45 protein-coding genes, 1 tRNA gene and 1 pseudogene are annotated in these 57,177 nt (G+C 57.5%); 25 read left to right on the top strand and 22 right to left on the bottom strand.

Translation table 11 applies throughout. The features are described 5' to 3' along the window. On the bottom strand, positions 1 to 672 hold a 672-nt coding region (locus VKV18_RS11990; RefSeq protein ID WP_324204438.1), incomplete at its 3' end, for an enolase C-terminal domain-like protein. After that, a complete protein-coding gene (locus VKV18_RS11995; RefSeq protein WP_324204439.1) occupies positions 669 to 2,264 on the bottom strand; it encodes a M2 family metallopeptidase in 1,596 nt (531 codons plus the stop codon). The genes VKV18_RS11995 and VKV18_RS11990, both read right to left, overlap by 4 nt. A gap of 166 nt (positions 2,265 to 2,430) precedes the next feature. On the opposite strand from VKV18_RS11995, the gene VKV18_RS12000 reads away from it, so the two are divergent. From VKV18_RS12000 to VKV18_RS12015, 4 genes are read left to right on the top strand one after another with little or no spacing between them, the layout of a single operon-like run. Beyond that, on the top strand, positions 2,431 to 3,888 hold the full coding sequence (locus VKV18_RS12000) for a menaquinone biosynthesis decarboxylase (protein ID WP_324204440.1): 1,458 nt from the start codon (positions 2,431 to 2,433) through the stop codon (positions 3,886 to 3,888). A 2-nt stretch (positions 3,889 to 3,890) separates the two neighbouring features. Further along, positions 3,891 to 4,499 carry an NUDIX hydrolase gene (locus tag VKV18_RS12005; protein ID WP_324204441.1) on the top strand — a complete coding sequence of 203 codons (609 nt, stop codon included), beginning with the start codon at positions 3,891 to 3,893 and terminating at the stop codon, positions 4,497 to 4,499. After that, the gene (locus VKV18_RS12010) at positions 4,496 to 5,110 is read left to right on the top strand and encodes a flavin prenyltransferase UbiX (protein WP_324204442.1); all 615 of its coding nucleotides are present in this window, start codon (positions 4,496 to 4,498) and stop codon (positions 5,108 to 5,110) included. Before VKV18_RS12005 ends, VKV18_RS12010 begins: the two co-directional genes overlap by 4 nt. A 7-nt stretch (positions 5,111 to 5,117) precedes the next feature. Next, the gene (locus VKV18_RS12015) at positions 5,118 to 5,990 is read left to right on the top strand and encodes a UbiA-like polyprenyltransferase (RefSeq protein WP_324204443.1); all 873 of its coding nucleotides are present in this window, start codon (positions 5,118 to 5,120) and stop codon (positions 5,988 to 5,990) included. A 16-nt stretch (positions 5,991 to 6,006) separates the two neighbouring features. On the opposite strand, the gene VKV18_RS12020 is transcribed toward VKV18_RS12015, so the two are convergent. Then, on the bottom strand, positions 6,007 to 6,747 hold the full coding sequence (locus VKV18_RS12020) for a GNAT family protein (RefSeq protein WP_324204444.1): 741 nt from the start codon (positions 6,745 to 6,747) through the stop codon (positions 6,007 to 6,009). A 106-nt stretch (positions 6,748 to 6,853) separates the two neighbouring features. Here VKV18_RS12020 and VKV18_RS12025 point away from each other — a divergent pair, with 106 nt between their 5' ends. Continuing rightward, entirely contained in the window at positions 6,854 to 7,096 is a 243-nt protein-coding gene (locus VKV18_RS12025; RefSeq protein ID WP_324204445.1) for a hypothetical protein, read from the top strand. Positions 7,097 to 7,119: 23 nt separating this feature from the next. Here the strand turns inward: VKV18_RS12025 and VKV18_RS12030 are convergent, their stop codons facing one another. From VKV18_RS12030 to VKV18_RS12050, 5 genes are all read right to left on the bottom strand, one after another. Further along, the gene (locus VKV18_RS12030; protein WP_324204446.1) at positions 7,120 to 7,359 is read right to left on the bottom strand and encodes a hypothetical protein; all 240 of its coding nucleotides are present in this window, start codon (positions 7,357 to 7,359) and stop codon (positions 7,120 to 7,122) included. A gap of 117 nt (positions 7,360 to 7,476) precedes the next feature. Continuing rightward, complete coding sequence (locus VKV18_RS12035; protein ID WP_324204447.1) at positions 7,477 to 10,674, bottom strand: S41 family peptidase; 3,198 nt, start codon at positions 10,672 to 10,674, stop codon at positions 7,477 to 7,479. Positions 10,675 to 10,849: 175 nt separating this feature from the next. After that, positions 10,850 to 11,779 carry a lipoyl synthase gene (gene lipA, locus VKV18_RS12040; protein ID WP_324204448.1) on the bottom strand — a complete coding sequence of 310 codons (930 nt, stop codon included), beginning with the start codon at positions 11,777 to 11,779 and terminating at the stop codon, positions 10,850 to 10,852. A 71-nt stretch (positions 11,780 to 11,850) separates the two neighbouring features. Continuing rightward, the gene (locus tag VKV18_RS12045) at positions 11,851 to 13,788 is read right to left on the bottom strand and encodes a protein-disulfide reductase DsbD family protein (protein ID WP_324204449.1); all 1,938 of its coding nucleotides are present in this window, start codon (positions 13,786 to 13,788) and stop codon (positions 11,851 to 11,853) included. Then, on the bottom strand, positions 13,785 to 14,294 hold the full coding sequence (locus VKV18_RS12050) for a protein-disulfide reductase DsbD domain-containing protein (RefSeq protein ID WP_324204450.1): 510 nt from the start codon (positions 14,292 to 14,294) through the stop codon (positions 13,785 to 13,787). The genes VKV18_RS12045 and VKV18_RS12050 overlap by 4 nt, the downstream gene beginning before the upstream one ends. 260 nt (positions 14,295 to 14,554) lie before the next feature. On the opposite strand from VKV18_RS12050, the gene VKV18_RS12055 reads away from it, so the two are divergent. Together VKV18_RS12055 and VKV18_RS12060 are read left to right on the top strand one after the other, a co-directional pair. Then, entirely contained in the window at positions 14,555 to 15,328 is a 774-nt protein-coding gene (locus VKV18_RS12055) for a TatD family hydrolase (RefSeq protein WP_324204451.1), read from the top strand. 1,084 nt (positions 15,329 to 16,412) lie between these two features. Further along, positions 16,413 to 17,567: a thiolase family protein gene (locus VKV18_RS12060; protein ID WP_345786415.1), complete on the top strand. Its 1,155-nt coding sequence runs from the start codon at positions 16,413 to 16,415 to the stop codon at positions 17,565 to 17,567. A gap of 1,002 nt (positions 17,568 to 18,569) precedes the next feature. Here the strand turns inward: VKV18_RS12060 and VKV18_RS12065 are convergent. The 4 genes from VKV18_RS12065 to manB all read right to left on the bottom strand — a co-directional run bounded on the left by VKV18_RS12065 (position 18,570) and on the right by manB (position 22,901). After that, entirely contained in the window at positions 18,570 to 19,511 is a 942-nt protein-coding gene (locus VKV18_RS12065) for an NADP-dependent oxidoreductase (protein ID WP_324204453.1), read from the bottom strand. A gap of 25 nt (positions 19,512 to 19,536) precedes the next feature. Continuing rightward, positions 19,537 to 20,436: a dihydrodipicolinate synthase family protein gene (locus VKV18_RS12070; RefSeq protein ID WP_324204454.1), complete on the bottom strand. Its 900-nt coding sequence runs from the start codon at positions 20,434 to 20,436 to the stop codon at positions 19,537 to 19,539. 159 nt (positions 20,437 to 20,595) lie between these two features. Beyond that, entirely contained in the window at positions 20,596 to 21,474 is an 879-nt protein-coding gene (locus tag VKV18_RS12075) for a sulfurtransferase (protein ID WP_324204455.1), read from the bottom strand. A 17-nt stretch (positions 21,475 to 21,491) separates the two neighbouring features. Next, positions 21,492 to 22,901, bottom strand: coding sequence for a phosphomannomutase/phosphoglucomutase (manB, locus tag VKV18_RS12080; protein ID WP_324204456.1), 1,410 nt, complete (start codon positions 22,899 to 22,901; stop codon positions 21,492 to 21,494). Between the two features lie 761 nt (positions 22,902 to 23,662). On the opposite strand from manB, the gene VKV18_RS12085 reads away from it, so the two are divergent. Continuing rightward, positions 23,663 to 25,963 carry a hypothetical protein gene (locus VKV18_RS12085; protein ID WP_324204457.1) on the top strand — a complete coding sequence of 767 codons (2,301 nt, stop codon included), beginning with the start codon at positions 23,663 to 23,665 and terminating at the stop codon, positions 25,961 to 25,963. A gap of 234 nt (positions 25,964 to 26,197) precedes the next feature. Further along, complete coding sequence (locus VKV18_RS12090) at positions 26,198 to 28,492, top strand: hypothetical protein (protein ID WP_324204458.1); 2,295 nt, start codon at positions 26,198 to 26,200, stop codon at positions 28,490 to 28,492. Between the two features lie 69 nt (positions 28,493 to 28,561). On the opposite strand, the gene VKV18_RS15855 is transcribed toward VKV18_RS12090, so the two are convergent. After that, on the bottom strand, positions 28,562 to 28,960 hold the full coding sequence (locus VKV18_RS15855) for an acyltransferase (RefSeq protein ID WP_345786414.1): 399 nt from the start codon (positions 28,958 to 28,960) through the stop codon (positions 28,562 to 28,564). A gap of 145 nt (positions 28,961 to 29,105) precedes the next feature. Continuing rightward, entirely contained in the window at positions 29,106 to 30,239 is a 1,134-nt protein-coding gene (locus VKV18_RS12100) for a glycosyltransferase (RefSeq protein ID WP_324204459.1), read from the bottom strand. A gap of 346 nt (positions 30,240 to 30,585) precedes the next feature. Between VKV18_RS12100 and VKV18_RS12105 the strand changes: the two genes are divergently transcribed. From VKV18_RS12105 to VKV18_RS12155, 11 genes are all read left to right on the top strand, one after another. Further along, positions 30,586 to 31,581 carry a glycosyltransferase family 2 protein gene (locus VKV18_RS12105; protein WP_324204460.1) on the top strand — a complete coding sequence of 332 codons (996 nt, stop codon included), beginning with the start codon at positions 30,586 to 30,588 and terminating at the stop codon, positions 31,579 to 31,581. A gap of 158 nt (positions 31,582 to 31,739) precedes the next feature. Next, positions 31,740 to 32,894, top strand: coding sequence for a hypothetical protein (locus VKV18_RS12110; protein ID WP_324204461.1), 1,155 nt, complete (start codon positions 31,740 to 31,742; stop codon positions 32,892 to 32,894). Between the two features lies 1 nt (position 32,895). Continuing rightward, on the top strand, positions 32,896 to 34,029 hold the full coding sequence (locus tag VKV18_RS12115; RefSeq protein ID WP_324204462.1) for a glycosyltransferase: 1,134 nt from the start codon (positions 32,896 to 32,898) through the stop codon (positions 34,027 to 34,029). Further along, the gene (locus VKV18_RS12120; protein ID WP_324204463.1) at positions 34,022 to 35,218 is read left to right on the top strand and encodes an acyltransferase; all 1,197 of its coding nucleotides are present in this window, start codon (positions 34,022 to 34,024) and stop codon (positions 35,216 to 35,218) included. Before VKV18_RS12115 ends, VKV18_RS12120 begins: the two co-directional genes overlap by 8 nt. A 24-nt stretch (positions 35,219 to 35,242) precedes the next feature. Then, positions 35,243 to 36,358: a glycosyltransferase family 4 protein gene (locus tag VKV18_RS12125; RefSeq protein WP_324204464.1), complete on the top strand. Its 1,116-nt coding sequence runs from the start codon at positions 35,243 to 35,245 to the stop codon at positions 36,356 to 36,358. Between the two features lie 22 nt (positions 36,359 to 36,380). Further along, a complete protein-coding gene (locus tag VKV18_RS12130; RefSeq protein WP_324204465.1) occupies positions 36,381 to 37,901 on the top strand; it encodes a hypothetical protein in 1,521 nt (506 codons plus the stop codon). An 86-nt stretch (positions 37,902 to 37,987) separates the two neighbouring features. Next, positions 37,988 to 38,275 (top strand): DapH/DapD/GlmU-related protein, encoded by a 288-nt coding sequence (locus tag VKV18_RS12135; protein ID WP_324204466.1) that lies wholly within the window; start codon positions 37,988 to 37,990, stop codon positions 38,273 to 38,275. A gap of 9 nt (positions 38,276 to 38,284) precedes the next feature. After that, complete coding sequence (locus tag VKV18_RS12140; RefSeq protein ID WP_324204467.1) at positions 38,285 to 39,418, top strand: glycosyltransferase family 4 protein; 1,134 nt, start codon at positions 38,285 to 38,287, stop codon at positions 39,416 to 39,418. Continuing rightward, complete coding sequence (locus VKV18_RS12145; RefSeq protein ID WP_324204468.1) at positions 39,415 to 40,500, top strand: glycosyltransferase; 1,086 nt, start codon at positions 39,415 to 39,417, stop codon at positions 40,498 to 40,500. Before VKV18_RS12140 ends, VKV18_RS12145 begins: the two co-directional genes overlap by 4 nt. A 1,215-nt stretch (positions 40,501 to 41,715) precedes the next feature. After that, positions 41,716 to 42,714, top strand: a complete 999-nt coding sequence (locus VKV18_RS12150; RefSeq protein WP_324204469.1) for a bifunctional ADP-heptose synthase — start codon at positions 41,716 to 41,718, stop codon at positions 42,712 to 42,714. An 86-nt stretch (positions 42,715 to 42,800) separates the two neighbouring features. Then, the gene (locus VKV18_RS12155) at positions 42,801 to 44,009 is read left to right on the top strand and encodes a glycosyltransferase family 4 protein (RefSeq protein ID WP_324204470.1); all 1,209 of its coding nucleotides are present in this window, start codon (positions 42,801 to 42,803) and stop codon (positions 44,007 to 44,009) included. Here the strand turns inward: VKV18_RS12155 and VKV18_RS12160 are convergent. Beyond that, positions 43,953 to 44,180: a hypothetical protein gene (locus VKV18_RS12160; RefSeq protein WP_324204471.1), complete on the bottom strand. Its 228-nt coding sequence runs from the start codon at positions 44,178 to 44,180 to the stop codon at positions 43,953 to 43,955. The two genes, VKV18_RS12155 and VKV18_RS12160, sit on opposite strands and share 57 nt — an antisense overlap. 374 nt (positions 44,181 to 44,554) lie before the next feature. Between VKV18_RS12160 and VKV18_RS12165 the strand changes: the two genes are divergently transcribed. From VKV18_RS12165 to larC, 3 genes are read left to right on the top strand one after another with little or no spacing between them, the layout of a single operon-like run. Further along, positions 44,555 to 44,797, top strand: a complete 243-nt coding sequence (locus VKV18_RS12165) for a CDGSH iron-sulfur domain-containing protein (protein WP_324204472.1) — start codon at positions 44,555 to 44,557, stop codon at positions 44,795 to 44,797. 12 nt (positions 44,798 to 44,809) lie between these two features. Then, entirely contained in the window at positions 44,810 to 45,616 is an 807-nt protein-coding gene (locus VKV18_RS12170; RefSeq protein WP_324204473.1) for a 1,4-dihydroxy-6-naphthoate synthase, read from the top strand. Between the two features lie 44 nt (positions 45,617 to 45,660). Further along, positions 45,661 to 46,422 carry a nickel pincer cofactor biosynthesis protein LarC gene (larC, locus tag VKV18_RS12175; RefSeq protein WP_324204474.1) on the top strand — a complete coding sequence of 254 codons (762 nt, stop codon included), beginning with the start codon at positions 45,661 to 45,663 and terminating at the stop codon, positions 46,420 to 46,422. 1,207 nt (positions 46,423 to 47,629) lie between these two features. Here larC and leuD read toward each other — a convergent pair. The 6 genes from leuD to VKV18_RS12205 form a co-directional block, all read right to left on the bottom strand. Next, the gene (gene leuD / locus VKV18_RS12180; RefSeq protein WP_324204475.1) at positions 47,630 to 48,277 is read right to left on the bottom strand and encodes a 3-isopropylmalate dehydratase small subunit; all 648 of its coding nucleotides are present in this window, start codon (positions 48,275 to 48,277) and stop codon (positions 47,630 to 47,632) included. Positions 48,278 to 48,283: 6 nt separating this feature from the next. Next, on the bottom strand, positions 48,284 to 49,672 hold the full coding sequence (leuC, locus tag VKV18_RS12185; protein ID WP_345786416.1) for a 3-isopropylmalate dehydratase large subunit: 1,389 nt from the start codon (positions 49,670 to 49,672) through the stop codon (positions 48,284 to 48,286). 31 nt (positions 49,673 to 49,703) lie between these two features. Beyond that, the gene (locus tag VKV18_RS12190) at positions 49,704 to 50,525 is read right to left on the bottom strand and encodes a class I SAM-dependent methyltransferase (protein ID WP_324204477.1); all 822 of its coding nucleotides are present in this window, start codon (positions 50,523 to 50,525) and stop codon (positions 49,704 to 49,706) included. Positions 50,526 to 50,529: 4 nt separating this feature from the next. Continuing rightward, positions 50,530 to 51,207: a hypothetical protein gene (locus VKV18_RS12195; protein WP_324204478.1), complete on the bottom strand. Its 678-nt coding sequence runs from the start codon at positions 51,205 to 51,207 to the stop codon at positions 50,530 to 50,532. After that, on the bottom strand, positions 51,204 to 51,908 hold the full coding sequence (locus tag VKV18_RS12200) for a FadR/GntR family transcriptional regulator (protein WP_324204482.1): 705 nt from the start codon (positions 51,906 to 51,908) through the stop codon (positions 51,204 to 51,206). The genes VKV18_RS12195 and VKV18_RS12200 overlap by 4 nt, the downstream gene beginning before the upstream one ends. Before the next feature lie 124 nt (positions 51,909 to 52,032). Continuing rightward, the gene (locus VKV18_RS12205) at positions 52,033 to 52,551 is read right to left on the bottom strand and encodes a hypothetical protein (RefSeq protein WP_324204479.1); all 519 of its coding nucleotides are present in this window, start codon (positions 52,549 to 52,551) and stop codon (positions 52,033 to 52,035) included. An 837-nt stretch (positions 52,552 to 53,388) separates the two neighbouring features. Here VKV18_RS12205 and VKV18_RS12210 point away from each other — a divergent pair. Both VKV18_RS12210 and VKV18_RS12215 read left to right on the top strand, forming a co-directional pair. Continuing rightward, a tRNA-Arg gene (locus tag VKV18_RS12210) sits at positions 53,389 to 53,461 on the top strand. Between the two features lie 153 nt (positions 53,462 to 53,614). Next, positions 53,615 to 55,297, top strand: a complete 1,683-nt coding sequence (locus VKV18_RS12215) for a diguanylate cyclase (protein WP_324204480.1) — start codon at positions 53,615 to 53,617, stop codon at positions 55,295 to 55,297. 52 nt (positions 55,298 to 55,349) lie between these two features. Here the strand turns inward: VKV18_RS12215 and VKV18_RS12220 are convergent. Further along, positions 55,350 to 57,177, bottom strand: a pseudogene (locus tag VKV18_RS12220) (hypothetical protein); the annotation flags it as partial.

Raw genomic sequence — 57,177 nt, forward strand, 5'->3', positions numbered from 1 at the left:
CGCGGCCACACGAGCTAAAGCATCCACATTTTCCGGTAAAACAGGCTCCTCGATGAAAAGCGGATGATAGGGACGCATGGCCTCCTCCATCTGCACGGCCATGGCCGGGCTTACCCGTCCATGAAAGTCCAGCAAAATATCCACGCCGCTCCCTACGGCTTCGCGCACCGCTTGAACACGCGCTGCGGCCTCTTCCACCAGCTGATAGTGGTCGAGCACATGCACCTTTTCAAAGGGGCAGAACTTCATGGCGGTGTACCCACGCGCAACCACCTCTTTTGCGCTCTGCGCCAACTGCTCCGGCGTTGCGCCATGCGGCCGACTATACATGCGTATCCTATCACGCACAGCTCCCCCAAGCAGCTGCCAAATCGGCGCGTTCAGCGCCTTTCCCAAAATATCCCACAAGGCCATTTCAAGGCCCGAAATGGCCGCGCAAAGGATAGGCCCACCCCGCCAAAAAGCTCCTCGATAAAGGCTCTGCCAATGATGGGTAATGCGGAAGGGGTCTTGACCGATAAGCGCATGTTCATAACTGCGGACCGCCTCGGCCACCACAAAGGCCTTATCGCCCAAGCACTCCCCCCACCCTTCCACTCCTTCATCCGTGGTGACCTTCACAAAAACCCAGCGCGGCTCCGTGAGAAAGGTGCTTATCTGCGTGATCTTCAACTTTGAATAGCCTCCTGCAACTGTTGCACAAAATAGCGAGGATTCAGGGGTTCACCCGTCGCCTTCTGAAGCCACTCTTCCCATGGCCAGAGCGCCCCCGGCGCAAAGAGCCTCTCTCGTAGGTAGGTACCTAATGCCGGTGTGAATGCACGAGCACAGCCCAGCTCCTCCAGCCGTCTCGCCACCTGCGCTGCGATAAGATGCCCTAAAAGGTAGTTATGATAGTAAACGGAGGCGGTGGCGATATGAATTTTTGCTGCCCAGTCCGGCGCGTCGCGCTCCTCAGGTCGCTTTACGCGCTGATACCGCTCTACTAAATCCCACCAAAGCGTGTTGAGATCGCCATCCGGGTTCGCATAAAGGGCCTGCTCAAAGCGATACATTACCAAGCACCAACGCATAAACACCAAAAGGCTCTGAGCCTCATAGATGCGCGCACTCTGGCCTATGGCCTCCGCCGTCTGCGCCGGCACATCGGCATAGGCCGTAAGCCACTCCGGCTGATGGGTTCTGCTCCCCGCCCACAACGCCATGGCTTCGGTGGTCATGGTGTGTGCGGGGCGTCGCAATAGGTAGGGTAGCTCCGGAGAGATATATTTATCGTAGGCGGCGTGGCCGAATTCGTGCAACATGGTGTTCATCCAGCGGGCATTGGGGCGGCAGTTGCATAACACCCGAATGTCGCCGCGCCGATCGATATCCGTACAGAAAGCGTGCTGGCATTTCCCCACGCGTTCATAGAGATCGGAACGCTCCAAAATGTCTTCAATAGGAAGCCCGATATCGGCATAAAAGCGCGCCGTAATCGCCTCCAGGTTCTTGTCGGCAAAATAGGGGTCTAAGTTCAAACCGCTAGGCTCCGGCGCTTGAAAGAAGCGATTCGCATGGTGCCACGGACGAATCGCATCGGGGCTAACACCGTAACGCTCTGCCAACTGCCCGTCGAGCGAGTCGCGATAGAGGTTCCAAAGCGGTTCGGAAATACGGGTTAGCTCCTCCATTAACGCATCGAGCCGTTGCAAATCCAGCTCCTGTAGCTCGATTCGCAAAGCGTAGTAGTTTGGATAGCCTAGCTTCTGAGCCTCTTGGTTGCGGAGTGCTGCCAGCCGGCGAACCCGATCGGCCACCACAGCGCCGACCTGTTTGCTGGCCTCCCAAGCCTCCTTGCGAAGCGCCTCATCTCGCGATTGAACCAGAATCTGATCTAACTCGTTATCACTCACCTCTTTCCCACGCAGTTGCGCCCGATAGTGGTTATAGGTATCCGCTATCTCCACTTCTAACGCCACGATCTCCTTCAGAATCTCCTCATCGCCTTGACGACTGAGATAGGCATGAAGGAGCAGCCTATGCTGACGCTTTAGAAGCGGATCGGATAGCGTCTCTACCGGCAGCTCTTTGAGATAGCGATAGGTCTCTTTATCGGCGTAGATCAGCGCCAACTCTGTGCGCAGTTTGCGTGCACGTTCCGCAGCCTCTCGGCTACCTGTTGTCTGCATCTCCCAAGAGGCTAATGCAGCCTCGCGAGAGAGAGGTTCGATGACGGCGAGGTGCCGCTCAAGAAATTGTTTAAAACTATCTTCTGCCGACATTCGGAAGTTCACCTTTTTATAAGAACAATGGAGTTTGGCCGCCCATTTATCATGTTATTTCTGCTTCAAACGCGAATTTCCCTCTAAAAAGTCCGAATAAGAGGGCAGGGTATAATTTCGATAAACGTATATAACATTGGCGACTGACATATAAGGGGGATAGAGAGTGGCCTACACCGATTTTCAAGATTTTCTTGCCTGCCTTGAAAGGATGGGCGAACTTAAACGCATCAAAGAGCCTCTCGATCCCTACCTACAGATCACCGAGGTGGCCGATCGCGTTATGCGCCAACCGGGTGGGGGCCCCGCGCTGCTCATCGAACACCCCGTCGGCAGCGATATTCCGGTGGCGATCAACGTTTTTGGCTCGCGAAAGCGTATGTCGTTGGCGCTAGGAGCCGATGATCTGGAGGATATCGCCTGCGAGATCGAAGCCCTCCTAAAAACGGAAATACCTGGCGGCAAGTTGCAGGCCATTCGAGAGCTTGCCCCCAAGCTGGGCGTGCTGGCCAAAATTCCGCCTCGCCATGCCAAAGGGCCGGGGCGCTGCCAAGAGGTCGTCATGACAGGCGATCAGGTAGACCTTTTTCGCCTCCCTATTCTGCACTGCTGGCCTCAAGATGGAGGGCGCACCATTACCCTGCCGCTGGTTTTCACCCACGACCCGCAAACAGGCCGCCGCAACGTGGGCATGTATCGCGTGCAGGTTTACGACCGCTGCACCACAGGTATGCACTGGCAGATTCACAAAGTGGGGGCAGAGCACGAAAGCGCCGCCGCCAAGCAGAACCGACCCATTCAGGTAGCTGTGGTGCTTGGAGGAGACCCGGCCCTCACCTATGCGGCCACAGCACCCCTCCCTCCTGGCCTCGATGAGCTTCTTTTTGCCGGGTTCCTCCGAAAAAAGCCGGTTACCTTAGTGCCCGCAAAAACTGTGGACCTCGAGGTGCCCGAAGATGCAGAGATCGTGATCGAGGGTTGGATAGACCCCCAAGAGAGGCGCATGGAAGGTCCTTTCGGAGACCATACCGGCTACTACTCTTTGGCCGACCTCTATCCGGTGTTTCACGTAACCGCCATTACACATCGAAGAAACCCGGTCTATCCGTGCACCATCGTCGGACGCCCCCCCAAAGAGGATGCCTGGCTGGGAAAGGCCACAGAGCGCCTTTTCTTGCCTTTACTGCGCCTCAACCTGCCGGAAATCGTTGACATCAACCTGCCTGTGGAAGGCGTATTTCATAACATAGCCCTTGTTTCCATCCGCAAACGCTATCCTGGGCACGCATTCAAGGTGATGCATGCCCTTTGGGGGCTTGGTCAGGCCATGTTCACGAAGATGATCTTCGTCTTCGATGCCGATGTTAATGTGCAAGACCTTAGCGAATGCCTTTGGAGAATCGGCAACAACATAGACCCCGAGCGCGATATGTGCCTCGTGCGCGGGCCGGTGGACGTTCTCGACCATGCCTCCCGCGCTTTAGGGTTCGGCTCGAAAATCGGGTTCGACTGCACGCGCAAGGGACCTCTGGAAGGGTTCCACCGCGAATGGCCCGATGTCATAGAGATGAACCGCGAGATAAAAGAGCAGATAGACGCGCTCTGGCCCAAATTAGGACTTTAAGTATGGAGGAGAAAAGAACCCTTTTTGAAATCGAGACCAAGTGGGGAGCACAACCGGTACGCCTCACCGCATTTTCCTGCTGTCAACTGCCCACGGACGCCCCCATCACCTCGGTACATTTTGTGGCGTTTCACGGAGGCCGTGTGCTTGTAGTCTGCGACCGGCGCGGCGTGTTTGGGTTTCCGGGCGGGCGGCTTGAACCGGAAGAGACGCTCGATCAGGCGATGCTGCGGGAAGCTTATGAGGAGGCCTGCGCCCATCTCAACCCGGATTTCGAGCTATTTGCCGGCATTCGCATCGAGTGCACGGAAAAACTACCGGGGCGAAGCTACCCCTATCCCTACACCTATGTGGCTCTCTACACAGGCACCGTGCGGGCACTCGACCCCATACGTCGAGACCCCGCCGGCATCGTGGCCTCGCGCTCGCTGTTTACCTGTGAGGACTGCGAACGTCGGCTTGTTCTGCACGACCGCATCCTCCTCTGTGAGGCTATCCGAACCATCGCACATCGTAAAGGAGGGCAACGCATCGTGCGCGCCTTTCTTGGATGCGACCCTCAACGTGCGCGTGAACTCTATCAGCGTCTGCGGGGTGGTGCCACCAAGTGAACCCAACGCTCTCCACCAAAAGGCTTGTCGTGGGAATCACCGGGGCAAGTGGCGCCATCTACGCCTATCGCTTTCTCTGTGAGGCCGTCCGCCGCTATGAGACGATCTACGTTATTCTCTCAGAGCAGGCGCGTCAGGTAATGGCTGTAGAGATGGGACTTCATTTCTCCAACGCGCAAGACTTTGCGTCGCTCTTCCCAAAAGCCTCCCCTGAAGCGCTGCAGCTGCTTACCCCTAAAGACTACTTTAGCCCACCGGCAAGCGGCTCTTTTCGCCACGATGGCATGGTCATCGTGCCCTGCTCCATGGGAACGGCAGCACGCATCGCCCACGGTATTAGCGATGACCTGCTTACCCGTGCCGCCGATGTGTGCCTTAAAGAGCGGCGCAAGCTCGTTCTGGTGCCGCGCGAAACGCCCTGGTCGCTCATTCATCTACGCACCTTTACCCAGTTGGCCGAGGCGGGCGCGGTGGTTTTGCCGGCGGCACCCGGCTTCTACCACCACCCGAAAACCGTGGAGGAGCTTGCCGACTTTGTGGTGGCGCGCATCCTCCAGCAGCTCGGCATTGAACAAGAGATCGTGCCCCAATGGCAGTTCGTGGAGGAGTAGTTACAAGATGGCCGCTCTTTTCCAACGCGCCAAGCTCTACCTTGAACTCGTAAAGTTTGAACACACCATCTTTGCGCTGCCGTTTGCGCTTATCGGCATGCTGCTGGCCGCCCACCAAACCCGGGCCGGCCTAACACCGCATACCATCCTATGGATTCTGGTCGCCATGGTGGGCGCCCGCAGCGCGGCCATGGCCTTTAATCGGCTTGTGGATGCCGACTTCGATGCCCAAAACCCGCGCACGGCCAATCGACATCTACCGAAAGGCCTGCTTTCACGCACCCAAGTCACCGTCTTTCTTCTATGCTCGGTAGGGCTTTTCGTGCTATCGGCCGCACAGCTCAACCGCCTTTGCCTTATGCTCTCCCCTGTGGCCCTTGTCTTCGCCCTCGGATACTCTTATACCAAGCGTTTTACCGCCCTCTGCCACTTTTTTCTGGGTATGGCCACCGGCATCGCCCCCATCGGCGCATGGCTGGCCGTAACCGGTTCCTTCGCATGGCCGCCTATTCTCCTATGGCTCACGGTAATGCTCTGGATTGGTGGCTTCGATATTATCTATGCCCTGCAAGACTACGACTTTGATCTTCAAGCCCCGCTTTACTCTCTGCCAAAACGCATCGGTAAGGCCGGTGCCCTCACGGTTTCCCGACTTATGCACACCATCATGATTCTGCTCTTGTTCCTGGTAGGCCGCCTCTGTCACCTACATCTCCTCTACTTTCTAGGACTGGCCTTAGTGGCCGCCCTCATCTTCTATGAACAGAGTTTGGTAAAACCAGACGACATACGTCGTGTAAATTTGGCCTTCTTCACTCTCAACGGCTGGGTAAGCGTGACCCTCTTCGGTTTCGTGCTCCTCGATGTTCTGCTGCATTAAGACCGTTTCGCCGCAACTATTCAGAGCGATATCGTATCTCCTGCCGCAACAAGGGAGCCGTCAGCAACGAAAGCCGCTCCTTCTGAACCCCATCTGCGCCGAAGTTATCGGGGCTTAACCAACGTTCATACGCCGCTTTCAGCGCCGGCCACTCCCTATCTATCACCGCGTACCAGGCCGTATCTCTATTGCGCCCCTTCACCACTCGGTCTTGCCGAAAAATGCCCTCAAACGAAAAGCCGAGGCGTTGTGCCGCTTTGCGTGAGGGTTCATTAAGGGCGTCACACTTCCATTCGTACCGCCGATACCCAAGCTCGTCAAAAACATGCTGCATCATCAAAAACATCGCCTCGGTTCCTGCAGGGCGGTTCTGCAGCAAAGGAGAATAGCAGAGATGGCCCACTTCAATGCGGCCGTGTTCCGGTTCGATTCGCGAAAAGGCAGCCACCCCTGTCGCTCGTCCAAAAGCCCTCTCTACAATGGCAAAAAAGAGCGGGTCCTCTGTATGGCTTACCTCCTCCACCCACCGCGCATAGTCCGGCAGATTCTCAAAAGGGCCGTAGGGAAGGTAAGTCCACAAAGCCCCTTGGGCATCGAGCCGGTTGGCCTCAAAAAGAGCCTCCGCGTGCCGCTGTACATGAAGCGGTTCTAGAGAACAGAATCGCCCTATCAACGACACCCGTTCGGGACGCGGGCGCGGACACCAATCGGGTACCTCTTCCCCTACCGGCTGCCCAAAACAATTCAAAATAGACATGCTTTATCTCCTCTTCTCAAAAGCAAGAAGGAACGAGCAGCCTTGGTTGCGAAATATTCACTGCGCGTTGCCGATGCGTAGGCGAAGACCCGAAAGGAGGGTTCTTATGCCTGCTGTTAATAAAGAAGCGATGATGCGAGTTCGCGCCTTGGTGAACCGGCGCTATGTGGATGCTTCGATGCTCAACATCCATGTGATCGGGGGAACCGTTCATTTTACCGGCGTTCTGAGGCACCTTCGCAACCATCCCGATATTGACCTTCACGCCGAAATGGAGCACATCACCCACATCATCCGGCAGCAGCCCGGCCTGCGCGAGGTGATATGGGACGTAACCGTGCGCGATTGAAAGAGCCAACGAAGCCGAACATCCTACACGGCTTTACCAAACAGCGCGAAGCGGCGAATTAATGGGGTGTCATCGCTGCTGAGGACATTTAATCGCGCCTCCACAACGGTTAAAGGCGCGGTAGGTTGGGTATGTTTGTGCCCAATGCCGCTTCCCATACAGAGCGTCTGCCACTCTCCCGATGCCAGTTTGCCCTCCACAAAACTGCTCCGCACCCGTTCGTCTTCGGCCCCCTGCTCTATCGTTTCAATCCCCACCAACACCGAAATGTCGGTGCCACCTTGAACGCACCGTCCAAGACGGCAGCACCTGCTATAAACTCCCTGCGACTCAACATTGTTTCCCCCTAGGCCCGCTTCCTCAGGAATCGGGCCATCGCTTTAAGAGGGCAACGGCAGCTTCGGTTTGTCCTTGAACTCGGGGCGAACCGGAGGCGATTCTTCAAGACGTTTCAATATCACCTCGATCCCTCTCTCCAGTTGAGGGTCTTTGCCCTGTGCGTAGTCTTGCGGGGTAACATCCACCTCGATGTCGGGGTCGGTACCGTAGTTTTCCACACGCCAGCCCACATCCTGAAACCAGAACGAAAACTCCGGTTGGGTGGTGATCGTGCCGTCCGCCAAAGGCATGCGTGGCCAAATGCCTATCACGCCTCCCCAGGTTCGCTTTCCGATCAGCGGCCCTAACTTCATGAGCTTGAACACATGGCTGAAAATATCGCCATCCGAGCCTGCCCATTGGTTGGTAAGCGCCACCATGGGGCCGGCAACCGAGTGTTGGGGATAAGGCTCCGGCGCCCCCCAACGCTGCAGGTCATACCCAATGCGTTTGCGGGCCAGCTTCTCGATGATGAGTTGCGACACGAACCCCCCTCGGTTAAAACGGACGTCCACAATAAGCCCGTCTCTCTCTACCTCCACCAAATAGAGCCGATGGAACTCCGCGAAGCCCCGCAAACCCATGTCGGGGATGTGCACATAGCCCACCCGCCCATCCGTGGCCTCATGAACTCGCCGGCGATTGTTCTCTACCCACTCCCGATACCGAGCCGGAAACTCGGAACGCAGTGTGCGCACGCGCACATTCCGCCGTTCGCCATCGGTATTCTGCACCGTGAGCACCACATCGCTATCGGCCCGATGCACAAGCGCCTGGTTGGGCTGAAGCTGCGCACTCAAACGCTGCCCATCTATCGCTATCAGGAGGTCGCCCTCACGAACATTCACGCCGCTCGCTCGCAAAGGAGAGTCATGCTTTGGATCGCCCGCCGTTCCTCGTATAATGTGCACGATGCGGTAGGCGTCGTGTTCGGGGTCGTAACGAAAGTCGGCTCCGAGAAACCCGATGGGATACTCCGGCCCTTTGCGGTAGTCGCCGCCGAACTCATAGGCGTGCGACGTTCCAAGCTCCCCCTGCATCTCCCAGATGAGGTCGGAAAGCTCGCCGCGCGTTCCCACCCGATCCACCAGAGGCGCATAGCGCTCCCACACCCGATCCCAATCCACTCCAGAAAGGTCTTCCGTCCAGAAGAACTCTTTCTGCAGCTGCCATGCCTCGCGCAGCATCTGGCGCCACTCCGTGGGCGGGTCTACCTCCAACTTCACGCGATTTAAGACAAGAATGCCACTCTGTCGCCCGGGTTCTGCGCCCGCCTTCTCATCTGGCTTCTCGCCCGCCTTCAGTAGCCGAAGCGATTTTTGGGTATGCACCAAAACCCGCTTCCTATCGCGTGACAGCCGAAAGCTCTTTACCCCTCCTAACAGGGTCTCCTTCTTTAGCGTTTTGAAATCGTAACACTCGAGCGAACCGGTGCGCTCTTCAGAATCGGGCAGCTCCTCGCCAACCGCCGGATAGCTGAGAAAAAGCACCTTGCCGGCAATGCCGGCTATCGTTCCGTAAATGCCTTCCGGCACGGGGAAGGGAATAACGCGCGTTTGAATGCCCTCTAGGTCTATGCGCAGCGGGGCGGGCGGCTCGGAGGAGGGTTCCCCGGTCTCTTTCGTCTCCCCCTTTTTCTCTTCAGGCTCTGCAAGTGGCTCCCAAAAAGGCGAGAGCCTATCGGCCTGTAGCGTCACCAGGTAGGGGCGCATGCCTTTCGGAAAGCTCAGCTCGAACTGAAGCGTATCCGGTATTGGCGTAAACTCCCGTGCACTGATAAAGTAGAGGAACTTGCCATCCGGGTCGAACGAGGGGTTGCTATCGGCAAGCGCGGGGTCGGTGACATCGTGAACGGTGTTCTCCTCTCTATTCCAAAGCCGAATAGCGCTACGGTAAGGGCTAATGGGCAGCCCGTAGGCCAACCACTTGCCGTCCGGTGACCAATCCATCCCGCGCACCGCCCCATAGTCGCTGCGATCGCAGCGAGTCAGCGTGCCGTCCTCCAAGTTCACACAGAGCAGTTCGTTACGATGGTTGGCAATAGCCACCACATCCTCTTTCGGGGCGACGATCATCTCATAGGGCCGACCGATATCGAGCGTATCGAAGCGCTTAACCGGCTCCAATTCGAGCGTATGATGAACCTCCAAAACCTCACGGCCCTCCACATTGGCCACCACCACCACACGCTCTCCGTCGTTAAGCCAACGGGCGAGACGCAGTCTTACCGCCCCCTTGGCGTTCTCTTGCGCCGTCACCGGCCCTTCAAAGCAGCCCAGAGTGAAGCTCTTCCCGCGCCCCGTTAAAGCCACCTGTTCCTTGCTGGGATGCGGCTCATAACTCTCCAGATAGTCCATGATCTCCACGAACTTGCGCTGGCGCTGCACCCGTGGGCTGCCGTAGGTAATGGCGATTTTCCGAGAGCGATCCTCTTTCGGATCGTACACATAGAGATCGGCCCCCGCTTGGTAGACGATTCGCTTTCCGTCGGTTTTAGGAAAGCGCACGTAAAAATCTTTATGGTCGGTATGGCGCTGTAAGTCCTCGCCGGCCACCGTGCAGGAGTAGAGATTGCCTACCCCTTCATGGTCTGAAAGAAAGTAGATGCGGTCGCCCACCCACATCGGGCAGGTGAGATTTCCGTCCAACGTCAGAAGCCGTCGAAAATTGCCGTCGCCATTGGCGTCAATCCAGATGTCTCCGGCAGTGCCGCCGCGATAGCGTTTCCATCGGGCCGGGTCGTTGTTGTTTCGTGCCAGCACCACACGCCCATCGGGCGCTAGGGAGAGGCTCACCGCATGTCCCACCGGAAACGGCTCCGGCAGGCCGCCGTCCAGGCCAACCGCCTGAACAAAACCGATGCGGTCGAAGGGGCGTCCGCTATCGGTAGCGAAGAGCACCTTCTGCCCGTCCGGCGTCCATCCCAGAACCGTGCTTGTCACGCCAAGATAGGTGAGACGTTGCAGAGGGCCGCCCTCGCTATCCATCACATAGACCTCATTGTGCCCCTCCTCACGACCGGTAAAGGCCAATTTCTTGCCGTCTGGCGAGAAGCAGGGAAAGCTCATTGCGGCGAGGTTCGCCGTCAACCGCTGTGCCGTTCCACCCTCGGTGGGGACGCACCACAGATCGTCTTCCGATACAAACACCACGCGATGGTTGTGTATGGTGGGGAAACGATAGTAGCCATGTTGTTTCATAGACATCCTTATAGTGCGGCCTTGTAGCCGCTACCTCCTCTCTAAGCTTTTGGCCCTTAGTCGCGAAACAAAAACAGCCTCTTCCCTTCCTCCACTCTCCACCGGTAAAAGAGGCGTTCCGTGTGTCTTTACAAATAATTTAACGTTTTTGGCAAATTTCCTGCTAAAGGCGCTCTTAGACCATAGCAGGCAGGGGCTTTTCAGGCGACGAAGGCTCCTCTTGGCCCACGCGAGCAAGCCGCTCGGCAAGCAGCTGCTCGGAAAAGGCCTGGGCGTTGTAGGAGGAACGCACAAACGGTGCCGAGGCCACAAACAGAAAACCCATCTCTTTTCCGATGCGCTCATACTCCGCAAACCGATCGGGATGCACATACTCCACCACCGGCAGATGGCGCGTCGTCGTTGGTCGCAGATACTGCCCGATGGTCACCGCGCTTACGCCTACCTCCCGAAGATCGCGCAGGGTTTGCACGACCTCTTCATGGGTTTCGCCTAAACCCAGCATCAACCCCGATTTGGTATGGATGGATGGATCAAGCCGTTTCACCGTGCGCAGCACTTCGAGGGTGCGCCGATACTTGGCCTGTGGCCTCACGATGGGAGAAAGGCGCTCCACCGTCTCGATATTGTGGTTGTAGATGTCGGGCTTGGCCTCTACAACCTTCCGAATGCACCACACCTTGCCCTTGAAATCGGGGGTAAGCACCTCCACAATAACGCCCGGAATAACCTCACGAAGCGCCCGAATGGTGTCGGCGAAATGGCCGGCGCCCTCATCGGGCAGATCGTCCCGTGCCACCGAGGTCACCACCACATGCTTCAACCCCATCGCCTTCGCCGTTTCAGCAAGCCGCCTCGGCTCTTCCGCATCTACCTGCAGAGGTCGGCCTACTTTAATGGCACAAAAACCACAGTTGCGCGTGCAAATGTCGCCAAGGATCATGAAGGTGGCGGTTTTCTTCGACCAACACTCGCCCAAGTTAGGGCAGCGGGCGCTCTCACAAACCGTGTGGAGGCGGCTTTCGCGCATCATTCGCTCCACCAACGCCACCGTCTCCGGGCTGGGCACCCGCTTCTTCAACCACTCCGGCAATCTAGAGTTCATTCCCCCTACTCCAAGCTCCCGCAAGCTTTAGAAATTGTACCTCACCACGACGAACTATGCCTTGCAGCCGCTTAACTATCGTGGGCCTCCAAGAACCGCAAGAAAACCTGAGGAGGCCTTCTATCCTGCAAAACGGCGCGCACCTGGCCGTCTGGGCCTACGACAACATAGGTCGGCAGGGTCGCAACACCGGCAAGCTTCTGAAGCAGTTGGGCGTTCTGATGGTCTTCGGGCCTGTCCCGATCCGTGTAAAGCTCCACGAGAACGAACTTCCGCAGTTCGGCAGCCACCTCCGGGCGGGGAAACACATTCTGCTCCATATCCCTGCAGTTTGTGCAGTTGACGCCGGTGAAGTTGATGAACACGGGGCGATTTTCTTGCTTGGCGAGGGCCAGCGCCTGGGCATAGCTATGTAACCAGGTTAGCCCCCCGCTCGCCGTTTCCGCCTGTCCCGGATAGGGGTCGGGAGGTAAAAAGGCGGCCAGCGTACCCAGCGGAGCGTGATTGATTCCGGCGTAGAGGTAGATACAGGCCACCAGGGTGAGCAAACCGAAGCCGCGTCGAACCTTGCCCACCGTGGCGGTGGTATCGTGGGGAAGAAGCAACCACCCCATCAGATAGCAGCCGGCAATCAGCGCGATGGCTGCCCAAATCGCCAAGAAAACGGGGCGGGTCAGCCACCCCAAACTCCATACGAGGTCGGCATTCGATAGAAACTTCACGGCAGCAGCCAACTCCACAAAGCCCAAATAGGCTTTTACGGTGGTAAGCCACGAGCCGGAATGCGGCAACCTGGCGATGTACTGCGGGAAAAGAGCCAGCAGAAAGAAGGGCAGAGCAAAGGCCACGCTAAACCCCAACATCCCCACAACAGGATAGAACAGGTCGCCCTCGGCAGCGGCGGCCAACAACGTGCCGACAAAAGCCACCGTACAGGTAAACGTGGTGAGCGTGAAGGTAAGCCCCATGAAAAAGGGCCCCAGCACCCCCGTTTTTTGGGTGCCCGCAGCAAAGCGGTTGGCCAAACCTGCCGGCAACGCAATCTCAAACCCACCCATGAGATTGATGCCGAGCACAATGAACAGAACGGCCAAACCAAGGTTTACAAAAGGATTGTTGGCAATGGCGCGAATGCCTGTGGCCTTAAAAAGCACCGCCGCCGCAATTCCCAAAAACGTAAACGTCGCCACAATGCCAAAACAGTAGGCCAGGGCATCGCGAATGCCCTCTCGTGCATTCCGTTGACGCCGTTTGGAGAAGAAGCTTACAGTGATAGGCACCATGGGGAAAACGCAAGGGGTAAGCAGCGCCAAGAACCCGGCCCCTATCGAAAGCAGCAAGAAACTCAACAGACCTCGATGCTCTGCTAAAGCGATAGAGCGGCGGGTGGAATCGCTGATCGGCTGCGACGTGGCCGCCCGCCCCGTCGTATTCGCCGATGGAGAGTTGCCTGTTACAGCGCCCGCCGGCTGCGGCGGCACGGAAGCGATTGGCTGTAGATGGTCGGGACGTGGGGGGCCTGCAGCCACGTGAAAGCTGATTGGCACAGACACCGTGGTGGGGATAAGACAGTTTCTATCGGTGCAGAGCTGATAGTGCACCTCGACAACGGCTTTCTGCGCCCCCGCTATTCCCGAACGCAGCCTCACCGGTATGCCGAAAGCAACCGCCCCCTCATACTCTTGGTCGGTCATCTGAAATCCGGGGTCAAAAACCGACCGGTAGGGGGGTTGCACCGCCTTTCCTACAAAAGCGAACGGGCCTCCGGCAGGCACCGTGATAGTCGTTCGCACCGGCCCTCCCTCCGGCTGGGTAAGCGAGTAGAGATGATAGCCGGGGTCTATTTTGGCGGTCAACACGATCTCGGCGCCCTCACCGGCCCGTACATCCGGCGGAACAAGGGTCGCTTGAAAGGCGATATGCGCCGGCCCCCCAAGCTGCCCGAAGGCCGGCACGACAACGCTCACCAGAAGCCCAATAAAGGTTAACCTTCTAAAAAGACGCCTCATTTGCGTCCCCTTCCGTGTTCCGGCACTTTCAAAGAGACTTTCGTCGCCCCCACCACGATCTTGGTCTTGGTTTGCAACTCCGTCGGCGGATAGCAGTTGCGTTCGTTGCAGCCCTGATACCGCAAAACGATCGGCAGAAGAAACGTGCCGGGCCGGTCGGCCTTTAACTTGGCCTCAATGGTAATAGTGCCCTCGTAGACCGGTATCTTCTGACCGGAAAACAGAATGGTCTTTGCCGGCGGATAGAGGATTTTCTCCACGTGGAGGCTCGGCGCCGTTTTCACCGTGAGAACGGTGGGAATGAAATTCGGTGCCGGAGGGTTGGCCTGAATATGATAGGGCGGGGCGATGATGACCTGGACTTTCAAGCGGAAGGTCTGGTGAACGGCCACGGTTTTAGGGGCTTGCACCGACACCTTCACGAATTGCGGCGGTGCCAACTGGGCTTTTGCATAAAGAGCTATGCCTAAAACCAACCCGATGATAATTCCAAAACGTGCTCGCATCTCTCCTCCCCTTTTCCAAAATTGCCGATCACTTCCCTTACGCCCATAGCCCTCTTTCAGGTTCCAGTCCACAGCCGCCGATCTTATGCAGGGCGGGGTAACCCCACCCCTACAAGGGTTTCTCTCCAGGTGCCTTGCTGTTGGTTCGTTTGGTTAAGCACCCAGCGAAGGGTTCTGTCCGTGTGGGCAGTATAGCAAATGTTAAGGGAGGGAAGCGGTCTCAATGGCAAAAGGGCGCGGAACGAAGTAGAATAGTCTCCATGTTCATTGACACGCACTGCCATCTCAACCATGAGCGACTTCGGAACGACCTTGCCGAATGTCTGGAGCGGGCCATCGCAGCCGACGTTCGCAAGATGATCGTGGTGGGCTACGATGCGCCTAGCAGCGAGGAGGCCTTCAGGCTGAGCCTTGCCCACGCCGGCACCCTCTACGCCGCCATCGGCATCCATCCCCACGACGCAGCCACATGGAACGATGCCATAGCCGCCCGATTCCGCACGTTGGCCTGTACGGATGCAGTCGTCGCCATTGGAGAGATAGGCCTGGATTTCTACCGCGATCTCTCGCCACGCGAACAGCAGTACCGTGCCTTTCAAGCGCAGCTGCGGCTGGCCGAGGAGCTAAACCTGCCCGTCATCATCCATTGCCGAGAGGCCTACGAAGAGACCTTGGCCTTGCTCGCCTCCCACCCTCTGCCCGGCGTTATGCACTGCTGGGGCGGCACGCCGGAACAGGCACGGTGGGCCGCAAGTCTGGGGCTTGCGCTCGGTTTTGGAGGCACGCTCACTTTCTCATCAGCACACAACGTGCGCGATTCGGCCACCTGTGTCGCCCTAGAGCACCTCCTTTTAGAGACCGACGCCCCCTACCTCGCGCCTGTGCCCTATCGGGGCAAGCGCAACGAGCCTGCCTTCACGCGCATTGTGGCCGAAAAGCTCGCCGCGTTGCGCGGCCTCGATCTTGAACAGGTCGCCTCCATAACCACCCAAAACGCCTACCGTCTCTTCCCAAAGTTGGCCTCCTCTCCTTAGCCCCTTCGCCCAACGCTTTTGAACCATTTGCAGGAGGCCGCTTGAAACGTATACACAAACAGACTAGACAGACGTCTGTCCTTTCGAGCCGAAGACACCTGTCATTTCGAGCCGAAGTCGAGATAAACAACTGTCATTTCGAGCCGAAGGCGAGAAATCTTAAGTTCCCATTCCCACCGGTTCTGAGAGGTGGGGGTAGGGCTGCAGGGACTGCCAATCTCGCGGTTCTAGAGGCAGTTAACAAAGCAAGGCGACTGTGCTCGCCCCCTATCCCATCCTTTCGTCTTGCAGACAGCAATGCAGCGGCCAGCAAGATAGGCGATGAAGAGAATGATTTAGGCCGCTGAGGGAAAGGACGTCGGCCTATAGGAGGAAGACGTCGGCCTTGAAGAGCCGGCGATACGACTGTCCTTTCGAGCCGAAGACGAGATCAACACCTGTCATTTCGAGCCGAAGGCGAGAAATCTTAAGTTTCCATTCCCACCGGTTCTGAGAGGTGGGGGTAGGGCTGCAGGGACTGCCAATCTCGCGGTTCTAGAGGCAGTTAACAATGCAAGCCTGCCTTGTTCGCCCCCTATCCCGTCCTTTCCCCCGATTCGGGAGGTGCTAGCGCACGGCGATGCAGCGGCCAGAGAAAGAGACGATTACGGAAACTAGGCTGGCCGCTGAGTTGCCCACCGCGAGGTGCCCCTCTCCCTGATAGGAGGAGGGGAGTGGGGGTGGGGGGCTACAAAATGCTGACGCCAAAGCCCCCCTCTCATCCCCCCGCACGCGGGGGGAAGCTGGCCTTCCCTCCCCGTGTACGGGGAGGGAAAGGGCGCCCTACCCCAGAAAATCGCAAGATTTTCTGGAGACCCCTGTGTTGGCTTCGAACGAGAAGGCGCAGTGCGCCGCACCGTCGGCGATGCCGATAGGAACGGTGCGTTGGATGCGTATAGGGAAGTAGACATCAAAAAAACATCAGCGAAGAAAGGAGGAGTGGACAAGGGAATAGATCGGCTTAGGCGGTTTTTCGTCGCCCCAAAAGGTGACGAGGCAGTTCCCTATGTCGCCTGGTGACGACCGTCCCCTTGTCTCAGTTCTTATGGAATCTGTTGTTATTGTAAGCGCGGTAAGAACGCCTATTGGGAAAGCGGGCAAAGGCGCCCTCCGCGAGACGCGCCCCGACGATCTGGCAGCCATTGTGTTGGAGGCGGCCCTACGCCGGGCAGGCATCGCCCCTCATACGGTAGACGACATTATTTTAGGTTGCGCCTCTCCCGAAGCCGAGCAGGGTTTGAACGTCGCGCGCATTGCAGCGCTTCGTGCCGGCCTGCCGGAGGAGATACCCGGACTGACCATCAACCGCTTTTGCGCCTCCGGGCTGGAGGCCATCGCCTTGGCAGCGGCCAAAATCGCCACCGGCCAGGCCGAAACCGTGATAGCCGGCGGCACCGAGTCGATGAGCCTGGTTCCGTTTATGGGACCTTCTTTACGTCCCAACCCTGTGTTGGCTCAAAAACGCCCCGACATCTACCTCGGTATGGGGCCTTCGGTGGAACAGCTGGTCAAAGAGTTCGCCATCACCCGAGAGGAGGCCGACCGGTTTGCGCTGAGCAGCCATCAGAAAGCCATTGCGGCCCAGGACAAGGGGCTTTTTGATGCCGAGATCGAGCCGGTTCCCATCACCGACAAGGCGGGCGAGACTCTTCTTTTTCAAAAAGATGAGGGGCCTCGGCGCGACACCTCCCTCGAAGCCTTGGCGGCGCTGAAGCCGGCCTTTACCCCCGATGGCATCCTCACCGCCGGCAACAGCTCCCAACGCAGCGACGGCGCCGCCGCTTTGGTGCTCACCAGCGAAGCGCGTGCCAACAAGCTCCATCTAAAGCCGCTCGGGCGCTTTGTTGGGTACACCACGGTGGCCGTAAGCCCCGTTCAGTTTGGCATTGCGCCCGCCTACGCCATCCCGAAACTGCTGCAACGACACGGCATCAGCCTCGAGCAGATCGATCTCATCGAGTTCAACGAGGCGTTTGCCGCCCAGGTGTTGGCGGCCAATAAACTCTATCCGCTCCCCATGGAGCGCGTCAACGTGAACGGGGGCGCGGTCGCCCTAGGCCATCCCCTTGGCGCTACCGGTGCTCGTCAGACGGTAACCCTGCTCTATGAGGGCGCCCGGCGCAAGGCGCGCTATGGTTTGGTTACCATGTGCGCCGCGCTCGGTATGGGCGCCGCCGGGCTTTTTGAGGTCTACGCTTAACCGTCAACTACCGCCCCGTGAACGAGGTGGCTTGTCCCTAACTCAACGCGATCGCTTCCTGCCGGAACATGAGGGCGACTGGCCGTTCGCCCTGTTCCCTCTCGCTTCGCTTCGAGGTGGCAATATCTCCCACTTCAAGGCCGATACAGGGGTCCCCAGAAAATCTTGCGATTTTCTGGAACAGGGCGCCCTTCCCCTCAGAGCTGATGAGAATTGAAATACAAGATTTCTCGCCTTCGGCTCGAAATGACAGTTGTTTATCTCGTCTTAGGCTCGAAATGACAGTCGTATCGTCGGCTCTTCAAACCCCCACCCCCACTCCCCTCCCCCCATCAGGGAGAGGGGCACCTCGCGGTGGGCGTCCTCGCGGACGGCGCCTTTGCGGCCTGTGTCGTTCCCTTAATCGCCTCTTTCTCTAGCCGCTACATCGCCGTGCGCTAGCACCTCCCGAATCGGGGGAAAGGATGGGATAGGGGGCGAGCAAGGCAGGCTTGCTCTACAAACTACCTCTAGAACCGTGAAGCCGGCACTCTACAACCCCACCCCCACCTCCTCAAAGCTTGGGGGACAGTGAAACTCAAGATTTCTCGCCTTCGGCTCGAAAGGACAGTTGTTCATCTCGCCTTCGGCTCGAAATGACAGTTGTTCATCTCGCCTTCGGCTTGAAAGGACAGGCGTCTATCTCACGAGAAATGAAAGTCGCCTATCCAACGGCTCTTCAACGCCGACGCCCTTCCCCTCATTCGGGATGACATCAACCTCGCTTCGGGATGTCATTGCCCGTTAGGGTTTCGATGGCGAGTGCCTTCTGTTACTCAAAGGCAAGGCGAACCGGCTAACCCAGAGAGGAGTGCGGGGGCGCAAGGTTTTCAGACGGCAGGCAAGCGGATTGCAAGCGTTTTGGGTTCGGAGTCAGCGTGTACGCGCTTGCCTGCCTAATACGGTTCTGGCTTCTCCCGCTCGGCTAAAGCCGGACAGTCCCCGCGAGACGTTCTTTATAGTCTAGGGAACGTGCATCACGACCTTACCGCGCGTATGCCGCGTGGCCACCTGTGCCAGCGCCTCGCCGGCTTGCTCCAGGGCGTAGCGTTTGGCAATGATGGGGCGCAGTTTGCCCGCAGCGATCAGTTCATTCAGGTGCTGTAATTGCGCCCTATCCGGTCGTACCAGCACGTACACATAGCGCACGCCTCGTTTCTCCGCCTCTTTGGCCACATCGGGGTTGGCGCTACCTCCCACAATGGAGACCAGGCAGCCGCCGGGCTTCAGCGTCTGCAAAGAGCGCATCAACGTCTCTCCGCCCACCATATCGAACACCACATCCACCTCTTTGGCCACCTGTTCGAAGGGGGTGCTGGTGTAGTCAATGGGGGCATCCACCCCCAGCTCCTTCAAGAAGGGGATATTGCCGGTGGAGGCCGTGCCGTAGACATAGGCCCCGTGCGCCTTGGCCAGCTGAACGGCCATAGTTCCGACCCCGCCGGCCGCCGCGTGAATCAACACCTTCTGTCCCGCTTTCAGCTGCGCGGCCTCGAAGAGCGATTGCCAAGCCGTTAGCGCCACAATAGGCAGCGAGGCCGCCTCTTCAAATGAGAGGTTTGGTGGCTTTGGGGCCACAATGGCGGCAGGAACGGCCAAATACTCTGCAAAGGCGCCAAGCCGTTGTAAAGGCGAGTAGCTATAGACCTCCTCACCGGGCTTCACGTCCTTCACATCGCTGCCCACCGCCTCCACCACGCCGGCAAAATCGGCCCCAGGTATAAGAGGCAGTTTCAGGTTTAGCCAGCTTTGCGCCGCCCCCGTGCAGATGTAGGTATCCACGGGGTTTACGCTCGTTGCCTGAACCCGCACCAGCACCTCATCCGCGGCTATTTGCGGCTTGGGCACCTCCTCATAGCGCAGCGTGGGTGGGTTCGTGAAGGTTGGAACCACAATCGCTTTCATGCCATACACCTCCTTTGAGATAGGTTTATGCCGGCAGAAAACCGGCCTCGCGCAACTCGCCCAGCAACGCCTCCTCTTGAGAGGGTGTAAGGTCTACCAAAGGCGGGCGCACGCTGAGGCGCGGCAACCCACGATGGGCCAAAACGCTTTTGCTGGTTGCCATGGGCGGGTAGCGATGCAATATATCCAGCAGGGCGTCAATGCGCCTCTGAGCCGAGTCCAGCCCGGCCTCATCGCCCCGTTCCCAAGCCGTTCTCGCGGCAACGATGACTTCGGGGAAGCAGTTTGCCGCACCCGAAATGCCGCCCGCCGACTTATGGCGCAAGGAACGCGCCAACAGCCGGTCGCTCCCTGTGAAGATGCGCAGATGGGCGTAGTGCTCAATAAAATGGCGGGAGCTTTCCCAATCTCCGGTGCTGTCCTTTACCCCCGAAAGGTTCGGGTAGTCCGAGAGAAGAGCCATCAGTTCATCCGTAATGCGGACGGCCGAATATTGCGGAATGTTGTAGAGCAGCAAGGGGATATCCACATGTTCGAGCAGCGGGCGAAAGTAGGCCGCGACGCCCTCATCGGTTGGATTTTTGAAGAAGAAGGGCGGCAGCACCAAAACCGCATCGGCCCCCACCTCGGCGGCATGAAGGGTGAGATCGAGCGCGTCGGTCACCGCAGAGGCTCCGGTTCCGGCCACCACCAGCAGATCGCCACGGTGCGCCATTACGGTCTCAAGCAGCTGCTTGCGCTCGGCAACCGAAAGCGAGGTGCCCTCGCCGTTCGTTCCCGCCACAATCACCCCATCTATACCGGCCGCTCTCTGAAAATCGAGCAGCGTGGGCATATATTCCAGCGCTAAGCGCCCGTCCGGATGAAAAGGTGTGTTGATGGCGGTGAGGATTCCGCGCAGTTTTCCGGCTTGTGGGTGAGGCATAAACGTTATCTACTCCTAAATAAATTGAAGGTTTTGGTCGTATTCAACCGTCAGCCGCGAGAGGGCGGCAGCGCCGAGGAGAGGAAGGGAAACGGCTCCCTCCAGAGAGCCGAGGCGGAGTCTCCACTAAGAAGATACGCATGGCAGCCTGCGGCTGCTTCAAACCTCCACCGGCAGATCGGAACGCGCACTCCACTCGTTCCAGGAGCCATCGTAGTTCATCAAGTGGGTATAGCCCAACATGGAGAGCGTGAACAGCACGGTCGTTGCCGCCACACCGCCGTTGCAATAGGCCACCACAGGCCGATCGGGCTGAAGGCGCAGCTCCTCAATCAGCTTGCGCAACTCTTCGGTGGGGCGGTAACAGCCATCCGGCCCCACCAAATGCTCCCGCGGCAGCGAGAGGGCGCCCGGAATGCGTCCGGCTCGCGGGCCACGACGTATTCTGCCCTCATACTGCCCCTCATCGCGTGCATCTACAATCTGAACGGAGGTGCCCAGCAGCGCCTTTAGCTCCTCCGCCATTATGCGCCATTGGGGCTGTGGGTGGGGAACGAAGTTCGCCGCGGGGTAAGAGGGCCTCTCTATGGAGATCGCCCGTCCCTCCCTCACCCACTTGTTCCACCCTCCATTCAGCACGCGCACCCTCTCATGCCCACAGTAGCGCAAGACCCACCACAACCGCGTGGCAAATTGGGAGGCCGGATGGTCGTCGTAGGCGATGACCAGGTGCTCGTTGCCGATGCCGGCCTCCCCAAACACCTTGGCGAGCTTCTCGAAAGAGGCCACCTGCACCGGCACCGGATCGTCTTCGGCGACGATGTCCTTCGTCCAGTCTAGGTAGATGGCGCCGGGGATATGGCCACGCTCATACTCGTCGCGTGCCCCCAGATAGCGGGAGGTCTGCGTGCCATCCGGCTGCGTCTCCAGCGCCACCTTCCCCCGCATATCCACAACGCGCAGGCTATCGTCTCCCTTTGCTATCCGCTCGGCGAGCCATTCCGTCTCTACCAGATGTTGGTGACGCAGATCGTCCATCGTTGCTGCTCCTTCGCTTAGGCCTGTCCCCGAATGAGGGCCAAAACCTCATCACGTCGCCGCTCCATCTCCTGCTGGCTTTTGGCCTCCAGATTCAGGCGGATCACGGGGTCGTTGGCGGAGGGCCGCACGTTAAAGTGCCAATCGGGATACTCCACGGTAACGCCGTCGCGGAAATCGAGCTTGGCATCGGCATAGCGCTCTTTAATGCGCTCGAGCACGGCCTGCACATCGGGCACCGTGGAGTTGATCTCGCCGGAGATGTAGTACTCTCCCAGGCTCGCGATCAACCGGCTCATGGTGGTTCCGCTTTCGCTCAGCATCTGAAGCACGGCCAGCATGGGGATGAAACCGTTGTCGGCATAGAAGTGATCGCGGAAGTAGTAGTGACCGGAGACCTCCCCGCCGAACACGGCGTTGTGGGCCCGCATGGTGCGCTTGATGAAGGAGTGCCCCACGCGCTCGGAGACGGGCACACCCCCCATCTTTTTTACCCAGTCCGGCACCACCCAGGAGGCCCGAATATCGTAGACGATGGTGGCACCCGGAAAGCGCTGGAGGAAGTGGCGGGCTACCAGCGCCGTAATAAAGTCGCCCGGTATCGGTTTGCCCGTCTCATCCACAAAGAACACCCTATCGGCATCGCCATCCCATGCCACCCCCAGGTCGGCCCCTTGGCGTTTCACCTCCTCCGTCAAGGTCACAATGTTTTCCGGCTCGAAGGGGTTGGGGCCGTGGTTGGGGAAGTGGCCATCCGGCTCAAAAAACAGCTCCGTCACCGTAAGCTGAGGAATCCGTCGAAAAATCTCATGGGCCGGCAACCCGCCCACACCGTTGCCGGCATCGGCCACAATGCGCAGTGGACGTACCTTCTCCGGGTCAATAAACTGCATCAGGTGGTCTACATACTCGGGCAGAATATCCTGTTCCTCAATGCGCCCTTCGCGTTCTGCCTGCGGAAACTGCCCGGCCAGCACCCTATCCCGCAGCTCCTCCATGCCCGATCCCATCCCGATCACCTGTGCGCCGCCGCGCACCATCTTCATCCCGTTCAGCTCTTTGGGGCTATGCGAGGCCGTTATCTCCACGCCCGGCAGGTTGTATTTGCCCGACACATAGTAGATGGTGTCGGTGGTGCACCGCCCCAGCAGCACCACATCCACCCCTTGTTTGGCAAACCCTTCGGCCAAAGCTTGTGCCCACGCCGGCCCCGAAAGGCGCGCATCGTAGCCGATATAGACTTTAGGGGCGCCGAACAGGCAGGCCAGGCCGCGCCCAATCTGGGTTACCCCCTCCGTATCCAATGGGGCGAGAAAAGCCTTAGGGTCGCCCAACATCGCATAGAATTCGCTCTTTTCATCTACCAGTTCGGGAACAAGCGCCCGTATGTCGTAGTTCCGAAACACTCTCGGATCGACGGCGGCCATAATCTCTCCTTCCAAGTAAAAGCTTCTTCTTTTTGGCGTGCCTTATATGCTACCGCAGTTCAAACCATTTTACAACTATGTCTCCTCCTCTCGTCAAAAGCAGACACGCAGCATCTCTTCACGCCGTATTTTGTGACAAAGGTGCCCTTACATCTCAGCCCTACCCCTTCCCCTCAAGGCCGACGCCCTTCCCCTCAGCGCCCTTTCCCTCAGAACTGGTGGGAATGGAAACTTAAGATTTCTCGCCTTCGGCTCGAAATGACAGTTGTTTATCTCGTCTGCGACTCGAAAGGACAGGCGTATCCCCGGCTCTTCAAGCCCCCACCCCCACTCCCCTCCCCCCATTGGGGAGAGGGGCACCTCGCGGTGGGCAACTCAAGGCCGACGCCCTTCCCCTCAAGGCCGCTAGGGCTGAAACCCAAGATTTCTCGCCTCCGGCTCGAAATGACAGGCGCCTTCGGCTCGAAATGACAGTTGTTTATCTCGCCGGCTCTTCAAGTGCGTTGCTGTCCGCAAGGATGGAAAGGATGAGATAGGGGCGAAAAGATGGGCTTGCTCCACGAATGGCCTCTAGCACAGAGAGCCTATAACCCCTCAGCCCAAATTCCCGCACCCCTACTAGGCAGCTCATTCCCCACCGAATGGAAGAACCCCAGTGCAGAAAGAGGAGAACCAGCAGGTTAAAAGGTGCAGGACCTTGCAGTAACAACCGCTTCCCTCTTTCTGCTTTAAATAGCAACAACGAATTGGGGAAGCAAACGATGCTTTTGACATATCTCACCAAAACCAAACTGAACCGCCGCCCCCGTTCTCAACCCATCCGACAAGCATGGCGAAACGGCCTCGCCCTCTGCGCCGTCGTGGCCGGGTTGGGCGCGGCGACCCAACATAGCAAGGCGATTACTCTGCCGATAGAGGTCTTCGGAACCGCTTCAGGCGGTGCGAGTGTACGCTTCTTCGCCCCTCCCTCCTCCGATAACACCCCCATCACCACCCTGGTTATGCGGGTGCATGGTGTGGAGTACCCAGGAGAGGCCAGCGTGCGCGTCAACAACGGAACTTGGATTCCGCTCGATAACCAACATGTCACCATCCTCGGACCCGGCATTGCCGGCGATTTTGGCGGCATCGGCGGAAGCCCCATCTCCACCTTCGACCTCTCCATCCCGCTGCCCGCAGACGATATTCCCAAAGTAGGAGCGGTAAACCTCATCAGCTTCCGCTTCAATCAAACCAACGGCATCAACAGCGGGTGGAGGGTGTTAAACTTCAATTTCCGCCACGCCGATGGCAGCAACGTGCTGCCCGCCTCCATGTTCACGCAGGACGACCCCTCTACCTGGAAGCCACCGCTCAACGACCCCGCCGACATCGCTGCCGGCCAAGCGCTTTGGCAGAACGCCACGTTGAAACTGAATAGCCTTCCAGGCGCCCCCACCATCAAGGCGCACTGTGGAGACTGCCATGCCACCGACGGACGAGACCTCAAGTACTTCAACTACTCCAACTACTCCATCATCGTCCGCTGCATGTTCCATGGCCTCTCCTACCAACAAGGTGAGCAAATCGCAAGCTACATCCGCTCCCTCCCCGCCTCCTACGGCAGCAAGTACGCAAGACCCTGGAACCCACCCTATCAGCCAGGCCCAGGGTTAGATAGCCATGGCGCTCAGGAGTGGGCCGCAGGGGCCGGTATTGACGCCGTCCTCCCCAACGATGCGGCTATGCTGCCTTACCTGTTCCCCAACGGCATCAACGCACAGGCCACATCGGTTCATGGGTATTTGAACATGCGGGAACTGCCCATTGACATGCCCCTCCTCGACTGGAACCATTGGCTGCCCACCATGTCTCCCGTAGACTATACCGTCAACTTCTACGCCCCGGCCAACACCACCAGCCCGTTCGTTACCTCCTGGTCAGGACGTTACTTCCGCATCCTCAATAACCTCCAAAATAACTTCAACCACTACCTCAGCAAACCATTAGGAGGAACCCGACCCGATGGAGCCCCTCTCATGACCTCCGACTTTAAAACAGACCAAGATGCTTGGACTACAGGGAAGCTGACATGGTTACCGCAGTTGGCTTCGGATGTGACCACAGACCAACAGAAGGCGGAGGTCATCTACTCGTTGGCTCAGTGGCGCATGGTGCGGGCATGGGAAATCCAGCAACGGTTTGGGCTTGACACGATGGGGAAGGCGATATTCACCAACATCGGCTCCTCTTCTAACGACCGCATCGAGCCGTTGACCTGGTCGAATGCCTTCGCCTTCGACTTAGCTCCCAAAGCGTTGCACACGGAAGATGGCACCATTACGGACGCATCGGGGAACAAGATACTGAGCCAAGGTGTGCCTTTGGGCAACAGTTGGGCTGGGAACCAGTATCTGAACGACGATTGGTACTGGATGCAGTTGATCCTCAATCCTGGCAACGGCAAGGGCTATGGGAATGTACCCGTGGACTGGGGCTATATCCCCGATGTAACGGCACGTACCGGGCAGGTTACAGGACAGAGCCAATGGTTGCGCTTAGTTGCCCTGGTCATTAAGGGGAGCCAGGAGCGCGATAACGGGATAGGGTATGTAATGAACACTCGGTGGGACAGCAACGACCCCGGCTGGAACCCCTATCGAGTGGACTACCTGCAAAAGCTCTTCTATTGGCTGAATGTGGGGCAGGGTGAGGTGAGTTCTCAGGTGAAAGCCCAAGTGCTGGATGCGATGATACAGAGTTGGCTGACAAAGAACGAGGAGTACACGGTGTCACAGTGGTTTACTCCGTGGCAGACGCCTCAGGCGCAGCAGTGGGACCCTTCGATGAACCCCAATGCCCTTCCGGTATGGTACTCCAACACCTTTGAAGGGCAGGTCTATACCTGGCTTCAGAGCGCTCTCACCGCGGGTGTCTCTACCACAACGGTGGATTCGGTGGTGAACTGGCTGAACACCATGTGGCCTCGTGTGGATTGGCACACCGTGGCCTATAACCCGCAAGCGACGGGATACTATCATAATAATGTACCGCTGAAACCGGTGCAGATCACGGCTCAGTAGCACCCTACCAGGGAAGATAAACGGCAGGGGAGCTTACTGTCACGGTAAGCTCCCCTGTTTCTGTCCAGAGAATCAGGAGGCGATTCGCACCTCGTGCACCCGCAACAAGCCCTCCTCTGCCCTGGCGTGGAGCAAAGAGCGATTTTGGCAGTATACTTTACAAGGAACCGTTCTGGGCACAGCAGGGGTAAAGAGAACTGATCGCGATCGGTTCCCAGGAGGACCTATAAAGAGATGCGACCCATTCGGCATTCCCATATTCAACGGAATCCACTTGCCCTTATCGTATTTAGGCGGCTTCTGCCGCTGCTCCTGCTGCTCGTGGGGCTTGCCCTGCCCCTTTGGGTGCCGCAACGTGCGGCAGCGGATGTCCCCCCACTTACCATGCCGCTCGAGGTGATGGGGCCGGATGGTACCACGGTTCGCATCAAGCTGATGGCCGATTCCACCACCCTGCCCATCCTATCCCTGCGCGTTCATGGGCTAGAGGATGAACAAGAGGCTTCGATCCAAATCAACAACGGCGCCTGGATTCCTTTGGATAACGCGCACTGCACGATTGTGGGGCCGGGAATTTCGGGCAAGTTCGGGGGCATTGGAGGCAGCCCCATCACGCTGTTTGACCTCAAAGTGCCCTTTAACCGCGATTGGCTGCGAATCGGAGAGAACACCATCACCTTTCGGTTTAACCACAGCAACGGCATTAATTCGGGCTATCGCGTGCTGGGGGTGCACTTTGAGAACGGGCCTGTGCCCCAATACGTTTGGGACGACCCCGCGAAATGGAAGCCGCCTTTGGACGACCCGAAGGATATTGCCGAGGGGAAGGCACTTTGGCAGAGCGCCACCCTCGTCTTAAACGATCTGCCCAACGCCCCCACCATCAAGGCGCACTGCGGAGACTGCCATGCCACCGACGGACGAGACCTCAAATACTTCAACTACTCCAACACCTCCATCATCGTCCGCAGCATGTTCCATGGCCTCTCCTACCAACAGGGTGAGCAGATCGCAAGCTACATCCGCTCCCTCCCCGCCTCCTACGGCAGCAAGTACGCAAGACCCTGGAACCCACCCTATCAGCCAGGCCCAGGGTTAGATAGCCATGGCGCTCAGGAGTGGGCCGCAGGAGCCGGCATTGACGCCGTCCTCCCTAACGATGCGGCCATGCTGCCCTATCTCTTTCCCCCCTCTAAGGGAAGCGTCCCCACTTTGGCGGATATGCTCAAGGTGACCAACGTTCACGGTTATTTAAACATGCGGGAACTGCCCATTGACATGCCCCTCCTCGACTGGAACCATTGGCTGCCCACCATGTCTCCCGTAGACTATACCATCAACTTCTACGCCCCGGCCAACACCACCAGCCCGTTCGTTACCTCCTGGTCAGGACGTTACTTCCGCATCCTCAATAACCTCCAAAATAACTTCAACCGGTATCTAAGCAAGCCTTTGGGAGGTACCCGACCCGATGGAGCCCCTCTCATGACCTCCGACTTTAAAACAGACCAAGATGCTTGGACTACAGGGAAGCTGACATGGTTACCGCAGTTGGCTTCGGATGTGACCACAGACCAACAGAAGGCGGAGGTCATCTACTCATTGGCTCAGTGGCGCATGGTGCGGGCATGGGAAATCCAGCAACGGTTTGGGCTTGACACGATGGGGAAGGCGATATTCACCAACATCGGCTCCTCCTCCAACGACCGTATCGAGCCGTTGACCTGGTCGAATGCCTTCGCCTTCGATACCTCCTCTAAAGCTCTCCATATTGAAGATGGAGCTTTACGCGATGCCAACGGAAATAAGCTCTTGAGCCAACCGACACCTTTAGGAGGCAGTTGGGCAGGGAACCAATATCTGAACGATGCTTGGTACTGGATGCAACTCATCCTCAATCCGGGCAACGGCAAGGGCTATGGGAATGTACCCGTGGACTGGGGCTATATTCCGGCAGTCATTGCCGGCACCGGTCGAGTAACAGGAGAGAGCCAGTGGTTGCGAGTAGTCGCCCTGATAATTAAGGGCAGCCAGGAGCGCGATAACGGGATAGGGTATGTAATGAACACTCGGTGGGACAGCAACGACCCCGGATGGAACCCTTGGAGAGTGGATAGTATCTTCTTTGTAATGTATCTGCAGAACTGGGGCAAGACCACCCTAAGTCAGGCGCTCCAGAGCCAGATTGTGGATGCGATGATACAGAGTTGGCTGGCAAAGAACGAGGAGTACACGGTGTCGCAGTGGTTTACTCCGTGGCAGACGCCTCAGGCGCAGCATTGGGACCCTTCGATGAACCCCAATGCCCTTCCGGTATGGTACTCCAACACCTTTGAAGGGCAGGTCTATACTTGGCTCTCAGGGGCAAAGAAGGCCGGGGTTAGCGACCACACGCTTATTCGCGTGGTCAAATGGCTGCAGACGATGTGGCCACGGGTGGATTGGGCGGTGGTGGCGTTTCAACCCGAAAAGCTGGGCCACGATCATAGCCATGTCCCACTGATACCGGAAGAAGCTGCCTCACAATGACTTCCTTAGAAACATAGCTCTTCAAATAACAAGACAGGCTTGGAAGAGGGCGACGCGTCTCGCCACGTGTTAACAGAAAAGACGCCCATAGGAGATGGTGTAGTTGAGCGAGCGGCAGCGCTCCCCGATCTTGCGCGCGGGCACGCCGGCAACGATGGTGTAGGGAGCCACATCCCTTGTCACCACAGCGCCGGCGGCCACCACCGCCCCCTCCCCAATGGTCACCCCCGGTAAGATCAGTGCGCGGGTGCCGATAAAAGCATAGTCCTGAATAGATACCCTCCCCACTCTGCCGGCAAAAGTGGGGCTTTGCGGATCGTGATCGGCCGTGAGGATGCAGACCTCGGCGGAAATGGAAACGTTGTTGCCGATGTAGATACCCCCGCGGGTATCGAGGCGACAACGTTGGTTGACAACGCAGTGATCCCCCATAACAAAGTTGCCGCGCATATCAAACCAAGCGCCCATGAAGATGTAGCTGTCCTGTCCAATCTGAAATCGCATTACGCGGCGATAGAAGAGTAGGCGAACCCAATGGGAGGGAATGCAAGCAATGATATGATGGGTTATATGGAGAACGACTTCGGAGACAATATATCGCAGAGAGAGTTTCTTATTTGCTCCCTCCTCCGCCCACAATCGTCCAGAATCTGCGGCGCTGCTCCTCCAGCATAAACTGTGAGCGCGCCAATTGCTGTGCGTTCTCCACGATCTGCGGCGCACACTCGCCGGCCTCAAGCAGGCACCGTGCCACCGCTTCCGGCTCCAGACTCGTGGCAAGCACGGCCGCCTGATGCCGCGACAGCAGGCGCCCTGCAGCCGCCTCCGAGGGCCCGTGGTACAAAATGGGCAAGCCGCTGCCCAAATAGGTCACCAACTTTGTGGAGAGGCTGTAGCGCCAAAACATCTCATACTCCGGGCCGAAAGGAAGGGGCAGATAGAGCAGATCGGCCTCCTCCATATCCTTTTCCACTTCCCCCTCGGAGGCCCACGGCAAGGCACGCACCGGCAGCCCACGAAAAGAATCGGGAACGGCGCTGCCGCGTACGGTCAGCGAAACGGACAGTGTCGGATGCCTCTGCCGAATAAGGGCAAGCGCCTTGGCGAGCGCGGCAAACGTGGCCTCATAGCTAAGATGAATGGCGCCGGCAAAGTAGATGCGAAAGCTGTTTTTGGGTCTCTCGCGAAGGGGGTGAATGCGCTCCAAGCCATCCGTCACCACCGTCCAGGGGCGTTTGCCGTAGAGGGCATCTAGCCCATCGCCCATCTCCTCCGAGATCACCATCCGTGCATCGGCATTTTGCCAAACTTCCCCCAAGCATTTTTGCCAATACGCGAGTCGGAAATCTGAAGCGAGGTTATATTCAAGCCGATCATGCACGGTGAGAAACAGAGGCAGATGCCTCTCCCTTGCTACCCGATAAGACACCCAGAAATCGGGGCCGTGGGCGATGGCATGGATCCGATCAATGCCTTTCTCGAAACAGAGCACGGCCAGGCGCTTCTGTTGCTTTGCCTGATCACGCAGCAGATAGTCGAAGTAGGGACGCAGACGCGTCGCCTCGAGCCGCCCTAAAAGCGGCCTTGGAGGGAGATGCAGTTCAGGGACGAACGCGGTGGGTGGAGGAGGGTTCACCCCCAGACAGATGGAAAGAACAGGCTTAGGCGCATCTTTTAACAAGGCTCTTAAGATGCGAGAGCCTCCTCCCGGAGCACCCACCCCAAAAGCTTGTGTGCAGGCTAGCATGGCTTTATGGAACGCCCTTTCGTAACCGCAAAAGGCCTCTCTTTGCTCGGACAGAACACAGCTCTCCCTCCTGGTCGCACAACCTTGAGGACAAACCCGTTTTCGCCCGTCACGGAATAAGGTTATTGTGTATATTATAGGCTAAACTCGCGGTCAGGCGAAGCTTCCTCTCATGCAGACGCCTGTGAACTCCAGAATCGCTATCGGGCTTATAAGGCCTGGAGCTGCCGTCCCTCCACAAATCTCGCGTTCCTACCGAACCGCTTTCGGGCTATATACCAATCGGAGATAAAAATTTCCTGACAAACCGTCTATAATGTTAAAACAGTGAATTGGGAGACGGGCAATGCAACAACTGCCTACAGAACCTGGTCTGGTAAGCATCATCACCACGACGTACAATCGCACGCATTACCTAAAACAAGCTATCGAAAGCGCCCTAAAACAGACCTATCCTCACTTCGAAATGATCATCTCTGATGATGCCAGCACCGAGGATGTAGAAAGCGTTGTCGCCGGTTTCAAGGACTCACGCCTGAGATACCGACGCAATGAAACCAACTTAGGAATGTGCGCGAACATTCGTGCCGCGCTCATGGAGGCGCGTGGGGAGTTTTTTGCCTATCTGAACGATGACGATATGTGGGAACCGACATTTCTCGAAAAAGTTGTCGCCCCGATGATGCAAAACCCAGAAATTACCGTGAGTTTTTCTGATCATTACGTAATGGATGAAAATGGTACCATTGACTCTACTCTGACCGACACTCTGTTTCAACGATACGCCCGTAATGTGCTCCCACCCGGGCTTCATCAGCCCTTCTACCAACTTATGGTTCAATCTACTATCCCCTGTGCTCAGGCCAGCCTATTTCGCCGCAGCATCCTTCGAGAAAAAGGCATTCCCCTCGAAGTCGGCACCTGCTATGATCGCTGGACGGGCTATTTAGCCTGCCGCAAGGGCCAAGCGGCCTACTACACTCCGGAACGCCTCACAAGATATCGCGTTCATGGTCGTTCCTGCACTTCAGGTGCCGGTTCTGGCAGTTTGGAGCGCGCCTTGGAGTGGAATCACTCTTTTATCTACTACTACAACGCACTCCTTTCCGATTCTGACTTCCATTCGTATCGTGCAACGCTAAAGAGACAGCGAGCTATCTCTCTTAGGATACTGGCGAATACGTACTTAGCCTACGGTCAGGGAACGAGGGCAAGACAGTATCTTCTACGCGCTCTACAAGATCACCCAAATCCGAAGGGTGCCATGAGCCTAGTCATCAGCTTTATGCCGAGTCTCATGCAACAAAGAATCCTTCAAAAGCTTCGTGCATCAGGTGGCTAACTACGCGCATCATCTATCTCCTAGCCCCTGCCGTCCCAGAAAGAAAGAGGGTTGCCCTCCTGTAAATTCCGATCTGACCGAACGGAGATAAAGATTTCCCTGCAAACCGTCTATACTTAAAAAGAAGGATTCCATTCTTAGCGGAAAGGAGCCGCAGGTTGCAGGTCGCTTTGCCACCATCTCCAGCACAACGAACCGATCGCCCCACGGCGCCCCGGCGCTTGCCGGAGATCGATTGGTTTCGAGCGCTCGCCATCTGCTACATGGGTCTTACACATGGCGAATTCCACATGGACAACCCACCTTCATGGGCAGCTACGCTGGCGATGGGCGGCATCTATTTCTGCTATGTGGGCTTTCTTATGAGCTTCGGTATGGCTCAAGCAATTATCTGCCATCGAGGTCTGCTGCTACGCCCCGAAGGAAGGAAGCGCTTCTTGCGGCAAGCCGGTATGATCCTGCTGGGCTACTATCTCATCGCTTTCGGAGGCAACTTCATGATGCTAGCCCACCTGCCTCGAGGGCAGATCGGCTCCGTCGTCCTCCGCATGCTGCTATTGCTCAACGTGCCGAAGGCAGGCGATTTTTTTCTTTCGTTCCTGCTCTATCTTCTATGTGTTCTCCTGTTTCCGAAAATCGTCAACATCCTCGTTGCCAATCCGGTAGTTGCTCTGCTCGGCGCCTCAGGGATGAACCTTGTCGGCAACTTTCTAGCAAGGCACACTCCAACCGCCGTTTCAGGCTGGTGGAAGATGGTTTTTGGAGTGCAGCCCGATGCGCGCACCTTCCCTGTCTTCGGTTATGCGCCGCTGCTCGTGTTCAGCATTCTGCTGGGCTGGAGCTACATCCATGCGGAAAATCGTCAGCGTTGGGTGCGCACCGTCCTGCCTCTCGCTCTGCTGGTGGCTGTCGGGGGCAACCTTCTTCGCGTGGTTGCCGTGAAGGAGCCTTGGCGAAGTCTAGCCGCCCTCACACCGGTTCCCGGCCTGCTTTACCTGCTCAGTGCCGGCGCCCTGGGCACCGCTGTCTTCTGCGGAATGAGCCTTCTGCGACAACGTCTTCCCACCCTTGATACGGCCCTACTAGGACGTTTCCTCAATTTTGTGGGGCGGCATTCTTTCTGGATTATCGTGTGGCAGTACCTATGGATAGGATTTCTGGTGGATGCCCTCAACCTTTCGATAACGACGCAGACGGCTACCGTGTTCTACCTGCTCGCAATCGTGTTTTTACCTCCGCTTTCGCTCTTCCTCGCCCAGAGGCTGGAGGCCTGGTACCAAAACACCGCGCCAACGCCGGTGAGGAGGCCTTAGGATGCGTCTAGGGATCATCGCTCCGGCTCTGCCCCCGCAACGCGACGGCATCGGGGATTATATCGTCAACCTGGTGCAGGTGCTGAAGGCGCAGCACAGCATCGCGGTCTTTATTCCCCAGGAGCGCACCTTCCACCCCATTCCCGGGGTCGAAATCGCCACCCCTTTCTCCTACTCTCATCCCAAAAGCGTTCTCAACCTCGCGAAGGTGGCGGCGGACTATAAGCTCGATTGGTTGCTGCTTCAGTACAATCCCTTCAGCTATGGGCGATGGGGCTTCAACCCCTGGCTGCCCTATGCCATGCGGGCTGTAAAGCGGCAGGGCATCCATTTCGCCGTGATGTTTCATGAAACCTTTGTGCCGGTTCTCCACTGGAAGTTCGCCATTATGACCACCTGGCAACGGCTTCAGGCAAGGGAGCTTTGGCGTGCCTCCGAGCGCTGCTTCATCTCGATAGAGGCCTGGTGGCATGAGCAGCTCGCCCGATGGCGCGGGGGCCCGCGCCCCCTTCACCTGCCGGTCGGTTCCAACGTTCCCTACCTGGGCATTCCGCCCGATCAGGCGCGCACCAGGCTTTCTATCCCATCGGATACACTGGTGCTTGGCTACTTCGGAACGGTTCACGGGGCCCTTTTGATGAATCGCTTCCATGACGCGCTGAAACGACTTCAGAGCCGCTCGATCCCCTCTCTGTTTCTCTATATCGGCCCCAACAACCAAGAGATGTGCGCCCTTTTCGACAACCTGCCGATCATTGCCGAGGGTCATTGCCCTCCTGAGGAAGCCTCGCTGCGCCTTTCGGCCATTGACATCTATCTTGCCCCCTTCGTGGATGGGGTTTCCACCCGACGCAGCAGCTACATCACGGCGTTAGCCCATCGGCTTCCTTCGGTGGGAACCATCGGAGTGCATACCGACTCTCTTTGGCCGCCGGCCAACGGCAAGGCGTTTTTGCTTTCTCCTGTAGAGGACGAAGAGGCGTTTCTCGATGCCGTTACGCAGCTCGCCCTCCACCCCGAACGGCGAACGGCCGTTGGGTTGGAGGCCCGGACGTTCTATGAGGCCCACTTTCGTTGGGAGCAGATCGGAGCGCAGCTTATAAGCCATTTAGCCCAAGAGGTAGGCAATGAATGACGATTTAGAACTCCTTACGACCAAAAGCCAATCGAAGACACTCGGCCCCTATTATACGCTCGACGCGTGGCGCGAGGTCGCTAGCCTATGGGTTATGGGCTTTCACCTGTCCGCCGTTATCTTGTCCTTCTACCGTGCTCTGAGCGATAGCCTCTTCTACCGTCTTATGCAGCAGGGCTATCTAGGGGTACAACTGTTCTTTGTCATTAGCGGATACTGCATTATAAATGCTGCGGCGACTAATCTGCACCGTGACCGAAAGCCCTTGAAATACTTGAAGGCCCGAATCCGGCGTATCTTTCCAACCTATTGGGCCGCTTTAATTCTGGCGCTTATTGTGACCTCAGCGGCCCTCGTTTTAGACCCGCACGGACGGACGGCACAGAATTTACAGCAACAGCATCTTCTTCGTGCGCCTAAAGCTCCACAGGAGATGTTACTGCTTTTAGGCTACAATTTTACGCTTACTGCTGTCCTGTTCCACCAGATTCCCTTTATCCTGCCGGCATGGACACTCTGTTACGAGGTTGCCTTCTATCTCATTGTCGGTGCCACTTTGTGGTGGGTGGTGCAATACCGGAAAGATGAAGAGACCCTGTTACGAATTCTTCACGGGCTTACCCTGCTCTGCCTCCTCTACCTGCTAGCCTTCTCTCACTATGTCTATCCGCTGAACCTGTGGCCACAGTTCGGTTTGGGCATCCTCGTTTACGATTGGCTACGCTTTCCATCCCACCGCCCCCGTTTCATGCTGTTTTTGACCGGCCTAGGCATCCTCGGTTTGAGTCTTTTCAAACCGCACCTCTCACTAGGCTTTGTCTTTGCGAGAACGCTATTCCCCCAATTTCTCATCAGTTGGTTGTTCGCACTCCTTCTGATCTCGTTGCATCGTTTTGACAGCCATACCACAACGATGATGTTCCTACGGCCGCTTTTCAAAATCGGTGTTTTCTCCTACAGTCTTTACATAACGCACACGATCTTTCAGGGAATTAGCCATCATTTCATGCAAAAACTCCATCTGTCTGCCGAGTTCCATCCTCTTCTTTTTCTTACAGGCAGCGCCATAGAGATCGGGTTCGCCTATCTCTTTTACCTAGTCTTCGAGCATCCCTTTATAAGCACACGAAGACAGAAGATGGTAAAAGCGATGCAACATGTGTCAGCAGAACCTGCGACAACAACATAAGAAGCCTATACCGGAGACTAATCCGTGCGCATACTCATCGTCATGCCTCTAGCAGAACAGCGTGGTGGAGCGGAACTGCTCCTTGTAGACCTTCTGCGTGCAGGGTTGAACCTGGCGCAATGGGAAGCGATCTTCCTGCAACCGGAAGGCCCCCTCATCCTACAGCTTGAGAGCCTGGGTGTGCCGACCTGCGCCACAGCTGCCGGGCGTATACGACAGCCCTACCAATACTTAAAAACCCTCCGTTTTCTTGTAAAACAGATACGGCGTGTTCGCCCCGATTGCGTGTTCAGCTGGATGAGTAAAGCCCATCTTTACGCTGGCCCGGCCGCTTGGCTCACGCATACTCCGGCGCTGTGGTACCAGCACGGCATTCCCGCTTTAAACAACACCTGGGATCGCGCCATCGCTCGCATCCCCGCAAAAGGGATAGTGGCAACCTCGCAAAAAGCGGCGGATGAACAGACAAAACTGCGACCCCACCGCCCCATGCTCGTTGTGCCTCCTGGCACCGACCTTCAACGCTTTGACCCTCTCGCTTTGGAGCCAGCTTCCATTTTACGGGAACAACTCGGGCTTCCCACCACAGGAGCGCTGATCGGCATGGTGGGGAGGCTGCAACGCTGGAAAGGGATGCACACGCTGATCGAGGCCATGCCGCTTATACTTCAGGCCTTCCCCGACGCTCACTGCGTGATCGTGGGTGGGGAGCACGCTTTGGAACCGGACTACCCCGCCTACCTGCAGCAGCGCATAGGGGCTTTGGGGCTGCAAAGCCGCGTGATTCTTGCGGGTTTTCAGAAAAATGTGGAACAATGGATTCAAGCGTGTGATGTGTTTGTGCACGCCTCCGACAACGAGCCGTTCGGCATCGTGGTTATCGAGGCGATGGCGTTAGGGAAGCCGGTGGTGGCCGGGGCCGAGGGGGGGCCGCGGGAGATCATCACCGAGGGCGTGGATGGCCTATTCGCGCCCTATGGGCAGCCGGAAGCGCTTGCCCAAGCCGTGCTGCGCTACCTGCAGAACCCGGAGTTTGCGCGCCAGATGGGAGAGGCCGCCCGCCGAAGGGCGCAAGAGTTTTCCATTCAGCGCTACGCCCAGCGCTTCGTGAAGGCCGTGCAGACCCTGCTGAGCGGATAGAGAGTGGGAGGGAGAGACCCAATTGACGATACGCACAACCGATAGTGACCTGTTTTCAGAGAACTACGTCCTTCGCCTTCCCGGCGCCGGGGGTGGTGAGCGGAAAGTATCCCTGTTGGAGATACTCATTCCTTCTATCCTTCTCCTCGGCGCCATGCCCTTTGTCATCAACTCGATGCTGGGCCTACGCTGCCTTATGGCGGGAGCGTTTTTCATCCTTTTCTTCTCCCTCCGCCGCTCTTCAGCATTCCCGATACTTGCCCTCATTTACCTCTCTATTTTAGGGGGCGTGCGACGCAACCTTATCCCCATTATGGGAGAGTTCCATGTAGACCCCTTGCTTGTGGTGATACCACTTACCGTTGGCCTCATCTGGTTTGGAAAACTCCTGCGGCTTCAAATCCCCCTCGATAACCCGATCGCTAAGGTGCGTGCGGTACTGTTAGGCCTTATGCTCACCATTGGCCTCCTCAACCCAAGCCAAGGCGGCGTGACGGTGGCTTTAGGCGGCGCCATGTTTCTCGTGATTCCGGTGCTCTGGTCTTTTGTCGGCCGCGACCTCGGAGATCGCAAAACGTTGCGAACGCTCTATACGATAGCCCTCATCATTGCGGCCTGCGGGGCACTCTACGGTACCTACCAAACCCTCTACGGCTTCACAAAAGGGGAGCGAATGTGGCTGGCGAGTGATCCGAACTATACCTCTATTAACACCGGAGGAGCGATTCGTCCGATGTCGTTCTTTACCTCTGCAGGCGAATATCCCTCCTTTCTGGCCCTCTGTTGTGTTCTCACAGTGGCTTTCCTCTTATCGGGCAGATGGTGGGTGCTGCCGTTTCCTCTCCTTCTGCTGGCCGGCATGTTTTATAGTGGCGTTCGGGCCCCTATCGTTTTCTCTCTCATGGGCGTCATTGTGTTATGGAGCGTTCGAGGGCGCTCGATGCAAGCCTGGGTTCCGCGCCTTGCCTTGGCCGCCCTCATCGGCGGGGCCGGACTGATCTACGGGGTCAAAAGCGCGCAAAACCTCGCATTAAGTCCCAGCCAGGAATCCCTTGTTCAGCATCAAGTGGAAGGCCTCTCCAATCCTGCTGACCCAACCCAATCAACAGCAAAGATCCATATCCAGTCGGCTTTCTATGGAGTAACCTCCAGTCTGCAACACCCGCTCGGGCTTGGTTTAGGAACGGTGACCCTGGCAGGCTACCAATTCGGTCAAGCAGCCACCAATATGGAGATAGACTGGTCCAACATGTTCCTCGCACTCGGGCCCCTTGGAGGCATCATCTATCTGCTCTTCATCGCGACAACGCTGTGGTGTGCTTTCAAAGTCTGGCATTATTCTCGCTCTTTTGCAACCCTGGCGATTCTGGGTGTGCTTATCACCTCTCTCAACGCTTGGCTCAACGGCGATAACTACGCGGTTGCTATGCTGGTGTGGTTCAGCATCGGCGCGCTGGAGCGAGAGTATGTACAGCTCTTCGGCGCTAAAAGGTTGCAGCCGATCCATAGAGGCTCCGCTTCAACGGCGGCACCGGTTCAATAGCATGTGGTATCGTTGATGACAGATCAACAGTCATAAACATCGCAATTGCCCTGCATCGCATCCGTAAAAACGACGGCCACGCACGCGTGAACTACGAGATCGTTCGCGGTGCCCTTCGGCACGACCATAAGGTCGCTTTGGCGGCATCTACCTGGATCGGTTCGCCTCACTACATCGAGATCGGGGACGATGTGCTGATCGGAGCTGGAGCCAAGATCATCGCCAAACCGGACTGCGGGCTACGCATCGGCAATGGCGCCCAAATTGGGGCCAACGCCGTGGTGACGAAGGATGTGGCGGACGGAGAAACGGTGGTAGGTGTGCCGGCGCGGCCTATTAAAGCGCCGTCCGCCCAGAACGAGTCGGCATTTTAGAGGGAAGCTATGCATATTGCCCTTGCCCTACATCGCATCCGTAAAAACGACGGCCACGGACGCGTAAACTACGAGGTCGTTCGCGGTGCCCTTCGGCACGGCCATAAGGTCACTTTGCTGGCCGCGGAGGTTGCCCCAGAGCTTTTGGAGCACCCAAACGTTACCTGGCTGAGACATCCCTGGCCGAAAAGGTACTCTACGCTGGTCGCCAATATGGTTTTTGCATTGGCTGCTACACGAACGCTTCGGAAACGTCGCAATGCATTCGACATCATCAAGCTAAACGGGTTCACCAGTTTTTACCCCGCCGATGTGAATGCTGTTCATTTTATACATAATCAGCGGCTACCCTCTCAAAGCTATCTGGCCAATGAACGCAATATTCCTTTTTATCATGCTGTTTATCGCAAACTCTATAACCACCTTAGTGCTCGTCTAGAACGGGATGCATTTCAAAAGTCAAAAGTGCTGGTCGCCGTCTCTAAACAGGTGCAAGAAGACTTATGGAAATATCTAAAGATACCACCGCAAAAGATAAGAAAGATCACTAACGGAGTAGATATTGCGGAGTTTTACCCTGGCGAGGAAAGCCGATCCCAGTTAGGTTTGCCAGAAGACATACCTATAGGTCTCTTTGCAGGAGATATCCGCACCTATCGTAAAAATCTGGATACGGTGCTAGCCGCCCTGGCGCAGGTTCCCCAACTGCATCTGGCCGTGGCGGGCGACACGCATAACAGCCCCTTTCCCGCGCTCGCCGAGAAGCTGGGGGTGGCCGAACGGGTGCACTTTCTCGGTTTTCGACGCGACATTCCAAAGCTGATGCGCGCCGCAGACCTCTTCGTCTTTCCCTCTCGCTACGAAGCCTGCTCGCTCGCCCTGCTGGAAGCCATGGCCTCCGGCCTGCCCATCGTTACCGCCCAGACGGCCGGCGGCTGTGAGCTGATCACCCCCGAAAGCGGGGTCGTTCTGCCCGACCCCAACGACGTGTCGGCCCTGGCCGAAACGCTCTGCTCCCTTCTCGCCGAACCGGAACGCCTTAAGGCCATGGGGCGCGCCGGGCGCGCCATCGCCGAACGCCACTCCTGGGAGATAATGGCTGACCAATACACCGCCCTTTTCGAGGAGCTGCACCCCTCATGAGACGCCTGCTTTGCATCGCCACCGCCGGCGGGGGACAGGATGCCATCCGCATGCGGCGCCTTACAGAAGGCCTTGCCGCGGAGTGCACCTATCACGATGTAGACCGTAAACTGCCGCGCCGCGCTGCCATGAAGCAGGTGCATCGCCTGCTCCGCTCGGCTCCCTGGGACATGGTCTACTTGGAGGGAACGGGCATCGCCGGAGGTTTGCCTCTCATTTGGGAGGCGAGGCGCCGTGGGCTACGCTACCTTGTTTCGTCCGGTGACCCGGTAGGCGGTTTTTTTCTGGTGACTCAAGGTCGCCTCTACGGCTGGGTTTTTGGAATTTACGAAAAACTCCTCTATCGCCACTGTGTGGGCTTTATCGGTTGGACGCCTTACCTCACCGGCGTCGCCCTGCACTTGGGAGCGCCTAGAGGAATCACCATCGAGGGGGCGGTAGACCTTAGTCTGTTCACCGTGCCTACCGCCCAACAGCGTGAGGAGGCGAAACGCGCCCTCGATATTCCGCAGCAGCACCTGGTGTGTGGCGTGGTGGGCAGCCTCAATTGGACGGAGCGCCAACGCTACTGCTACGGGCTGGAACTTATAGAAACCCTCAAGCTTTTGCAACGTGACGATGTAACCATGCTGATTGTGGGGGATGGGAGCGGGCTGGAGCGACTGAAGGCAGCCGTGCCGGCTCCCCTGCGAGAACGCGCCCGATTTACCGGGCGGCTTCCTCGAGAGAGAGTACCTTGCGCCCTTCACGCCATGGACGTCGGGTTCATCACGCAAACGTTGGACAGACTCGGCAGTTTCCGGCTCACCACCAAGCTACCAGAATACCTGGCTTCTGGGGTGGCCGTGGTCATGAGCCCCATTCCGGGCTATTACGACTATGTGGCGCCGGCAGGCTGGCCGCTTCCCCCCTATCACCCGGCCGATCCGGAACTTCACCGTCGTTGCGCCTTGTGGCTCGATGCCCTCACGTGGGAGGAGGTGCGTGAGCGTGCGGCCAACGCACGCCCCATCGCTCTACGGTTTGACTATCGAACCGCAAACGCGCGGTTTCGTAACTTCGTGGAGGAGCTTCTCTCTTAGTTTTTTTGCTTCATTCGTCGGTTCTAGAGGCAGTCAGCAAAGCAAGCCGACCCTGTTCGCCCCCTATCCCGCCCTTTCCCCCGATTCGGGAGGTGCTAGCGCACGGCGATGCAGCGGCCAGAGAGATAGGCGATTGTCGGCCTTGAAGAACCGATGATAAGACTGGCCTTTCGAGCCGAAGACGAGATGAACAACTGTCATTTCGAGCCGATACCACACCTGTCATTTCGAGCCGAAGGCGAGAAATCTTAAGTTTCCATTCTTACCAGTTCTGAGGGCGAGGGTGTGTGCCTTGAGGGGCAGGGGATGGGGCTGTAGCAACTGCCAATTCTGTGGCTCTAGAGGTAGTTTACAAAACAAGCCGACTTTGTTCGCCCCCTATCCTCTCCTTTTCCCCGATTCGGGAGGTGCTAGCGCACGGCGATGCAGCGGCCAGGGAGATAGGCGATTAAGGGAACGACACAGGCCGCAAAGGCGCCGTCCGCGAGGACGCCCACCGCGAGGTGCCCCTCTCCCAAATTGGGGGAGGGGAAGGGCGCCCTACCCCAGAAAATCTTTCGATTTTCTGGGGCCCCCTGTATCGGCCTTGAGGGGCGGGGGGGGTGGGGACTTGAAGAACTGGTGATACGACCGTCGTTTCGAGCCGAAGGCAAGATCAACAACAGTCCTTTCGTGCCGCAGGCGAGATGAACACATGTCATTTCGAGCCGATACCACAACTGTCATTTCGAGCCGAAGGCGAGATGAACACATGTCATTTCGAGCCGAAGGCGAGAAATCTTGAGTTTCCATTCCCACCGGTTCTGAGCGGAAGGGAGTGGGGCTGCAGAATGGCCACTTCAAAGCCCCCCTCTCATCCCCCCGCATGCGGGGGAAGCTTGCCCTCCCTCCCCCTGTAGGGGGAGGGGAAGGGCGCCCTGCCCCAGAAAATCTTGCGATTTTCTGGGGATCCCTTGTCGGCCTTGAGGGTTGGGGAGAGGCTTGAAGAGCCAGCGATACGACTGTCCTTTCGAGCCGAAGGCGAGATAAACAACTGTCATTTCGAGCCGATGCCACAACTGTCATTTCGAGCCGAAGGCGAGAAATCTTGAGTTTCAATCCCCACCGGTTCTGAGGGGAAGGGCGCCGTCCGCCAGGACGCTTACCGCCAGATGCTCCTCTCTCAAAACGACAGGAAAGTATATCCGCCCCCCTAAAATAAGGTATTTTTATACCGTGTTAGGAGAGAACCTGCTTTCAAAAGAGCGCTACGAATACCTTGTTCATAACTTTGCCTCCCAAGCCGTCCTGGTCGTAGGCGACATTATGGCCGACGAGTATCTACGGGGCATCGTCCGCAGAATATCCCCAGAAAGCCCGGTGATGATCGTCGAGGTGCAGAACGAGGAGCTGAAACCCGGTGGCGCGGCTAATGTGGCCCATAACCTATGCGCACTCGGTGCCAAGGTCTTTTTGGCCGGTTTCGTGGGCGAGGACGAGATCGGTCGCAATCTCTGTTCCATCATTGAACAGATCGGCATCCGTACGCACGCTGTCTTCTGCGATCCGTCCCGTCCCACAACGCGCAAAACCCGTATCATTGCGCAGCATCAACAGGTTTTAAGAGTGGATCGCGAACGTACCCATGAGGCACCAGCTTATCTCCAAATGAAGTTGGTGCAGGGGGTGCAAGAGGCTCTTCATAACGTAGATGCCGTGATCATCTCCGATTATCGCAAGGGAACTTTGACGAAAGAGACGGTGGCGACCCTCATTGCACGGGCACAACAGAAGGCGATTCCGGTGATCACAAACCCAAAGCCTGCGTCGGCAACATGGTTTTGCGGGGCAACGGTTCTTTCTCTGAATCAGTCGGAAGCCGAAGAGCTTGCAGGGCCTATGCCCTCTCACGGGAAAGCGTTTGTGGAGTATGGGGCCGCTTTACGAGAACGCCTCCAGGTGGAAATGCTGGTTACCACCCTCGGCCCTCGAGGCCTCGCCTATTGGTGCCAAGATGGGGAACATCGCCATGTTCCGGCACACCCCATTGAGGTCTACGACGTTGCCGGTGCAGGCGACACCACTATCAGTGCGTTGGCTCTGGCCCTCCTTAGCAAGGCAACTCCTCTCGAGGCGGCCTGTATCGCAAACCACGCCGGGGCCTGCGCGGTGCGCAAGGTGGGCGTGGCCACCGTCTCGCCAGAAGAGCTTCTGGCAGACTGGAACCAAGTTTGAGTTTCTCCCAACTTCGGATAGCGTAGGCAGCGTTCTCAGAGAGAAAGGTATCGCTTCTAAGCAGCAACATTTCACCGGAACAGGGCATGACCTCTTTATCAACGAAGCCGTTGCGCATTCTCCAAATCGGTATGGGGTGGTTCCCGGAACAGCCGGGCGGACTCGATCGCGTCTATTATGAAGTCTGCAACCGTCTTCAAAACCTTCCTGAGGTTGCCCTTCATGGATTGGTTGCCGGTTCTCCGCTCGTAGCCGAACAGAGCCGAGGAGCGATTCGCGCCTTCGCCTCCGCCAACACCGCCTTACCCCAAAGGCTTTGGGCGGCCCGCAAAGCCATTCGCGAAACGCTCCGAACGTTTCAGCCCAATCTCATCGCCGCGCACTTTGCCCTCTATACGTTCCCTGCACTCGATGCGTTAAGAGGAAAACCTCTTGTCTTTCACTTTCACGGCCCATGGGCGATGGAAGGATCGGCGGAGAAAGAGCGGGATATGGCTACACGCCTAAAAAAGAGCTTGGAAAAACGAGTCTATCAAAAGGCGCAACATTTTATTGTGCTCTCGAAAGCGTTCCAGGAGGTGCTTGCGCAAGAGTATAGCATTCCTAGAGACCGCATACATATTGTGCCAGGAGGCATTGAGGTAGAACGTTATGCCGATCTTCCCAGAGATAAACAAGCAGCACGCCGTCAACTCGGCTGGCCTCTGGAACGTCCCGTTGCGCTCGTTGTCAGACGACTGCGACGCCGTATGGGGCTAGAACTGCTTTTGCACTCCCTTGCTCGATTGAAGGAATCGTTTCCTGAGTTTTTGGTGCTCATTGCAGGCAAAGGGCCGCTCTCCCCAGTGTTGGAAACCCTCATTCAACAGCTAGGCCTCCAAAATCAGGTGCGTCTGATAGGTTTTCTGCCCGATGAACAGCTTCCAATAGCCTACTGCGCCGCGGATTTTACCATTGTGCCCACCGTAGCCTTAGAAGGCTTCGGGTTAATTACCATCGAATCGCTGGCCGCAGGCACCCCGGCACTCGTGACTCCCATTGGCGGCCTGCCAGAGGTTATCCGCCCCTTCCGACCGGAGTGGGTTACCGAAGCGGCCACCGAGGAGGCGCTTACCGAACGACTTCGCGCCGTGCTATCCGGGCAGATTCCCTACCCTCCCGCATTAGAGTGCCAAGAGTATGTGAGGCAGAATTTTGACTGGTCAATTATCTTACCAAAGATCGTTCAGGTCTATACGTTAGCGATGAACGAGCACCGTTCCGCTGCCCAACCCACAACAGGGAAGCCGACCTAGAGCCGTTTTCTTTTGCGATAGAGGGCCTTGAAGCCCACCGAAGGCGAGCGCAAGCGCAGGGTTGCCCATTTTGATGAGGCACCATACGGTGAAATATTCCAACAAGGCGATGTCGTGAAACTCGGCGTTGGGGCAAAGCCACCGATTTTCTGGGTCCCCGGCGTCGGCCATAAGGACTGTCTTTCACCTCGAAGCGAATCAGATCGGCACCCATGTCATTTCCACTGAAGGCGAGAGGGTTGGCCTTGAAGAGCCGGAGAGATAGACAACTGTCATTTCGAGCTGAAGGTGAGTGAACACGTGTCATTTCGAGCCGAAGGTGAGTGAACACGTGTCATTTCGAGCTGAAGGTGAGGTGAACACATGTCATTTCGAGCCGAAGGCGAGAAATCTTGAGTTTCAACCCCCACAGGGAGAATCGTCCCAACGAATCAACCCGCGTGCCTGCCCTATCTCTACCGGCCTATTCCGGCAGGGTTTGAACAACGGCCCATGCAGTATCGCGCTTTTTGCGCCGCACACGGTAAAATAGAGCAGACATCTTTATGGAGGTACAAACCGAAATGCCTGAGCCTGAACCGGTGAAAGTGACCGTTTTTGATGATGGCCCCATCGAAATTCAAGGCCCCGTTACCGTCTACAACGAGTTCGGTAAGGTGATCGCCACCTACGACTCCGAAGAGACTCTCTACCTCTGCCGCTGTGGTCACTCCAACGATAAACCCTTCTGCGATGGCAGCCACGACGACACCGGCTTCTGCCACAAAGTGCGCCCCAAAGAAGACTAGTTCCGTCTAACCATGCTTACCGCCTCGCAAAAGGTGCTCTCGGTCGGCATCTCTCCCTGCCCTAACGACGTCTTCATCTTTGGAGCGCTGATGCTCGGCAAAATCCCTACAGGGGGCCTTACGTTTCACTTCGACCTGCAAGACGTGGAAACCCTTAATCAGGCCGCGCAGCAGGCCGCGTTCGATATGGTGAAGATCAGCTGTGCCGCCTACCCGTTTTGCCAACAAACCTACGAAATGCTGCCTGCCGGTGGAGCGCTTGGGCGGGGAGTGGGGCCCCTTCTGCTTTCGACCGACGGCGTGTGGTCTCCAGAGCGGGAAACGCTGGTGCCGGGGCCGTTTACAACGGCTAACCTGCTGCTCGATTTCTATGCGAAGCGCCCTTTGCGGAAAGCCTACCGGCCTTTCGATGCGCTCTATAACTCCTTGTGTCGTGGAGAGGCTACCCAAGGCGTGGTGATCCATGAAAAGCGCTTCATCTACGTGCAAGATGGCCTCCATCTCATCCAAGACCTAGGAACCTACTGGGAAGAGCAGACCGGCAACCCCATTCCCTTGGGGGTTATTGTGGCGCGCCGCGACCTGCAGCTTCAGGGCGTTCTCACAGACCTTCTCCGGGCCAGCCTGCGCTACGCCTACGCGCACTACGAGGAGATATTCGCCCTCTGCAAACAGCACGCCCAAGACCTTCAAGAGGAGGTCATCGCCGCCCATATCCGGCTCTATGTGAACGACTACTCCTACGACCCAGGAGAGGATGGCCGCCGCGCGATGGAGTATCTGCTGCGGTATCGGCAAGAGGAGGTTTCCGCCCTCTAGAGGTGGCACTTAAAATTCGACTTGGAAAGGAACGAGAAAAGGCCGTGCGTATCGCCTGTTTCGATTGCTTTAGCGGCATTAGTGGGGACATGATTCTAGGTGCCCTCTTCGATGTGGGGGTAGACCCGCAAGCATGGCGTGCCGCCTTAGACCAACTGCAAGTGCCCGGCTACGACATCGCCATCACCCCCGTAAAGAAACAGGGCATCTCCGCCGTTCGTGTGGAGGTGAGGCTGCATGAGGCCGATACCGGCCACGGGCGCCATCTTTCCGACATTGCCGAAATTCTGGAACGAAGCCAGCTGCCTGAGAACGTTCGCAAACGCGCCCTGGCGGTTTTTACCCGTCTGGCCAACGCGGAGGCCAAAATCCATGCCACCACGCCGGAGGCCATCCATTTCCATGAGGTGGGTGCCGTGGATGCCATTGTGGATATTGTGGGCGCCTGTATTGGGTTAGAGATGCTGGGCGTGGAGAGAGTCTACTGCTCTCCCCTGCCCTTCAGCAGCGGCTGGGTGGAGTGTGCCCACGGCCAGATGCCCGTACCGGCCCCGGCCACCCTGGAACTGCTAAGCGGTTTTACCCTTCGTTTCGACTCGCGCAGCGAGGAGCTTATCACCCCCACCGGTGCCGCCATTTTGGCGGAGTTCGTGGAACGGGATGCCCAAGGGCACGTGCTCGGATTCCCGCCCCTGCGCCTGCTGAAAGTGGGCTATGGCGCCGGCAGCAGAGATACCGAGCAGCCGAACCTCCTGCGTCTCTGCCTTGCCGAAGAGCTTACTCCCGCAGACCTTGAAAGGGAGTGATACAGAACGGCTTTCACAGCCCGCCTTGACATGGGGGCGAGGGCGTGGCACTCCATGTCACCTCGAAGCGAAGCTGAGAGGTCTTCTCCTTTCATTTCCATTGAAGGCGAGAGGGTTGGCCTTGCAGAGCCGGTAATGCGTCTGTCATTTCGAGCCGCAGACGAGATAAACAACTGTCATTTCGAGCCGATACCACAACTGTCATTTCGAGCCGAAGGCGAGAAATCTTGAATTTCAACCCCTACCTGCCTTGAGGGGTAAGGGCTAGGGCTGGAGAACCCGCCAATTGCTTCGGTTCTAGAGCTACTTCGTAGAGCAAGCCTGCCTTGCTCGCCCCCTATCCCATCCTTTCCCCCGATTCGGGAGGTGCTAGCGCACGGCGATGCAGCGGCCAGAGAGATAGGCGATTAAGGGAACGACACAGGCCGCAAAGGCGCCGTCCGCGAGGACGCCCACCGCGAGGTGCCCCTCTCCCAAATTGGGGGAGGGGAAGGGCGCCCTACCCCAGAAAATCTTTCGATTTTCTGGGGCCCCCTATATCGGCCTTGAGGGGCGGGGGGCTTGAAGAGCCGGCGATACAACTGTCCTTTCGTGCCGCAGACGAGATAAACAACTGTCATTTCGAGCTGAAGGTCGAGCTGAAGGCGAGGTGAACACATGTCATTTCGAGCCGATACCACAACTGTCATTTCGAGCCGAAGGCGAGAAATCTTGAATTTCAACCCCTACCTGCCTTGAGGGGTAAGGGCTAGGGCTGGAGAACCCGCCAACTGCTTCGGTTCTAGAGCTACTTCGTAGAGCAAGCCTGCCTTGCTCGCCCCCTATCCCATCCTTTCCCCCGATTCGGGAGAAAGGGGGCGGTCATGATTGGTTTCCAAAAGACAGCCTACCAAAGGAAACCGCCGATAACCTTGCTGGTCTCCCCCTCTCATCCCCCCGCACACGGGGGGGAAGCTAGCCATCCCTCCGCCGGTAGGCGGAGGGTTGGCCTTGAAGAGCCGGTGAGATAAACGACTGTCATTTCGAGCCGAAGGCGAGAAATCTTGTGTTTCAATCCCCACAGGGAGGATCGTCCCATCGAATCAACCTGCGCCTGTAGGGGCAGGCCTTGTGCCTGCCAAATACAATAGGGCAACCCCGATGGGGTAACCATCAAAAATGGGGCAACCCGTGTGGTTGCCCCTACAATCGTCTCCCCTCACGGAGGTCAAAATGCGTTGTTGGGCGCAGGCCCTTCCGCCTCCGCAGCAACGCCACGAAGCCAAGGCGGGCGCCGCTTCTCGAAGGCCGCAATCTCCTCTTCGTGTTGGAGGGTAAGCCCGATGTCGTCCAACCCGTTGAGAAGGCAGTGACGCCGGAAGGGGTCTATTTCAAAGGGGACAACCAGTCCCTCCTCATCGGAAACCGTTTGGGTTTCGAGGTCTACCGTTAGCCGATAGCCCGGACGCTCTTCGGCGGTGCGCAAAAGTTGGTTAACTATGTCTTCGGGAAGGCGCACGGGCAAAAGGCCATTCTGAAAGCAGTTGTTGTAGAAGATGTCGGCAAAGGAGGGCGCGATAATGGCCCGAAACCCGTAGTCCATAAGCGCCCATGGTGCATGCTCCCGAGAGGAGCCGCATCCGAAGTTCCTTCCGGTTACCAGAATGGTGGCACCTTGATAGGCCGGCGCGTTAAGAATAAAGTGCGGGTCGGGCGTCTTCCCGTCGGGCAGATAGCGCCAATCATAAAACAGAAACTGCCCAAAGCCCGTTCGCTCGATGCGTTTGAGGAACTGCTTCGGGATAATCTGGTCGGTATCTACGTTCAGCCGATTCAACGGCGCGACGACTCCCGTTACTTTACGAAAAGGTTGCATCGTTTTCTACTCCCATTCTCTTACATCAACGAAATGGCCGGCAATGGCAGCCGCAGCGGCCATTGCAGGGCTAACCAGGTGCGTGCGCCCTCCCTTGCCTTGGCGCCCTTCAAAGTTGCGGTTGGAGGTGGAGGCGCAGCGTTCGCCGGGCTGGAGGATATCGGGGTTCATTCCCAAACACATGGAGCACCCGGCCTCGCGCCACTCAAAGCCGGCCTCTTTAAAGATTCGATCCAGTCCTTCCGCCTCGGCCTGCAGTTTCACGCCGGTCGAGCCGGGCACGACCATCGCCCGCACGCGCGGGTGGACTCGTTTGCCGCGCACAATTTCGGCGGCAGCTCGAAGGTCGGCAAGCCGCCCGTTGGTACAGGAGCCGATGAACACGCGGTCGAGCGGAATCTCTTGGATAGGGGTGCCGGGTTTGAGGCCCATGTACTCTAGGGCACGCACGGCCGCCCGTCGCTTTCCTTCATCGGAGAACTGATCGGGGTCGGGAACGCAGCCCGACACGGGCACCACCATCTCTGGGCTGGTGCCCCAGCTTACATAGGGTTCAATCTGTTCGCCCTGCAGACAGACGGTGGCATCAAAAACGGCGTCGGCGTCGGTGGGCAGGCTTTGCCACCACGCGAGGGCCTGCTCCCATTCCGCGCCCTTAGGGGCAAAGGGGCGCCCTTCAAGCCAGGCGAACGTTTTGTCGTCAGGAGCGATCATGCCGGCACGCGCTCCGGCCTCGATGGACATATTGCAGATGGTCATGCGCCCCTCCATAGAGAGCGCTTGAATGACGTCGCCTCGGTATTCCACGGCATAGCCGGTTGCCCCATCCGTACCGATTTTGCCGATGATGGCCAGGATCACGTCTTTGGCGGTAACGCCACGGCCGAGGGTGCCATCTACGCGAATCTCCATGGTCTTAGGGCGTTTCTGCGGTAGGCACTGCGTGGCCAGCACATGTTCCACCTCGCTGGTGCCGATGCCGAAGGCGAGGGCGCCAAAGGCGCCGTGGGTGCTGGTGTGGCTGTCGCCGCACACAATGGTCATGCCTGGTTGCGTAAGGCCAAGCTCCGGCCCGATCACGTGAACAATGCCTTGACGGCGACTGTGAATGCCGTAGAGGGTAATGCCGAACTCCTTGCAGTTCCGCTCCAAAGTCTCCATTTGGGCGCGGGAGATGGGGTCGGCCACAGGGAGGTTGCGATCGGTTGTCGGCACGTTATGGTCCATTGTCGCCACCGTGAGATCGGGGCGGCGCACCTTACGTCCGGCCAATCGCAGGCCTTCGAAGGCCTGTGGAGAGGTCACTTCATGTACGAGATGCAGGTCAATATAGAGCAGCGTCGGCTCGCCCTCTGCCTCTCGTACCACATGAGCCTCCCAGATTTTTTCAAACATCGTTTTTGGCAAGGCGCTCACCTCACTTTCTTTAGGATGAAAAGATAGGCGCTCCGTTGCGTTTTTGAGCACGGAGCAGAACGCGCGGCCAGGCAAAGGTAATATCTCCTTCTGGCGTTGCGGTTATGGCAAAACACTGTTTTGCCCGATGGGGCAGGCCGCTTTCAAACAGAGGCCGCAGTTGCGCTATCTGATCCGCAGAGCAGCCGGCCTTATGGACCCATTCCGAAAAACGCAGGGGAATCGCCTCTGTCTTCACCTCGCAGACCTCCATATAGAAGCCGGCTTGGTGGAGCATCTGCCGCCACTCCGCCTCCGTATAGTTACGGACGTGGGAGGGGTCGCGCAGGGTTTCCACCTGCTGAAACCACTCCGCCGCGGCCGTGTCTGCCGGGGCCACCGTATCCGCAATAAGCAAGATGCCCTGGCGCTTCAGCACGCGGTAGGCTTCCTGCAAAAAGGTCGGCACCGAGGGGAAATGATGTGCCGCCAGGCGGCAGGTAACCCGGTCGAAACGGTCATTGGGCAGGGGCAGTTGTTCGACAGAGGCCAAGAGGAACTCCAAGTTGGTTAGCCCTCTCTCATGGGCTTGGCGGGCCGCTTGTTCTAGCATGGCTTCCGAAACGTCAACACCGACGACGTATTGAACAGAGGGCGCGACGGCCAGGGCGGTAAAGCCGGTGCCTGTGGCCGCATCGAGAACGGTATGGTGCGGCTGCAGCTCGGCAAGGCGCACAAGAGCGGCCAGTGTCTCCGCACTCCAGCTGTTCCAGCGGGCATCGTAGTGGGTCGCTTGGCGATTGAACTGCTCTTTTGCCGAACGGGTCGGAAGCCATGGGTTTTTATGGGCCATGGGGCTATTCCTTTGTTAAAATTCGCGCCAAAGAGACAATGGTACCTAGGCACCACCGAACGCCATCTATGGCGCGCTCACGACGGTAAGGCTCTTTGCTGAGAAAATCTCCATAGACGCCATGCTGGTCAACATGTTTGCCTAGGTCGGCCAACACATCGAACGCAGGGGGCAGCGGGATGCCAAGCGCGGTAAGGGTGCGGGCGCACCAGTCTAAGAAGTTGGCGATGACCTGCTCGTTGTCTTCATCATGATAGGCCAACAGATGGAGTGTGCGCGCGGCATCAATCAGATAGACGTTTTCCAAGGAGGGAGGGCGACGAAACTGCACCGGTATCCCGGCCAACGCAAAGGCCTGCGGGGCCAGCTCAAGGTGGGTGAACAGGATGACCTGATCTTCCAACAACAAGGGCCTCAGCTCCTGGTTTTGTTCCAGCAGGAAGGTGTAGAAATTGGGCACTTCGCTGCGCCCGTCGGTGCGTAGCCCTACCAGATAGATATCGCTTATCTGCGGCTGCGTGCTGCCGGCTTCAGGGCCGACGGTACTGCGCTCAAGGCCGACGCCCTCCCCCTCAAGGCCGACGCCCTCCCCCTCAAGGCCAGTATTGGGGTCTTCAGAAAATCTTGCGATTTTCTGGGGTAGGGCGCCCTCCCCTTCAGCCCTCTCTTCCTCCCGGCTCATAGGGCTATCTCCTCACCAAAGGGTTTCTGCTGTTGGTGCGCCTGAAGAATGGAATCGAGCAGTTGTACGGAGAGCCTATAGGCTGCTTTGCCATCCTGCAGGGCGATGGCGTTGGCGAGCTGCTCGTGCAGCCGGGCTTGCTGTTCCGTGGTACCGGAGAGAGCGATAACATCGCAAAGTGCCTCGCGATGGACACTCAGAAAGGAGCGAACGAGGTCTACGAAAACCCCGTTTCCGGCCGCCTCCGCGATGGTGATATGAAACGCGATGTCGGCTTCCAGCAGGCCTTGAGTATCGTTACGAAGCCGACAGCTCTCCCGCTCGGCCAGGAGGCTGGTGAGGCGCTGAAGGTGGGTTTCATTACGCCGGAGGGCAGCCAAACGGGCGCTTTCCGGCTCTAGTGCGCGCCGTACCTCGTAGACCTCCACGATATGGGCGCGTCGAAGGCGCTCGGCGAGAGTCTCCTGTTCGTGAGGTAGGGCACAAACAAAGGTGCCTTGTCCTTGCTTTACTTGAAGCAGACCGGAGTGAGCGAGGGCGCGAATGGCCTCTCGCACGGTCGAGCGTCCCACCTGAAGGACGTGCATAAGCTCCGGTTCGGTGGGCAGACGACTTCCCACCGGGTACTCGCCGTTGGCGATGCCTTCACGAAGGCGTTGAATGACCTGTTCTACCAGCTGTTGGCGTTGTACGGGTTCGATGTTGCGGCTCCAATCATCAGATCGTCAGATGTTTAGGCGATTATACACGCCGACATGGCGGTATGTCAAGTGCCCGTGGGCTGGTAGCCCTTGCAGACGGGGGAGAGAAGCCGTGGTTGGGCGTTCAGTCGAGCATAGGGCCCAGCAGGGTGCGGAAGCGGATGCGGCAGGAGGTGGCTTGAGGCGAGTCCTCAACGACGATATGGAAGGGCGCGTTTTGGTGGGGCAGAACGGGGTCGAGAACAATGGGGGCCGTTTCGACGTCGAGCGGCAGCCCTTTGGAGTTCAACAGTTCCACAACGGCCTGCACATGGCGAAGGGGGCGCGAGGATAGGTTTTGAAGGCTCCCCTTCACCGACACGAACCCCTCCTGGCGTTTGGCCTCCGCGGTGCAGAGGCGAACGGAGGCGTTTGGGCCTGTGGAAGGCACGGAGAGGGGCAAGGCGGAGGGGTGCGGTTGAAAGAGCTTCTGGTCGAGCACAACGCCTGCTTCTATGGCCACAAGCAGGGTGAAGCCGAACACAAGGAGGCGAAGCGGGCGATGGAGTTTTGGCCGCCGCGGGGCGGGAGATTTCGGTAACGGCTGAGGTTGAACGGGGCTATTCTCGGCCCAAATCGGTAATGCAGACGCCGGCAAGCTCATAAGAAACGCTGTCTCCTTCCATCATGGGGCGGAGCGCCCTAGGATAAAACAAGTATACTATTATAGGTAGATACTTGTCAACCATTTTAATGTGATTTTTCGTTCTAAAACCCGCTTTATTATAAGCAGGCGTTGTTATTCTCGAGGCGTTGCAACGGCTCCCTTGCTAAATACGTTCCAGGGCATCGTTCGGTTTGCTGTCTATCGAGCCGCGGGCAAGATCAACACCTGTCATTTCGAGCCGAAGGCGAGAAATCTTGAGTTTCAATGCCCACCGGCTTTTTGAGGGGAAGGGGTGAGGCAGTTGAGGCTAGCGTTTCTAGAGCCAATTCATGGAGTAAGCCTGTCTTGTTCGCCCCCTATCCCGGCCTTTCCCCCTATTAGGGAGAAAGGGGACTAGTGCGTTTAGTTTCTAAAAGACAGCCTACCAAAGGAAACCGCGAATGGGCTTAGTGGTCTCCCCTCTCCCTGATAGGGGGAGGGGAAGGGCGCCCTGCCCCAGAAAATCTTGCGATTTTCTGGGGACCCCTGTATCGGCCTTGAGGGGCGGGGGGGTGGGGGCTTGAAGAGCCGGCGATACAACTGTCATTTCGAGCCGCAGACGAGATAAACACCTGTCATTTCGAGCCGAAGGCGAGATACACCCCTGTCATTTCGAGCCGAAGGCGAGAAATCTTGAGTTTCAATGCCCACCGGCTTTTTGAGGGGAAGGGCGTCGCTCTTGAGGGGTGGCGGCTGACAACCCAACGGTTCGACTGCCCGTTGGCAGTCAAGCGCAGGTCGCTTGACTTTTTTGCCGCACACCCAGTATACTACTAACGCTTGATTGGCTTTTGTGCGCCCGTAGCTCAGCGGATAGAGCGACAGGTTGCGGACCTGTAGGTCGGGAGTTCAAGTCTCTCCGGGCGCGCTTTCTGCAGAATTACGGTGTTTGTCCGCCCCATCTAAAGTCTTTCTCCCTGCTTGCCAAAAATAACCCCATTGACCCGATGCCGCGCCGCATCGTTGTTTTTTTGTGGCCTTGCTGCTCTGTGACCAACTTTTTTGATGGAGATATACGGAGATGGCAGCATCGGTTCCTGTGCCTCGGAACGAAGAGGAACGACTTTGTGCGCTTTATCGCTATTCGTTGCTCGACACCTTGCCCGAACAGGCGTTTAACGACCTTGTTGTGCTTGCCGCCCAGATTTGTAAAACGCCCGTTAGTCTCATTAGTCTGGTGGATCGGGATCGTCAGTGGTTCAAGGCACATTTCGGTGTGGAAGTGCAGGAGACGCCGCGGGAGCTGGCCTTTTGCAACTACACCATTCTCTCCGGTGGCCTCCTGGTGGTATCGGATGCTCGGAAAGACCCACGCTTTCGGCAAAACCCTCTCGTTAGTGGCCCGCCCTATATTCGTTTTTATGCCGGCGCTCCTCTTATTACCTCCGATGGCTATGCGTTGGGAACGCTTTGCGTTATAGACACCGTGCCGCGAAAGTTACGCAAATCCCAAAAGGAGGCCCTCCTGGCGCTGGCCCGACAGGTGATGAGTCAAATAGAGCTGCGCTTTCAAAGCAGGAGGCTCGAAAAACTGGCCACTACCGACTGCCTCACCGGAGTAAGTAACGTGCGGTATTTGAGGGAGCGACTCGACGAACTGTTCCTACAAGCCCGTCGTAGCCGACAACCGCTCTCCCTGGTGATGATGGATGTGGATCATTTCAAGGCCTATAACGACGCCTTCGGTCATCCAGAAGGCGACCTCGTGCTCCAAAAGCTAGCCCCTATTATGCAAGCCCAGCTCCGACCTGGCCATGTTCTAGGCCGCTATGGAGGCGAAGAGTTCATGGTGATTCTTCCCCAAACCGATCAAGAAGCCGCTGTATCCGTAGCGGAGCGCTTGAGGCAGGCCATAGAGCGACATCCGTGGCTCCTACGCCCTATAACGGCGAGTTTTGGGGTGGCTACCCTATGCGACGAGGTACAGGATGTTAACGAGCTGATTGAGGAGGCCGACCAAGCGCTCTACAACTCGAAACGTCTCGGCCGCAATCGGGTGACCCATTACGCGGCGATGGCGTTGGAGGAGGGGGTTGCCGAGATGCTTCAGGTTTCGGAATCGGCAGCCTATTTTCCCTCGGAGCGGCTTAAGCAGCGGCTCTATCGGCATCTTGAACGGGTCTACAGCGCGACCATTGAGGGATGGTCGCGCATCCTCGATCTGCGCGATAAGGAGACGGAAGGGCATAGCCAACGTGTAACGGAGCTGTCGGTGCGCTTGGCCGAGCAGATGGGCTTTTCCGACCGTCAGCTCCTTTATATTCGTTGGGGGGCTTTGCTGCATGATATCGGGAAGATAGGCATTCCGGATAGCATTCTCCATAAGGCTGGCCCGCTGACGGAAGAGGAGTGGGCGATCATGCGGCGTCACCCGGAGTATGCCTACGAGATGCTCTCCTCCATCCCGTTCTTGCGTCCGGCTTTGGATATCCCCTACTGTCATCATGAGCGATGGGATGGCAGCGGATACCCTCGTGGGCTTCGCGGAGAGGAGATACCGTTGGCCGCCCGCATTTTTGCGGTCGTGGATGTATGGGATGCCCTTCGTTCCGATAGACCGTATCGCAAAGGGTGGCCGGAAGAGAAGGTTTTGGAGTATCTTTGCGATCAGTCGGGGCACCATTTCGACCCGGAGGTGGTAGCCCAGTTTTTCAAGCTGATCGGCACCCAAAACCTTCTTCCCAATCGGCAAAAAGCGGCCTAAGGGCCTTGCAAGCTGCAACGCTGCGGCCTTGGGGACGGGGGCTTGCAACTTCCTACCGATGAGCTGTGGTGGGGACGGGCACTATCTGAGCGGCCCGATCGGTCGCTATCGGCGGAAGTGACAGAGGGAGCCTGCCCTCTCGGCAAACAGCTTCCGTTGTGCCCGTTATCTTGCCGGTCGTGGTATCCCACCAAACAACACGGTAGCGGCCATCGGCCAAGCCGTGGAGGACGGTTGTGGTGGCATCTACGGGATGGATAGGACGATGGGAGTAGACATTCAGCCAATTAGATGCCTTGTTCTGAACCCACAGCAGCGCCATTTTGCTGTTGGTTAGCGCATAGCAGTCCAATGGAGCATAACGCCCATCGAGATAGTTGGTTAAGGTGATGGAGTTAAGGCTTATCCAGTCGCCATCCGTAACGTTTAGGGTGATGGTGTGGTCGCCGGCGGGCACATCCATAGCGTACTCTTTATCGTAGGTAGCCAAATAGATATTATATTGCGGCTCGAACTGAGTCTCTTTGTAGGGTGGCTTCTCCCCGTTTTTAGGTGGGGCTGCCGGAAGGTTGAACTCCGCTACCGGTTTCCCATCGAGGAGCACCTGTAGATTTGCAAAATTCGAGACTTGGTAAATGTGAAGAATAAACTTCCCCGGTTTCGTGAAATGCACATGGAAGGTGGGAACGCTGCGCAGGTCGGGCTTACCGGGGCTGAACAGATACATCGGCAACGCTCCGCCCTCTACCTTCCCTGTAGAGGTGAGCGTAAAGTTCTCTGCCGAGCGTGCCCAACCCAGTTGCGGCGTGAAAACGGCATCGTAAAACACGCTCTTTTGCCCTGATGTTCTCGGGGGATCGCACGTCGCCGGCTGCCAAATGCCCTCTTGCCATGGCACCGAAGCAATGAACTTGGCGGGCGCATCGAACACAGGATAGAGGTTTTTGGGAGCGATGTAGTCGTCCCACCACCAGATCATGGCTGTGGCGGCGTCGCCAGAGACGATGGACGACCATAACGCGTTGTGTAGGTTCACCGCTTTCCCTTCGGGGTCATATTTTGCATCTGACGCTCGCCAGTCTATGCCGAACTCGGCCATAAAGTGCGGTTTACCGTATTTTCGATTTTCAAGAGCGTCTCTATGTACCACCGGCGCCCAATCGGGGATGTTGCCGGTGCCGTAGTTATGCGTCATCGTAAAATCCACTACGGGCAGCTGCCAAATGGCCGGGTTGCCGTAGGTGGTGCTTACGAGATGATGATAAGGGTCGGCAGGATGCCCGGCATCGGCACCCATCCCCTTCAAGTAGTCCCCCATCACCTGCACCCAGCTGGCGGGTGGGTTGGCCTCGTTCCAAAACTCCCAGCCAAAGAGGTTTGTACGCCAACCGTAGCGCGCAGCAAGGTAACGCAAACGCTGCTTATAGGCCTTTTGCGCCACGGGGTTCGTCCAGAAGTCGTCCGGTTTCTGGCAAGGCCCTCCGTTGGCAGCGTTGTAGGGGTTCTGTGCCCACATGCCTTCATTAAAGTAGCCGCCAGTGGTGAATTCGCCGTAGGTTCCCAAGCAGAGCATCACGTTGATGTGGTACTTCTCGGCCAAATCGAGGATTCTATCCACCATCCAGGCGTTATCGAGCGCGTAGTAGCCCAAACCGTGCGTTCCGACAAAACGATCTTCCCCTTTTCCTGGCGGTGGGCCGCTCCATTCGATGTCGGTATGATGCCAATGAAACATCCAGAGCCGAATCCAGTTTCCGCCGTGAGCGCTTAGATCGGCCAGCCAACGGTTGAAATCGGTGGAACCACCGGCCCCGGCCCAACACATATCCTCCCCTATGGGGAAATAGGGTTTACCGTTGGAATAGGCGAAGAGATAGGGG

Origin of the sequence: Chthonomonas sp. (genome assembly GCF_035294505.1) — a bacterium.
Lineage (GTDB): Bacteria > Armatimonadota > Chthonomonadetes > Chthonomonadales > Chthonomonadaceae > Chthonomonas.

Coding starts and splice junctions, on each gene's coding strand:
- VKV18_RS11995 (WP_324204439.1), bottom strand. CDS start 2,264: ATGTCGGCAGAAGATAGTTTTAAACAATTTCTTGAGCGGCACCTCGCC.
- VKV18_RS12005 (WP_324204441.1), top strand. CDS start 3,891: ATGGAGGAGAAAAGAACCCTTTTTGAAATCGAGACCAAGTGGGGAGCA.
- VKV18_RS12015 (WP_324204443.1), top strand. CDS start 5,118: ATGGCCGCTCTTTTCCAACGCGCCAAGCTCTACCTTGAACTCGTAAAG.
- VKV18_RS12020 (WP_324204444.1), bottom strand. CDS start 6,747: ATGTCTATTTTGAATTGTTTTGGGCAGCCGGTAGGGGAAGAGGTACCC.
- VKV18_RS12025 (WP_324204445.1), top strand. CDS start 6,854: ATGCCTGCTGTTAATAAAGAAGCGATGATGCGAGTTCGCGCCTTGGTG.
- VKV18_RS12035 (WP_324204447.1), bottom strand. CDS start 10,674: ATGAAACAACATGGCTACTATCGTTTCCCCACCATACACAACCATCGC.
- lipA (WP_324204448.1), bottom strand. CDS start 11,779: ATGAACTCTAGATTGCCGGAGTGGTTGAAGAAGCGGGTGCCCAGCCCG.
- VKV18_RS12045 (WP_324204449.1), bottom strand. CDS start 13,788: ATGAGGCGTCTTTTTAGAAGGTTAACCTTTATTGGGCTTCTGGTGAGC.
- VKV18_RS12050 (WP_324204450.1), bottom strand. CDS start 14,294: ATGCGAGCACGTTTTGGAATTATCATCGGGTTGGTTTTAGGCATAGCT.
- VKV18_RS12055 (WP_324204451.1), top strand. CDS start 14,555: ATGTTCATTGACACGCACTGCCATCTCAACCATGAGCGACTTCGGAAC.
- VKV18_RS12060 (WP_345786415.1), top strand. CDS start 16,413: ATGGAATCTGTTGTTATTGTAAGCGCGGTAAGAACGCCTATTGGGAAA.
- VKV18_RS12065 (WP_324204453.1), bottom strand. CDS start 19,511: ATGAAAGCGATTGTGGTTCCAACCTTCACGAACCCACCCACGCTGCGC.
- VKV18_RS12070 (WP_324204454.1), bottom strand. CDS start 20,436: ATGCCTCACCCACAAGCCGGAAAACTGCGCGGAATCCTCACCGCCATC.
- VKV18_RS12075 (WP_324204455.1), bottom strand. CDS start 21,474: ATGGACGATCTGCGTCACCAACATCTGGTAGAGACGGAATGGCTCGCC.
- manB (WP_324204456.1), bottom strand. CDS start 22,901: ATGGCCGCCGTCGATCCGAGAGTGTTTCGGAACTACGACATACGGGCG.
- VKV18_RS12085 (WP_324204457.1), top strand. CDS start 23,663: ATGCTTTTGACATATCTCACCAAAACCAAACTGAACCGCCGCCCCCGT.
- VKV18_RS12090 (WP_324204458.1), top strand. CDS start 26,198: ATGCGACCCATTCGGCATTCCCATATTCAACGGAATCCACTTGCCCTT.
- VKV18_RS15855 (WP_345786414.1), bottom strand. CDS start 28,960: ATGGGCGCTTGGTTTGATATGCGCGGCAACTTTGTTATGGGGGATCAC.
- VKV18_RS12100 (WP_324204459.1), bottom strand. CDS start 30,239: ATGCTAGCCTGCACACAAGCTTTTGGGGTGGGTGCTCCGGGAGGAGGC.
- VKV18_RS12105 (WP_324204460.1), top strand. CDS start 30,586: ATGCAACAACTGCCTACAGAACCTGGTCTGGTAAGCATCATCACCACG.
- VKV18_RS12115 (WP_324204462.1), top strand. CDS start 32,896: ATGCGTCTAGGGATCATCGCTCCGGCTCTGCCCCCGCAACGCGACGGC.
- VKV18_RS12120 (WP_324204463.1), top strand. CDS start 34,022: ATGAATGACGATTTAGAACTCCTTACGACCAAAAGCCAATCGAAGACA.
- VKV18_RS12140 (WP_324204467.1), top strand. CDS start 38,285: ATGCATATTGCCCTTGCCCTACATCGCATCCGTAAAAACGACGGCCAC.
- VKV18_RS12145 (WP_324204468.1), top strand. CDS start 39,415: ATGAGACGCCTGCTTTGCATCGCCACCGCCGGCGGGGGACAGGATGCC.
- VKV18_RS12155 (WP_324204470.1), top strand. CDS start 42,801: ATGACCTCTTTATCAACGAAGCCGTTGCGCATTCTCCAAATCGGTATG.
- VKV18_RS12160 (WP_324204471.1), bottom strand. CDS start 44,180: ATGGCCGACGCCGGGGACCCAGAAAATCGGTGGCTTTGCCCCAACGCC.
- VKV18_RS12165 (WP_324204472.1), top strand. CDS start 44,555: ATGGAGGTACAAACCGAAATGCCTGAGCCTGAACCGGTGAAAGTGACC.
- VKV18_RS12170 (WP_324204473.1), top strand. CDS start 44,810: ATGCTTACCGCCTCGCAAAAGGTGCTCTCGGTCGGCATCTCTCCCTGC.
- leuD (WP_324204475.1), bottom strand. CDS start 48,277: ATGCAACCTTTTCGTAAAGTAACGGGAGTCGTCGCGCCGTTGAATCGG.
- leuC (WP_345786416.1), bottom strand. CDS start 49,672: ATGTTTGAAAAAATCTGGGAGGCTCATGTGGTACGAGAGGCAGAGGGC.
- VKV18_RS12190 (WP_324204477.1), bottom strand. CDS start 50,525: ATGGCCCATAAAAACCCATGGCTTCCGACCCGTTCGGCAAAAGAGCAG.
- VKV18_RS12195 (WP_324204478.1), bottom strand. CDS start 51,207: ATGAGCCGGGAGGAAGAGAGGGCTGAAGGGGAGGGCGCCCTACCCCAG.
- VKV18_RS12205 (WP_324204479.1), bottom strand. CDS start 52,551: ATGAGCTTGCCGGCGTCTGCATTACCGATTTGGGCCGAGAATAGCCCC.
- VKV18_RS12215 (WP_324204480.1), top strand. CDS start 53,615: ATGGCAGCATCGGTTCCTGTGCCTCGGAACGAAGAGGAACGACTTTGT.